54 protein-coding genes and 1 tRNA gene (1 of these 55 only partly in view) are annotated in these 57,671 nt (G+C 50.5%); 30 read left to right on the top strand and 25 right to left on the bottom strand.

What is annotated here, in order from left to right; genetic code table 11:
• The 7 genes from flgG to OGV71_RS08680 all read left to right on the top strand — a co-directional run.
• Positions 1–588, top strand: partial view of a flagellar basal-body rod protein FlgG gene (gene flgG / locus OGV71_RS08650; RefSeq protein ID WP_003838810.1) — the 3' portion only. 198 nt of this gene lie to the left of the window's left edge; 588 of the gene's 786 nt are visible here — the last part of the coding sequence; its start codon lies beyond the left edge, outside the window; its stop codon occupies positions 586–588.
• Between the two features lie 56 nt (positions 589–644).
• Positions 645–1,310, top strand: a complete 666-nt coding sequence (gene flgH / locus OGV71_RS08655) for a flagellar basal body L-ring protein FlgH (RefSeq protein ID WP_003838808.1) — start codon at positions 645–647, stop codon at positions 1,308–1,310.
• Between the two features lie 14 nt (positions 1,311–1,324).
• A complete protein-coding gene (locus OGV71_RS08660) occupies positions 1,325–2,446 on the top strand; it encodes a flagellar basal body P-ring protein FlgI (RefSeq protein ID WP_044714336.1) in 1,122 nt (373 codons plus the stop codon).
• Between the two features lie 8 nt (positions 2,447–2,454).
• Complete coding sequence (locus OGV71_RS08665; RefSeq protein WP_029139422.1) at positions 2,455–2,757, top strand: rod-binding protein; 303 nt, start codon at positions 2,455–2,457, stop codon at positions 2,755–2,757.
• A 98-nt stretch (positions 2,758–2,855) separates the two neighbouring features.
• On the top strand, positions 2,856–4,232 hold the full coding sequence (gene flgK, locus OGV71_RS08670; RefSeq protein WP_046669755.1) for a flagellar hook-associated protein FlgK: 1,377 nt from the start codon (positions 2,856–2,858) through the stop codon (positions 4,230–4,232).
• Between the two features lie 17 nt (positions 4,233–4,249).
• Positions 4,250–5,179 carry a flagellar hook-associated protein FlgL gene (gene flgL, locus OGV71_RS08675; protein WP_054528669.1) on the top strand — a complete coding sequence of 310 codons (930 nt, stop codon included), beginning with the start codon at positions 4,250–4,252 and terminating at the stop codon, positions 5,177–5,179.
• A gap of 25 nt (positions 5,180–5,204) precedes the next feature.
• Entirely contained in the window at positions 5,205–6,206 is a 1,002-nt protein-coding gene (locus tag OGV71_RS08680; RefSeq protein WP_286533068.1) for a flagellar hook-associated protein, read from the top strand.
• On the opposite strand, the gene OGV71_RS08685 is transcribed toward OGV71_RS08680, so the two are convergent.
• Positions 6,203–6,682, bottom strand: coding sequence for a hypothetical protein (locus tag OGV71_RS08685; protein WP_071696402.1), 480 nt, complete (start codon positions 6,680–6,682; stop codon positions 6,203–6,205). The genes OGV71_RS08680 and OGV71_RS08685 overlap by 4 nt on opposite strands.
• Positions 6,660–7,610: a transcriptional regulator gene (locus tag OGV71_RS08690; RefSeq protein ID WP_071696403.1), complete on the bottom strand. Its 951-nt coding sequence runs from the start codon at positions 7,608–7,610 to the stop codon at positions 6,660–6,662. The genes OGV71_RS08685 and OGV71_RS08690 overlap by 23 nt, the downstream gene beginning before the upstream one ends.
• A 553-nt stretch (positions 7,611–8,163) precedes the next feature.
• Here OGV71_RS08690 and lafA point away from each other — a divergent pair.
• The 11 genes from lafA (at position 8,164) to dinB (ending at position 17,426) form a co-directional block, all read left to right on the top strand.
• Positions 8,164–9,078, top strand: coding sequence for a lateral flagellin LafA (lafA, locus tag OGV71_RS08695; RefSeq protein WP_071696404.1), 915 nt, complete (start codon positions 8,164–8,166; stop codon positions 9,076–9,078).
• Positions 9,079–9,278: 200 nt separating this feature from the next.
• Positions 9,279–10,580 carry a flagellar filament capping protein FliD gene (fliD, locus tag OGV71_RS08700; protein ID WP_257651951.1) on the top strand — a complete coding sequence of 434 codons (1,302 nt, stop codon included), beginning with the start codon at positions 9,279–9,281 and terminating at the stop codon, positions 10,578–10,580.
• A 33-nt stretch (positions 10,581–10,613) separates the two neighbouring features.
• Entirely contained in the window at positions 10,614–11,006 is a 393-nt protein-coding gene (gene fliS / locus OGV71_RS08705; protein ID WP_003843794.1) for a flagellar export chaperone FliS, read from the top strand.
• A 4-nt stretch (positions 11,007–11,010) separates the two neighbouring features.
• Positions 11,011–11,328: a flagellar protein FliT gene (locus OGV71_RS08710; RefSeq protein ID WP_257651950.1), complete on the top strand. Its 318-nt coding sequence runs from the start codon at positions 11,011–11,013 to the stop codon at positions 11,326–11,328.
• A complete protein-coding gene (locus OGV71_RS08715) occupies positions 11,325–12,497 on the top strand; it encodes a flagellar hook-length control protein FliK (RefSeq protein WP_286533070.1) in 1,173 nt (390 codons plus the stop codon). Before OGV71_RS08710 ends, OGV71_RS08715 begins: the two co-directional genes overlap by 4 nt.
• A gap of 7 nt (positions 12,498–12,504) precedes the next feature.
• Positions 12,505–12,975 carry a flagellar basal body-associated FliL family protein gene (locus OGV71_RS08720; protein ID WP_071696408.1) on the top strand — a complete coding sequence of 157 codons (471 nt, stop codon included), beginning with the start codon at positions 12,505–12,507 and terminating at the stop codon, positions 12,973–12,975.
• Positions 12,976–12,995: 20 nt separating this feature from the next.
• On the top strand, positions 12,996–13,712 hold the full coding sequence (locus tag OGV71_RS08725) for a FliA/WhiG family RNA polymerase sigma factor (protein WP_016149617.1): 717 nt from the start codon (positions 12,996–12,998) through the stop codon (positions 13,710–13,712).
• Between the two features lie 29 nt (positions 13,713–13,741).
• The gene (gene motA / locus OGV71_RS08730) at positions 13,742–14,605 is read left to right on the top strand and encodes a flagellar motor stator protein MotA (RefSeq protein ID WP_003843786.1); all 864 of its coding nucleotides are present in this window, start codon (positions 13,742–13,744) and stop codon (positions 14,603–14,605) included.
• A gap of 2 nt (positions 14,606–14,607) precedes the next feature.
• Positions 14,608–15,606, top strand: a complete 999-nt coding sequence (gene lafU, locus OGV71_RS08735; RefSeq protein WP_286533072.1) for a putative lateral flagellar export/assembly protein LafU — start codon at positions 14,608–14,610, stop codon at positions 15,604–15,606.
• A 56-nt stretch (positions 15,607–15,662) separates the two neighbouring features.
• Entirely contained in the window at positions 15,663–16,304 is a 642-nt protein-coding gene (locus OGV71_RS08740) for a hypothetical protein (RefSeq protein WP_003838789.1), read from the top strand.
• A gap of 66 nt (positions 16,305–16,370) precedes the next feature.
• Complete coding sequence (gene dinB, locus OGV71_RS08745; protein ID WP_057101175.1) at positions 16,371–17,426, top strand: DNA polymerase IV; 1,056 nt, start codon at positions 16,371–16,373, stop codon at positions 17,424–17,426.
• 100 nt (positions 17,427–17,526) lie between these two features.
• Here the strand turns inward: dinB and pepD are convergent, their stop codons facing one another.
• The gene (gene pepD, locus OGV71_RS08750) at positions 17,527–18,984 is read right to left on the bottom strand and encodes a cytosol nonspecific dipeptidase (protein WP_003031381.1); all 1,458 of its coding nucleotides are present in this window, start codon (positions 18,982–18,984) and stop codon (positions 17,527–17,529) included.
• Positions 18,985–19,245: 261 nt separating this feature from the next.
• On the opposite strand from pepD, the gene gpt reads away from it, so the two are divergent.
• From gpt to crl, 3 genes are all read left to right on the top strand, one after another.
• Positions 19,246–19,704 (top strand): xanthine phosphoribosyltransferase, encoded by a 459-nt coding sequence (gpt, locus tag OGV71_RS08755; protein WP_003031380.1) that lies wholly within the window; start codon positions 19,246–19,248, stop codon positions 19,702–19,704.
• Between the two features lie 100 nt (positions 19,705–19,804).
• A complete protein-coding gene (frsA, locus tag OGV71_RS08760) occupies positions 19,805–21,049 on the top strand; it encodes an esterase FrsA (protein ID WP_204584057.1) in 1,245 nt (414 codons plus the stop codon).
• Positions 21,050–21,106: 57 nt separating this feature from the next.
• On the top strand, positions 21,107–21,508 hold the full coding sequence (gene crl / locus OGV71_RS08765) for a sigma factor-binding protein Crl (RefSeq protein ID WP_204584055.1): 402 nt from the start codon (positions 21,107–21,109) through the stop codon (positions 21,506–21,508).
• Between the two features lie 55 nt (positions 21,509–21,563).
• Here crl and phoE read toward each other — a convergent pair whose 3' ends face one another.
• Complete coding sequence (gene phoE, locus OGV71_RS08770; protein ID WP_003031375.1) at positions 21,564–22,619, bottom strand: phosphoporin PhoE; 1,056 nt, start codon at positions 22,617–22,619, stop codon at positions 21,564–21,566.
• Positions 22,620–22,909: 290 nt separating this feature from the next.
• Between phoE and proB the strand changes: the two genes are divergently transcribed.
• From proB to OGV71_RS08790, 4 genes are all read left to right on the top strand, one after another.
• Positions 22,910–24,013 (top strand): glutamate 5-kinase, encoded by a 1,104-nt coding sequence (gene proB / locus OGV71_RS08775; RefSeq protein WP_003031373.1) that lies wholly within the window; start codon positions 22,910–22,912, stop codon positions 24,011–24,013.
• 11 nt (positions 24,014–24,024) lie between these two features.
• Positions 24,025–25,278: a glutamate-5-semialdehyde dehydrogenase gene (gene proA / locus OGV71_RS08780; protein ID WP_071696411.1), complete on the top strand. Its 1,254-nt coding sequence runs from the start codon at positions 24,025–24,027 to the stop codon at positions 25,276–25,278.
• Positions 25,279–25,392: 114 nt separating this feature from the next.
• A tRNA-Thr gene (locus tag OGV71_RS08785) sits at positions 25,393–25,468 on the top strand.
• Between the two features lie 378 nt (positions 25,469–25,846).
• On the top strand, positions 25,847–27,325 hold the full coding sequence (locus OGV71_RS08790; RefSeq protein ID WP_204584051.1) for a hypothetical protein: 1,479 nt from the start codon (positions 25,847–25,849) through the stop codon (positions 27,323–27,325).
• A gap of 165 nt (positions 27,326–27,490) precedes the next feature.
• Here the strand turns inward: OGV71_RS08790 and OGV71_RS08795 are convergent, their stop codons facing one another.
• From OGV71_RS08795 to OGV71_RS08810, 4 genes are all read right to left on the bottom strand, one after another.
• Positions 27,491–28,672 carry a MalY/PatB family protein gene (locus OGV71_RS08795; protein ID WP_204584049.1) on the bottom strand — a complete coding sequence of 394 codons (1,182 nt, stop codon included), beginning with the start codon at positions 28,670–28,672 and terminating at the stop codon, positions 27,491–27,493.
• Positions 28,673–28,684: 12 nt separating this feature from the next.
• Complete coding sequence (nhaC, locus tag OGV71_RS08800; RefSeq protein WP_204584047.1) at positions 28,685–30,136, bottom strand: Na+/H+ antiporter NhaC; 1,452 nt, start codon at positions 30,134–30,136, stop codon at positions 28,685–28,687.
• 153 nt (positions 30,137–30,289) lie between these two features.
• Entirely contained in the window at positions 30,290–31,294 is a 1,005-nt protein-coding gene (locus OGV71_RS08805; protein WP_003838740.1) for a LacI family DNA-binding transcriptional regulator, read from the bottom strand.
• Between the two features lie 167 nt (positions 31,295–31,461).
• Positions 31,462–31,911: a GNAT family N-acetyltransferase gene (locus OGV71_RS08810; protein WP_204584045.1), complete on the bottom strand. Its 450-nt coding sequence runs from the start codon at positions 31,909–31,911 to the stop codon at positions 31,462–31,464.
• 123 nt (positions 31,912–32,034) lie between these two features.
• Between OGV71_RS08810 and pdxR the strand changes: the two genes are divergently transcribed.
• A complete protein-coding gene (gene pdxR / locus OGV71_RS08815) occupies positions 32,035–33,504 on the top strand; it encodes a MocR-like pyridoxine biosynthesis transcription factor PdxR (protein WP_204584043.1) in 1,470 nt (489 codons plus the stop codon).
• 192 nt (positions 33,505–33,696) lie between these two features.
• Entirely contained in the window at positions 33,697–34,410 is a 714-nt protein-coding gene (locus tag OGV71_RS08820) for a GNAT family N-acetyltransferase (protein WP_204584041.1), read from the top strand.
• A 52-nt stretch (positions 34,411–34,462) separates the two neighbouring features.
• Here OGV71_RS08820 and cbdX read toward each other — a convergent pair whose 3' ends face one another.
• The 13 genes from cbdX to puuD form a co-directional block, all read right to left on the bottom strand.
• Positions 34,463–34,552 carry a cytochrome bd-II oxidase subunit CbdX gene (gene cbdX / locus OGV71_RS08825; protein ID WP_003838732.1) on the bottom strand — a complete coding sequence of 30 codons (90 nt, stop codon included), beginning with the start codon at positions 34,550–34,552 and terminating at the stop codon, positions 34,463–34,465.
• Positions 34,553–34,565: 13 nt separating this feature from the next.
• A complete protein-coding gene (gene appB, locus OGV71_RS08830; RefSeq protein WP_204584039.1) occupies positions 34,566–35,702 on the bottom strand; it encodes a cytochrome d ubiquinol oxidase subunit II in 1,137 nt (378 codons plus the stop codon).
• A gap of 11 nt (positions 35,703–35,713) precedes the next feature.
• On the bottom strand, positions 35,714–37,258 hold the full coding sequence (appC, locus tag OGV71_RS08835; protein ID WP_008321019.1) for a cytochrome bd-II oxidase subunit 1: 1,545 nt from the start codon (positions 37,256–37,258) through the stop codon (positions 35,714–35,716).
• Positions 37,259–37,346: 88 nt separating this feature from the next.
• Complete coding sequence (locus OGV71_RS08840) at positions 37,347–38,204, bottom strand: hydrogenase expression/formation protein (RefSeq protein ID WP_204584037.1); 858 nt, start codon at positions 38,202–38,204, stop codon at positions 37,347–37,349.
• Entirely contained in the window at positions 38,201–38,605 is a 405-nt protein-coding gene (gene hyaE, locus OGV71_RS08845) for a hydrogenase-1 operon protein HyaE (protein WP_008321015.1), read from the bottom strand. The genes OGV71_RS08840 and hyaE overlap by 4 nt, the downstream gene beginning before the upstream one ends.
• Positions 38,606–38,610: 5 nt before the next feature.
• On the bottom strand, positions 38,611–39,192 hold the full coding sequence (gene hyaD, locus OGV71_RS08850) for a hydrogenase 1 maturation protease (protein ID WP_204584035.1): 582 nt from the start codon (positions 39,190–39,192) through the stop codon (positions 38,611–38,613).
• Positions 39,189–39,923: a Ni/Fe-hydrogenase b-type cytochrome subunit gene (hyaC, locus tag OGV71_RS08855; RefSeq protein ID WP_204584033.1), complete on the bottom strand. Its 735-nt coding sequence runs from the start codon at positions 39,921–39,923 to the stop codon at positions 39,189–39,191. Before hyaC ends, hyaD begins: the two co-directional genes overlap by 4 nt.
• An 18-nt stretch (positions 39,924–39,941) precedes the next feature.
• A complete protein-coding gene (hyaB, locus tag OGV71_RS08860; RefSeq protein WP_008321012.1) occupies positions 39,942–41,735 on the bottom strand; it encodes a Ni/Fe-hydrogenase large subunit in 1,794 nt (597 codons plus the stop codon).
• Positions 41,732–42,859, bottom strand: coding sequence for a hydrogenase 1 small subunit (gene hyaA / locus OGV71_RS08865; protein ID WP_071524462.1), 1,128 nt, complete (start codon positions 42,857–42,859; stop codon positions 41,732–41,734). Before hyaA ends, hyaB begins: the two co-directional genes overlap by 4 nt.
• Positions 42,860–43,069: 210 nt before the next feature.
• A complete protein-coding gene (locus tag OGV71_RS08870; RefSeq protein ID WP_046669776.1) occupies positions 43,070–44,350 on the bottom strand; it encodes an NAD(P)/FAD-dependent oxidoreductase in 1,281 nt (426 codons plus the stop codon).
• A gap of 2 nt (positions 44,351–44,352) precedes the next feature.
• Positions 44,353–45,840 (bottom strand): aldehyde dehydrogenase PuuC, encoded by a 1,488-nt coding sequence (gene puuC / locus OGV71_RS08875; RefSeq protein ID WP_204584031.1) that lies wholly within the window; start codon positions 45,838–45,840, stop codon positions 44,353–44,355.
• Between the two features lie 138 nt (positions 45,841–45,978).
• On the bottom strand, positions 45,979–46,536 hold the full coding sequence (gene puuR, locus OGV71_RS08880) for an HTH-type transcriptional regulator PuuR (RefSeq protein WP_003830877.1): 558 nt from the start codon (positions 46,534–46,536) through the stop codon (positions 45,979–45,981).
• Positions 46,537–46,561: 25 nt separating this feature from the next.
• Positions 46,562–47,326: a gamma-glutamyl-gamma-aminobutyrate hydrolase gene (gene puuD, locus OGV71_RS08885; RefSeq protein ID WP_003838709.1), complete on the bottom strand. Its 765-nt coding sequence runs from the start codon at positions 47,324–47,326 to the stop codon at positions 46,562–46,564.
• Between the two features lie 212 nt (positions 47,327–47,538).
• On the opposite strand from puuD, the gene OGV71_RS08890 reads away from it, so the two are divergent.
• The gene (locus OGV71_RS08890) at positions 47,539–48,957 is read left to right on the top strand and encodes a glutamine synthetase family protein (RefSeq protein ID WP_008321000.1); all 1,419 of its coding nucleotides are present in this window, start codon (positions 47,539–47,541) and stop codon (positions 48,955–48,957) included.
• A gap of 343 nt (positions 48,958–49,300) precedes the next feature.
• Positions 49,301–50,689: an APC family permease gene (locus tag OGV71_RS08895; RefSeq protein ID WP_003838705.1), complete on the top strand. Its 1,389-nt coding sequence runs from the start codon at positions 49,301–49,303 to the stop codon at positions 50,687–50,689.
• A 172-nt stretch (positions 50,690–50,861) separates the two neighbouring features.
• Here OGV71_RS08895 and OGV71_RS08900 read toward each other — a convergent pair whose 3' ends face one another.
• Both OGV71_RS08900 and OGV71_RS08905 read right to left on the bottom strand, forming a co-directional pair.
• The gene (locus OGV71_RS08900) at positions 50,862–53,084 is read right to left on the bottom strand and encodes an EAL domain-containing protein (RefSeq protein WP_286533084.1); all 2,223 of its coding nucleotides are present in this window, start codon (positions 53,082–53,084) and stop codon (positions 50,862–50,864) included.
• A gap of 504 nt (positions 53,085–53,588) precedes the next feature.
• Positions 53,589–54,701: an agmatine deiminase family protein gene (locus OGV71_RS08905; RefSeq protein WP_286533086.1), complete on the bottom strand. Its 1,113-nt coding sequence runs from the start codon at positions 54,699–54,701 to the stop codon at positions 53,589–53,591.
• A 403-nt stretch (positions 54,702–55,104) separates the two neighbouring features.
• Between OGV71_RS08905 and OGV71_RS08910 the strand changes: the two genes are divergently transcribed.
• The gene (locus OGV71_RS08910; protein ID WP_003838695.1) at positions 55,105–55,668 is read left to right on the top strand and encodes a DJ-1/PfpI family protein; all 564 of its coding nucleotides are present in this window, start codon (positions 55,105–55,107) and stop codon (positions 55,666–55,668) included.
• A gap of 56 nt (positions 55,669–55,724) precedes the next feature.
• On the opposite strand, the gene OGV71_RS08915 is transcribed toward OGV71_RS08910, so the two are convergent.
• Together OGV71_RS08915 and OGV71_RS08920 are read right to left on the bottom strand one after the other, a co-directional pair.
• Complete coding sequence (locus tag OGV71_RS08915) at positions 55,725–56,471, bottom strand: SAM-dependent methyltransferase (RefSeq protein ID WP_204584027.1); 747 nt, start codon at positions 56,469–56,471, stop codon at positions 55,725–55,727.
• A 10-nt stretch (positions 56,472–56,481) separates the two neighbouring features.
• Positions 56,482–56,739 carry a YjhX family toxin gene (locus tag OGV71_RS08920; protein WP_003021255.1) on the bottom strand — a complete coding sequence of 86 codons (258 nt, stop codon included), beginning with the start codon at positions 56,737–56,739 and terminating at the stop codon, positions 56,482–56,484.
• Positions 56,740–57,671: the final 932 nt, after the last annotated feature.

Below are 57,671 nucleotides of genomic sequence, written 5' to 3' on the forward strand. Positions count from 1 at the left end.
CAGTTCGGTAGCGGTGTTCGTATTGTGGGAACGCAAAAAACCTTTACCGAAGGGAATGTAGAAACCACCGACAATACAATGAACGTGGCCATCATGGGGCAGGGATTTTGGCAGGTGCAAAAGGCGAACGGGGATATTGCGTATACCCGTGACGGCAATATGCAGGTTAACGCCGACGGCGTGCTGACTAACTCCGAAGGTTTACCTCTGCAACCGGAAATCGACGTTCCGTCCGGCGCTACCAACGTGGCATTTGGTGAAGATGGCACCGTGACGGCGATCCTGCCCGGCGACAGTGACCCTACCGAACTGGGGCAACTGACGCTGGTGAACTTCGCCAACCCGGCAGGGCTGTCAGCCGAAGGCGACAACCTCTATCTGGAGACCGCAGCCAGCGGTCAACCGACGGAAGGTATTCCCGGGGAAGATGGTCTGGGGACTTTGCAGGACAGCGCGCTGGAAGGCTCAAACGTGGATATCGTCAACGAAATGGTGGCGATGATCAACGTGCAGCGCGCCTATGAGATGAACGCCAAAATGGTCTCTGCGGCAGACGATATGCTGCAGTTTATTAGTCAGACACTGTAACTCAAGAATGTGAAATGCCGGATGGTACAGTTCCATCCGGCAGAAATAGGCAGAATGTGAAAAATTATCTCTGGCTGATGGTACTGCTTCCCCTGTTAAGCGGGTGCGAATCGCAGGCTCTCCTGGTCAAAAAAAATGACGAATTCTTTGCTCCGCCCAAAACCGAGGCACCGCCAACGGCGGATGGCCGCGCGGGAGGGGTGTTCGAAACGGGTTACAAGTGGTCGCTGACAGCGGATCGCCGCGCCTATCGGGTGGGGGATATCCTGACCGTGATGCTGGAGGAATCTACCCAGTCGAGCAAACAGGCGAAAACCAATTTCGGTAAGAACAATACCGTGGATATTGGCGCGCCGACCCTCTTTGGGCATACCAAAGATAACCTTTCCGCGTCCGTGGACGCCAATCGCGATTTCAACGGAACGGCGACCTCGCAGCAGCAAAACAGTCTGCGCGGCGAAATTACGGTGTCGGTACACTCGGTACAGTCGAACGGTATCCTGGAAATTCGCGGTGAAAAATGGCTCACCCTCAACCAGGGCGATGAGTACATCCGCCTGAGCGGCCTGGTGCGCGCCGATGACATTCAGAACGACAACTCCGTCTCATCGCAGCGTATTGCCGATGCGCGTATCTCCTATGCGGGTCGCGGCGCATTGAGCGATGCCAATGCGGCGGGCTGGCTGACGCGTCTGTTTAACCATCCTCTCTTCCCGATCTAATGCAGGATTTTACTATGCAACACTTAAGCGGGCGCTGGATGAAAGCGTTAAACGGCATCGTTATTGCCCTGAGTCTGGCGCTGCCTGGCGCGGCGCAGGCGCGATCTCTGGAGTCGCTGGTCAACGTCCAGGGCGTCAGGGAAAACCAACTTGTCGGCTACAGTTTGGTGGTCGGTCTGGATGGAACCGGGGATAAAAACCAGGTCAAATTCACCAACCAGACAATTACTAACATGCTGCGCCAGTTCGGCGTACAGCTGCCGAGTAAAATCGATCCGAAGGTGAAGAACGTTGCGGCGGTGGCGGTCAGCGCGACGTTGCCGCCCATGTACTCGCGTGGGCAAACCATTGACGTCACAGTCTCGTCAATCGGCGATGCCAAAAGCCTGCGCGGCGGTACATTATTGCTCACCCAATTACACGGTGCTGACGGAGAAGTTTACGCCCTTGCGCAAGGGAGCGTGGTGGTTGGCGGGATGAACGCCACCGGGGCCAGCGGTTCCAGCGTCACTGTGAATACCCCCACCGCCGGGCTGATACCGAATGGGGCATCCGTGGAGCGGGAAATTCCCAGTGATTTCCAGATGGGCGATACCATCACGCTTAATCTGAAACGTCCTTCTTTCAAAGATGCCAACAATATTGCGGCGGCGATCAACGCGTCGTTTGGCGGCATTGCGACGGCGCAAAGCTCGACCAACGTCAGCGTCCGCGCGCCAACCAGCCCCGGTGCGCGCGTCGCCTTTATGTCTCAGTTGGATGACGTTCAGGTTCAGGCGGAAAAAGTGCGTGCCCGCGTGGTGTTTAACTCGCGTACCGGCACAGTGGTGATGGGGGATGGCATTGCCCTGCACGCGGCGGCAGTGTCGCATGGCAGCCTGACGGTGTCCATCAATGAAAGCAGCAACGTCAGCCAGCCGAATGCCTTTGCCGGTGGCCGTACGGCGGTGACGCCGCAGAGCAATATTTCGGTGAATCATGCCCGCCCGGGAATGATCAGTCTGCCAGAGTCCAGCAGTCTGAAAACGTTGGTTAACGCCCTTAACAGCCTGGGCGCCACGCCGGACGACATTATGTCGATTTTGCAGGCTCTGCATGAAGCCGGAGCGCTGGACGCCGATCTGGAGGTGATTTAATGGCCGACATCAAAGTGAATCATAGCGGGGGCATTGACGGCAGCGATGCGTTAATGGGCCCGAAAATTAAAGATAACGATTTACAGAAAGCCGCTCAGCAGTTTGAAGCCATTTTCTTACGCAACATGCTGAAAGAGATGCGTAAAACCAATGAGATCTTCGACTCAAAAGACAACCCGTTTAACAGCGACTCGGTACGAATGATGCAGGGATTTTATGACGATCAGCTGTGCAACAGTCTTGCCCAACAGCACGGCATTGGCATTGCCGCGATGATCGTCAAACAACTCTCCCCTCATCACAAAGGATAAAGGTTGCGCGGCGGCTTAAGAACTGTGGTTTTTTCGCCGCTCTTAATCGGCAAGGTTGTTAACGACAGACCGGGTGACTGACCGGCGAGGACTCTTTGATGGACATGATTAATATTGGCTACAGCGGCGCATCGACGGCGCAGGTGGAGCTTAATGTAACCGCGCAAAACACGGCTAACGCCATGACCGACGGTTATACCCGGCAAGTTGCCATCACCAGTACCATTGGCGCCAGCTCCGGTTCAGCCAACAGTGCGGGTAACGGTGTGCAGGTGGACAGTATTCGCCGCGTTTCTAACCAGTATCAGGTGAACCAGGTGTGGTATGCCGCCAGTGATTACGGCTATTACAACACCCAGCAGGAGTATTTAACGCAACTGGAAACCGTGCTCAGCGACGATAACAGTAGCCTGAGCGGCGGTTTTGACAACTTTTTTGCCGCGCTAAACGAAGCCACCACCAGCCCGGATGATTCCGCCCTGCGTGAACAGGTGATCAGCGAGTCCGGCGCGCTGGCGCTGCGCGTGGATAACACGCTGGACTATATCGACTCGCAAAGCAGTGAGATCGTCAGCCAGGAGCAGGCGATGGTGGCGCAGGTGAACACCCTGACTACCGGTATTGCCAGTTATAACCAGCAAATTGCGGAAGCTGAAGCCAACGGCGATAACGCCTCGGCGCTGTACGATGCTCGTGATCAGATGGTGGAGCAACTGAGCGGCATCATGGACGTGCAGGTCAATATTGATGATGAAGGTAACTACAACGTTACGCTGCAAAACGGTCAGCCGTTGGTCAGCGGGCAGGAGAGTTCCACCATCGAACTGGATACCAACGCCGACGGCACGCAGAGCATGTCGCTGACATTTGCCGGAACTACGTCATCGATGAACACCGATACCGGCGGCTCGCTGGGGGCGCTGTTTGATTATCAGAATCAGGTGCTGACGCCGCTGACAGGGACGATTAACAGCATGGCGGAGCAATTTGCCGATGCGGTTAACACCCAGCTTGCACAGGGCTACGACCTGAACGGAAATCCCGGCGAACCGCTGTTTATTTATGATGAAAATTCATCTGACGGCCCGCTGGAAGTGAATCCCGATATCACCGCCGACGAGCTGGCGTTTTCCAGTTCGCCGGATGAAAGCGGTAACAGCGATAACCTGCAGGCGCTGATTAACATCTCCACCGAGCCGCTGGATATTGAGGGGCTGGGCAGCGTGACCGTGGGCGAAGCCTGCTCGTCGATCATCAGCAACATTGGTATCTACAGCCAGCAGAACCAGACCGAAGCCGAAGCGGCGGCCAACGTCTACTCCGAAGCGCAGAACCAGCAGAGCAGCGTCAGCGGCGTCAGCATGGATGAAGAAGCGGTGAACCTCATTACCTACCAGCAAATTTACGAGGCCAACCTCAAAGTTATCTCAACGGGCGCAGATATTTTCGATTCTGTGCTGGAAATGTGTAGCTAACCTGGAGAGGAATGAATATGCGTGTATCTACTCAGCAATCTTATGTGTCCATGACGCAGAGTTTTAACGATCTCTCCAGCGATCTGTCCCATGTCGTTGAGCAAATGGCGACCGGGAAAAGTATTCTGCTGCCGTCTGACGATCCGATCGCGGCGACCCGTATTACGCAACTTAACCGCCAGCAATCGGCCCTCGACCAGTATCAGAGCAATATTGACTCCGCAACGGCGGGCATGAGTCAGCAGGAGTCGATCCTTGATGGTGTGAATAACGATCTGTTGGCGATTCGCGACGATCTGCTGGAAGCGGCGAACGGCACCAATACCGCCGATTCGTTAGCCAGCCTGGGGCAAGATATTCAGTCGATGACCGAAGCGATGGTCTCGGCATTAAATTACCAGGATGAAGACGGGCACTATGTGTTTGGCGGCACGGTCAACGATCGGCCGCCGATTGTCGCCGTGGACAACGACGGTGATGGCGTGACTGATAGCTATACCTACCAGGGTAACGGCGATCATCGCCAGACCACGGTTTCCAATGGCGTGGAAGTCGATACCAACGTGGCGGTCAGTGATTTCTTCGGCGATAGCCTGGACGTGCTGAACACCCTGACGTCGCTGTCGAAAGAGCTACAGGATCCGTCGGTTGACCCTGCCGATCCGCAGGTGCAAAGCGATATTGAAAATGCCATCAATACGGTGGATGACGCTTCCGACTCGCTCAATGCTTCTATTGCCACCATCGGTGAAACGCAAAATACGATGAGTATGCTGAGCGGTGCGCAAACGGATATCGCCACCTCTAACGATCAGTTGATTGGTCAACTGAGCGATCTGGATTACGGCCCGGCCTCTATTACCTTTACCGGTCTGGAAATGGCGATGGAAGCCACTTTAAAAACCTACTCCAAAGTGAGTGAGTTGAACCTTTTCAGTGTGATTTAACAGCGAGCAGTAGCCCAGGAATAGTATGCAGGTCGGTTTAAATACAACATCACTCTCCGGAAGCGGAGCGCTCAATCCTTCTGTGCAACAACATAGCGTTGCGCAGAATGCCCCTGTCCGTCAAAAGTTACCCGCAACGGCGAGTGATTACCCGGCCTCACCGCTTATTACCACCCGGCCTCAGCGCTACAGTGTGCAGCTCAACGATCAGCTCACCACGCTGCAGCAGGCCGACCACTATCTGGGGCAACTGGAACAGCATTTGCTGGATTATCGCCATGCCTCGCGCCGTGGTGGGCAGACGCAGCAGCAAAAGGGTGCTGAGCTTACCCAGTGGCTGGATAAACGCACGGCATTATCCGGCGGCGCGGTTGACCGGCAGTTGCGTCCGGTTCTGCAAGGTGAAGCGCGAGTGACCTTTCACTCACCCGAGCTGGCGCAGATGTTGCAAAAAAATGCCATTAGCTCGCGCATGTTTAGTGTCTCTGACGGACGGCAAACCCAGCACTCTGCGGTAGTGGTTGGTGAGGATCTGGATCCTGGTCAGTACAAAATGATGATGAGCAACGCGCTGCGTCGTGTCGGCGTACAGGTGCACGATCAACAGGGCACGCTGAGTTTTTCCACCTTGGAAAAGCAGTGGCCGCAGATCCAACAAACCCTGAGCGTACGCGATGTCGACGCTAAGTCATCAACGTTTACCCCGCTCAAGATATTCGTCGATCCCTCTCGTTCAGAAGAGCTGCTGCAACAGCTATCTCAGGGGAGTAACCGCCCTCAGGATAGTTTACAGCAGGCGCTGGATGCGATTGGCGATCAGCGTGCGCAAATGGCTGCCCAGCAGGAGAAGGCCCGACAGCTGATTGACGGGATGGCGCGTTTTCCGCAGGCCGAAAGTGCGGTTAAAGCTTCTGAGTCACTCGGTGGGGTACTGAATCATGCTAATCACAATTATCAGGTATTAGCGCAGGCGGTAAATGGACAAGCCCGGCTTTCCAGCCAGACTGTCCGGAGCTTATTAAGCTAATTTATATGGCATGCTTTTGTTGAAAAAGTAAATGTAGCGGGGTCTGTAACTAACAGACCTCCAATATCCTGAGTAAAGAGCAAATTTTGCTGTGGGTTTAAATGAATCCACCACGTATGCAGGTTATGCTCGTTAACAAAGGTGCTGAAATTTGATAAGCGGGGGTCATTTTTATCCGCTTTAGCATCGCTAAAATGAAATTCGCCTTGTTTAGTTGTTCCTGCAAAACGATTAATGCATGCTGAGATTTCGAATGTCGACGGCGCTTCGTTATTTTTTGCCAACGGGATGAACGTTAGAGCAGTGCTTTTGTTCTGCGAACTCATAATGAGTTCGTAATGAGCGTTCTTCCCGCTGTTCAGATCGTAACTGGCAACAACCGTATTCTCAATATGGGCATGAGCCGTGCAGGTAAAGAATAAAGAAAAAATGGCCGTAGAGCAAAAAAAGTAATTATTTGCATTTTGGTATTTCATTTAACATTTCCTCCACTTCTTTAATTAAAATACCATTCATTTCATTATCTTTATTTAACCAGTTATCAAAGTTCAGCGCTAACTGCCAGCTATCATTGCATTGATTACTGAGTACAATATCAAGCGTAAGTTTGTTTAATGCGACTCGGTAATACATGGTCATTGAGGCATTATGCCTAACCAAAAGTTGATCGATTTGTTGCACTCCAGGAAGAATATGTTGCGAAACAACGGGTAATTCTTTCGTTTTTTCCCCGGGATCGTAAAGCTGATAAACAGCAATACGGCTGGAATTTTCAACGTTTTCTTTAACCAGCAGCGGTGTTTCAGTTGGTTTCTCGACTGATGGCGCTTTAAAGTAAGAGATCAGCGCGAAAAGCGACAGGGCAATAACGATAACGGGCAAGGTGATCAGCATGGCCCGGTAAGGGGGATGTCTGGTTGTCGATTTTTTCTTGTCTTCTGGTGATAACGTAATGTTAAATAAAGGTGTTTTTTCATTCGGTGTCGGTGATGACGTTTCATTAGAAACAAGAAATTCAACATCCCCGGTACTCTCTTCGGCTTTCTCACTGGTGCTGCTATCAACCACAAATTCATTATGGTTAATGGTTTCCGTCAGGTAGTTTTTATTAAACAAATACCCTTTTTTAGGGATGGTTTTTATAATTTCTTGCTGTTTACCGTCATCATCGATAGCAACGCGCAGGGCATGAACGGCTGTAGGTAAGCTATTTCCGCCAACGATGCGATTCTTCCAGACGGCTGTCATTAAAAACGAACGAGATAAGACGACATCGGCATTTTTAGCTAATGTCTCTAATAGAATAAAATGATATTCGCCCAGGCGACGAATTTCACCTGTTTCACAATGGATTAACGCATTAAGCGAAGAGTCCATCCGCCAGTTGTTGACTACAATACTCATGGTTTTGTCTACCCGTGCAAGATTTTATATCCGTGGTATTACACCGTTAAAAATCAGTGCATTAAATTTCTGGAGAAATTGAGATGTCTTTCTGGCTGAGAAACAGCAGCCTGATTGGTATTGGGTGTTTTTTGCTCTATCCTAAAAAGGACTGGAAATGTAGCGAAAGTGCCCGAGACTCACAATATAAAAATACAGGGTATTTGCAACGAAATGTAAAATAAGGCATCAACAGAGCGTTTTAAAGTTACTTTGCTTAAGTATAATCTTATTGCTATCATGATGTTATCCCCGCAGGTGCGTAAGTAATCAACCCATTATTAGATATTTCTAATAATCTTTTAATTAAATCTTGATTGAGTCCTTCCTTGTATAGTGACTGTTTTGGTACTAAGGCACGGAAAGCTAAAATAGATGGGCGGGATGTTTGTCTCTTTAGCTAATGAAGTTGTGGGCTCATAAAAATTTTTTTGCAGCGCTTTAAGTTTTCCGAACGGGTGGTCGTTTTTACTGAGTATCGAAACGAAAACGATTATTCACAAGGAGCAGTACCATGTTATCGATTAATACTAATACCGCCTCAATGGCAGCAGTAAACGCCATTAACAAAAGCAGCGCATCTCTGTCTACTTCTATGGAACGTCTGGCGACAGGTAACCGTATTAACTCTTCTGCAGACGATGCTGCGGGCAAACAGATTGCCAGCCGTTTGACTGCGCAGTCCAGCGGTATGGGCGTTGCGCTGAGCAACATTCAGGACGCAACGGCGATGCTGCAGACTGCAGACAGCATGTTTGACGAAATGACTGACGTACTGGGCCGTATGAAAGACCTGTCCACGCAGGCAGCGAACGGAACCTACAGCGACGAAGATATGCAGGCAATGCAGGACGAATACGACGAACTGGGTCAGCAGATGTCCGACATGCTGCAGAACACCACTTACGGCGGCACCAACCTGTTCGGTGTTTCCGGTACCAGCAACACCGGTAAAGATGGCCTGTTCCAGAGCTCAGTCACCTTCCAGGTTGGCGCTGAATCTTCCGACACCATGACCGTGAATATCTCCAGCCAACTGGGCGACCTGACCACTGCTTTGAGCAGTGTTAGCGCCTCTTTCAAAGCTGACCAGGCGGATACTACCGGTACTGCGGGTGTCTCTGGTGGTTCTGAGCTGACCACCTCCGGCTCTGCAAACCAGATGATCACCACCATCCAGACCGCAATGGACGATGTGTCCAAGATCCAGTCCAAACTGGGCGCGTCTATCAACCGTCTGAACGACACCGCTGCTAACCTGACCAGCATGCAGGACAACACCAACGTAGCGATCGGTAACATTATGGATACCGACTACGCGACGGAAGCCTCCAACATGACGCAACAGCAGGTGCTGATGCAAACTGGCATCACCATGCTGAAGCAGTCCAACAGCATGTCCAGCATGGTGTCCAGCCTGCTGCAGTAATTCTGTTCTGTGGTGAAATTGCGCCATTCACAACACCGCCGACTGGCGGTGTTGTGCTTTCAGCGGCAGAAGGGGAGTCAGGAAGTTTCCTGTCCAACGGAAATTCGATTTCCATGCGCTTGGTAACTAATTGATTTTAAATAAATTAAAAACTGGCATACATTTTGCTTTAGCAACGATAACGTCGCACGGAGTTATTCATGATCAACCCAAGAACTATGGCGAAAGCCGCAGCTTATGCCGATATCGCCACGCAGAGCGCCAACCTGCAACAACAGCAGGCAGAGTTAGATGCTGAAAGCAGCGGGCTGGATTCGTTGAGCACGGCATTAACCGATTTCCAGTCGGCTATTGATGCCTTGAACAGTGATACAGACGGTCCACTGACCTTTTCGGCGACATCGAATAACGACTCTACGACGGTTTCTGCCAACTCGGAAGCGCAGGCGGGAACGTACTCATTTTATGTCAGCAAGTTGGCACAGGGTCAGCAGTCTACGTTCCAGATGACAGACAATATTTATGAGGCGACCGGTACGTTTGATCTGACCATGGAAGATGGCAGCAGCATGGAGATCGATCTTTCTACGGCCGATAGCGATGGTGATGGCTATATCGATGCCACCGGGCTGGTAGATGCTATCAATAGTAGTGACGACAACCCGGGGGTTTCGGCTGCGCTGGTGAAAACAGATGGCCAGACAACCATTATGCTGACGTCTGACACTACCGGCGCACAAAGTGGTTTCACGGCGACAGTTAATGGCACGGTCATTGCCAGTCCGGAAACTGCGATGACGACTCCACAAGATGCTGTAATTAATCTGGGAGGTAAGGATGGGCCGACCATCACCAGCAGCAGCAATACCTTCGATGATGTGATTCCCGGTGTGACCATGACCTTTACGGAGGTCAGCGATCCAGACAATGCCAGCGATGTCACGACGATTACCGTGGCAGAAGATTCCAGCGCCTCACAGGCAAAAGTACAGACCTTTGTTGATGCCTATAACACCCTTGTCGACACCGTAGATTCATTAACCAGTAATGGCGGTGATGGTTCTAATCCAGGTGTTTTCGCAGGTGACGCCGGGCTCAATTCATTAACCAACCAACTTGATGATATCGCCCACTCTTACTACGACGGCGTATCGATTGTGGATTATGGCATCTCGCTCGATTCCGACGGTCATTTAGAAATTGACTCCGATAAGTTTAACGAAGCGATGGAAGCGAACCCGGATGGTCTAACGTCGATTTTTGTCGGTGATGACAGCATGGTCGCGCAGATGGATGACCTGATGGACAGCTATCTGGACTCCAGTACCGGCATCATCACTATGCGTGAAGACAACATTGAGGATCAGCAGAGCAAAATCCAGGACGAAAGCGATCAGCTTACTGAAACCTATAACACCAATTACGAACGCTACCTGGAAGAGTACACCAATACGCTGATTGAAACGTACACCATGAAAGTGAGTATGGCCGCGTTTATGTAAGCAACCGGTTTAGTAAAAGAATAGAGAGTCAATATGTACGACACGCAGGATGGTTATTCGCAATACAAAGAGATGGATCTTGCTGCTCGTACGGCAGCAGCATCACCTCTTGAGCTGGTACTGGTGCTGTTTTCCGGTTTGATGGATGAACTGGAACGCGCCAAAAGCCACATTGAGAACAAACGCTATGAGCGTAAAGCGCAGAGCATTAATAAATGCATCGATATTCTCAACGCCTTAACCAGCTCGCTGGAATTTGAAACCGGCGGTGAGCTGGTGGTGAATCTCTCCCGACTTTATGACCACTGCGTTTATCGCCTGTATGAAGCCAGTGGTGAATTGTCGTTAGAAAAAATTGATGAAGTGATCCTGATCCTGACGAATCTGCGCACAGGTTGGGAAGGTCTGTCGGCAAAACTGGGGTAAGGCGATGGAAAGAGAGCGCCAGCAACAACAGCTTTATGCCCTGGTAAAAGAGATGAACGACGCCCTTGATCAAAAGCGTTGGCGGCGGCTACCCAGCCTGCATCAGCAGGTAATGCGCGTTTTTCATGAATATGAAGCCTGGGAAACGGATGCCAGCGCGTTGCGTAAGGTTAAAGACAACATGCTTTCGGCATTTGAGGCGCTGATTGCGAGGCGAACTCAGCGTGCGGAAGAACTTAAAGCGCGAATGGATAAACATCAGCAAAACCAGGAAGGAATGTTGGCGTATTCAATGGTTAATTTAATTTCGGAGAAGGCATGAATCCTGTATTACTGGCCTCGGTCAGTGCGTCGGCAGAAGCCACACCGGAAAAGGCGACTATTTCGGCGTCGGTAGCCCCTGCAAGCAGCGGCACATTTTCTTTACCCCAGCCGGGGCTTAACGCCGCGGCTGAGCGGCTGATTGGCGCAAAACTGAGCCATCAGCAGACATCGGCGGCTGCACATAAACCAGACGACGCGAATCCGGCAGCCATGCAGGCATTGCTGGCGATGCTATTGGCGCAACCGACTCAGGCAGCCCCGGCCGATGTACAAAAGCAGCCTGATGGCGACATGTTGAGAATGCTGGCGCAGGTGCAAACCACCCATTCTGGGTCATCACTGTTGCGCCAACTGGCGAGCGCCATGGCCCAGCCGGAAAAAACGTCCACGCCATCTGCTGAGCAGCATACAACTGACTTATCGTCACTGCCGCCTAAGCTGCAAACGTTATTGGCGTCACTCAGCGAGGATTTGCCGCCAGCAACTCCGGATCAACAGGCTAAGCTGGCGACGTTTTCCGCCCAGGATCTGCGTGCGATTGCGCCGGAGCCTGCGTCACTCTCGACCACCCAACAAATTTCTGCTCGCGTGAAGTCAGCGGATCATAGCGTTCCTCGCCCGATGGTGGAGAGAAAAAACGCTGGCGTGACGGTTAACCCGGCGCTCTCTACGCAAAGTTTGCTCAATACCGCGGCGCAGGGAAATCAGCCGGTGAATCCGCTGATTGACCATAACATCCTGTCGACGCAAGCGTCCTCGCCAGTGACGATGTCAACGGAGGAGCTCGGGGAGAAACTCACCGCGCTGCTTAAAGACAGAATTCAGTTCCAGATTGGTCAGCAGCAGCAGGTGTCGACCATTCGTCTTGATCCCCCTTCGCTGGGCAAACTTGAAATTGCCGTGCAACTGGATGCAGGCAAGCTGATGGTTCATATCGGCGCTAATCAGAGCGATGTCTGCCGCTCATTGCAACAATTTAGCGAGAACCTACGCCAGCACCTGACGGCGCAGAACTTCATGGAAGTCAATGTTCAGGTCTCTTCCGAGGGGCAATCGCAGCAGCAAAAACAGCAGTCAGGTCATCAACAGGATGAGGTGACATCGGCATTAGTGCTCAATGATGAACCTCAATTTCAACGGAATGAATCCGTTCTGATCAAAGTGTAAAAGTAAAATGAAGAAAATTGTTATCGCGTGTGTGATCAGCTCCGTTGTGGCTCTGGGTATTGCGGGGGGCGCAGGATGGGGCATTTATCATTCTATGAATAAGCGAACTACGGCTGCAGCAGGGGTCCCTACCCATGAAGCGGAAGACAGCCAGGATGAATCCAGCAGTATTTTTGTCTCCCTGCCGGAAACGGTAGTTACGCTGCATGATGATGAAGGGAGCGATCGCTATATGGTCGCTGAGCTGGTAATGGTCGTTGATTCAGAGAAAGATGCTGAAAAAATTAAGAAGGACGAACCGCTCTATCAAAGTATTACCGTAGATGAGCTTTCGAATATGAAATATGAAGATATTCGGGCGCTGAAGATCTCCGATATCAGAAAGAAAGTATTTGAGAATCTGAAAGTCGAATTAGCGAAACGTAAAATGGCGACACCTTATAAGGACATATTGGTGAAAAAAGTCGTGTTCCAATAAGCGACAAGCCAGGAAATAACATGATACAGGATGCTTACGAGTCAGAAGACTTTAATGCGACGCCCGTGCTCACGCCAAAGCAAGAGAGCCATTATTTACAGGCTTATCTACCTTTGGTGCGCAAAGTGGTGCGTCAACTTGCGCCGCAATGTACCTGCGTTATGGACAGGCAGGATATGGAACAAACGGCGCTGATGGGATTGCTGAACGCGATTCGCCGCTACGGTCAGCCAGACGAAGGTTTTGCCGGTTATGCTGTTCACCGCATACGTGGCGCAATTCTGGATGAGCTGCGCAGTCTCGACTGGCGGCCTCGCCAGTTACGGCAAAAATACCATCAGATTAAAGATTTGATTCGTGATGCGCGCACACAGCTTGGGCATGAACCCTCATGGGAGGAGCTGTCCCGGCTGGGATTATCGTCTGAGGATTATCAGGAATATCAACAGTTGGAAGGCGCCGAAACGCTGGCCAGTCTGGATGAGTTGCTGAATGGCGATATGCCGATTGCACCGCTCGAAGGGCGGGGGCTTGAGGAGCAATTCGTCACCCAGGAAATGTTGAGTTACGCCCTGAGCCAGCTCAGCGAAAAAGAGAGCCTCGTGCTCTCAATGTATTACCAACACGATATGAATTTAAAAGAGATCGCGCTGGTATTAGGGCTGACCGAAGCCCGAATTTGTCAAATGAATAAAAAAATCACGCACAAGATTCGTGATTGTTTATATCCAGATTAACAATTCCGAATCAACATGCGGAGGACGTAATGCAAAAGATTTTTGGTTTATTAGTGGTTTTGGGCTGCGTATTTGGCGGCTACTTTGAGGCTGGTGGGCAGTTAATTGCTATTTGGCAGCCAGCAGAAATTATTATTATCGTCGGTGCTGGTCTGGGGGCGATGATTATTGGTAACCCGGTACATGTACTGAAAGAGATCGTCCACCAGATCAAAGGGGTAATCAGTAAAAAGAAAATGGGGCCGGAGTTTCAGCGTCAGCTACTGATGTGCCTGTATGAGTTGCTGGAAATGGTGCAAAACGGCGGTCTGCGTATGCTGGATCAGCATATCGAGCAGCCGGAAGAAAGCACCATTTTCCAGAAATACCCGCTGGTGCTGACTCAGAAGCGACTGGTGACATTTATCGCCGATAACTTCCGTCTAATGGCGATGGGTAAAATCGATGCCCATGAACTGGAAGGGATCCTCGATCAGGAACTGGATACCGCGGAAGAATCTTTGTTAACCCCTTCGCGCTCCTTGCAGCGTACCGCAGAGGCGATGCCTGGATTTGGCATTTGTGCTGCGGTATTGGGCATTATCATCACCATGCAGTCCATCGATGGCTCCATTGCGCTTATCGGTTTGAAAGTGGCGGCGGCGTTGGTGGGGACATTCTTAGGGGTATTCATCTGTTATTGTCTGATGGACCCGCTGGCAAACGCCATGGAACAGCAGGCGCGGGCAGAGCATTCGCTGCTCGAATGCGTACGTACCGTGCTGGTGGCGCAAGCGGGCGGTAAACCGACGCTACTGGCGGTCGATGCTGGCCGTAAGCTTCTCCATCTGGCCTCTAAACCCACTTTCGCCAATCTGGATGCATGGGTTAATGCGATGCTGGAGCAGGAATAAGCATGAGGAAGGGGCCAAATCGTCGCGATCGCGGCGCGAAAACCACCATTATCCGCCGACAAATTAAAAAGCATCATGCAGGCCATCATGGCGGGGCGTGGAAGGTCGCCTTTGCTGACTTTACGCTGGCGATGATGGCGCTGTTTATGACGCTGTGGATTGTGAACAGCGTCAGCAAGGCTGACCGAGAAAATATTGTGGCGGCGCTGCACGGCCAGTCAATCTTTAATGGTGGCGGTATGGCACCTTTAAACAAGCTGGGCAAGCAGCCGATAGCGCCGGGTGCGCAGAAGAAAAACGTCACGCGCAACAAGCTGGATAAAACGGTTACCCCGCAAGAGACGGCGAAGATAACAGAAGATAACGCCAAAAAAGCGCTGGATGTAAATGAAAAAGCGGTGTTGCTGAAGCAAAAATCAGCGCGTGAATTGGGCGAGCTGGCGACCGATATTAACGTCATTGCCCGCAACGCACATATGGAAACAAACCTCGAGATGGAGATTGTTCCTCAGGGGTTGCGCGTACTGATTAAAGATGACCAGAACCGGAATATGTTTGAACGCGGCAGCGCCAAAATTATGCCGTTCTTTAAATCGCTGCTGGTTGAGCTGACCCCCGTGTTTGACTCGCTGGACAACAAGCTCATCATTACCGGACATACGGATGCGATGAGCTATAAGAACAACATTTACAACAACTGGAACCTCTCCGGCGACCGTGCTTTGTCAGCACGACGCGTGCTGGAAGATGCCGGCATGCCGCAGGATAAAGTCATGCAGGTTAGCGCCATGGCGGACCAAATGCTGCTGGATGCGAAAAACCCGGAAAGCGCAGGCAACCGCCGTATTGAGATCATGGTGTTAACGCAAAGTGCTTCCGATACGCTGTATCAATATTTTGGTCAGCACGGCGAGAAAGTGGTTCAGCCACTGGTTGATAAGCTGGACAAACAAAAGCAGGTGACTTCTTTACGTCAGCCCTCTGTTCCCGTCACTCATTAATTCTGTTTTCCGCCCCCCACGCAACGTGGGGGCAAATTATCCCTCAGGAAGGTAATGTGATAGATGTAACCCATATTATTCCATTGGATATTCATACTGATAACGTCACTGATGGGGCTTGTCAGGGCGCGCATTTCGACCCGGTTTCAGGTATCTGGTACACCGAGCCTCATGTGTTAAATGAGGGGCTTCGCGACTATGTCTACAACACCGACAGTTTTAACATCGTTGCGCCGTACTATCTGGTGATTACCTCGAAGATGCACTGCTGGAGCTGCCACCAGCTCACCCATATTCACGGGGTGATGTTTACCCGCTTTATCAGAAAAGATCAGGATGGCAAAGGCTGGCAATCTATTCGGCGGAATACCTTTCTGTTCCACATTAATTCTCTGCCTGAAGAGATACAAAAGAACATCAAAGCCAGCAATTACTATCTGGATAAAAGTAAAACTACCGGGCTACGTTACTGGATGAATCATTGTGAAATTTGTGGAGAACGTCTGGGCGACTATGAGCTTTTCTGCGTGGAAAATGATGCATTTCGCCTGATGACGATCGAAAAATTGCTGCGGGCAAAGATTCGCAAAGTGAATAAACTTTTTGTCAGTACGGCGGGTAATCCCGCAGAACATAAGATCACGGACATCGTGCGTTACCTGTGCGATGCACGCTTCGTCATGAATGGTCCGGCCTAAGGCATAAACAGACTTCTCACAACATAAAAATACTGTATACTTAAACAGTGTTGTGGGAGGCGAGCGATGCGCAAAATCATACATGTCGATATGGACTGCTTTTTCGCGGCGGTGGAAATGCGCGACAACCCCGCCTTGCGTGATATTCCCATTGCTATTGGCGGCAGTCGTGAACGTCGGGGAGTCATCAGCACGGCCAATTACCCGGCGCGCAAATTTGGTGTGCGTAGCGCAATGCCGACCGGAATGGCGTTAAAACTGTGCCCGCATCTCACGTTATTACCTGGTCGTTACGAGGCCTATAAAGAAGCCTCCCGCCAGATTCAGGCTATTTTCTCCCGCTATACCTCGCTGATAGAACCGCTTTCGCTGGATGAAGCCTATCTGGATGTGACTGACAGCACTCACTGCCATGGCTCAGCTACGCTGATGGCTCAGGAGATCCGCCAGACAATTTTTGCCGAGCTACAGTTAACCGCCTCTGCCGGAATTGCGCCGGTCAAATTTCTGGCAAAAATAGCCTCCGATCTCAACAAACCCAATGGGCAATATGTGATTACCCCTGCCGATGTTCCTGAATTTCTCAGAACATTACCGTTAGGCAAAATTCCCGGCGTTGGCAAAGTCTCTGCTGCTAAGTTGGAAGCGATGGGGTTGCGAACCTGCGAGGATGTTCAGAAATACGACCTGGCCATGTTGCTAAAACGTTTTGGTAAGTTTGGTCGCGTGTTGTGGGAACGTAGCCAGGGCATTGATGAGCGCGACGTCAACAATGACAGACTGCGCAAATCAGTCGGCGTCGAGCGTACTTTGGCAGAAGATATTCATGAGTGGGCTGAATGTGAGGAGATTATTGAGCGGCTATATCCCGAACTGGAACGACGTCTGGCCAAGGTAAAACCGGATCTGTTGATCGCCCGTCAGGGAGTAAAACTCAAGTTTAATGATTTTCAGCAAACCACGCAGGAGCACGTCTGGCCGCGCTTAAGTAAAGATGACTTAATTGCGACGGCGCGCAAAACCTGGAATGAACGTCGGGGAGGGCGGGGCGTAAGGCTGGTGGGATTACACGTCACGCTGCTGGATCCACAGCTGGAAAGACAACTACTGTTGGGGCTGTGATGTTGATGTATTGCCGGATGGCTGCGTAAAAACTATGTCCGGCCTACAAATCAGCATGTAGGCCGGATAAGCACCGCGCCATCCGGCGTTTAGCGCAGACTTACTTCGCCGGAATAGACTTCAGCAGTTCAGTCAGCAGCGTCCAGTAATGGCCGACGCTTTCGATATGAACCTGTTCATCCGGGGAGTGCGGACCGGTGATGGTTGGCCCGATGGAAACCATGTCCATATCTGGATACGGTTTCTTGAACAGACCACATTCCAGACCGGCGTGGATGATTTGGATGTTAGGCGTTTTGTTGAACAGACGCTGATAGGTTTCACGAACCAGGTGCATAACCGGAGAGTTGGCATCCGGCTGCCAGCCAGGGTATCCGCCTTTTGCCTGGGTTTTCGCGCCAGCCAGTTTACCCAGTGAATCCAGCATGCTCACCACGTAGTCTTTACCGCTGTCGATCAGAGAACGGATGAGGCAGTGAATTTCAACGTTGTCGTCAGTCATGGTTACAACGCCGACGTTCAGGGAAGTTTCTACCACGCCTTTGGCGACGTCGGAGTTGCGGATAACACCGTTCGGGGTGGCGTTCAGCAGACGCACAAAGCTGTCGCGAGACTCAGCGGTCAGCGCGGCTTTGTCTTGAGTAACGGCATCCAGCAGCAGAGCCAGGTTCTTCTCTTTGGCTTCCAGTTCGTTTTTCAGGATTTCCTGATAGGTGTTGACCAGCGCTTTTAACGCATCAACTTTATCTGCAGCCACGGCCAGGGTGGCAAAGGCTTCACGCGGAATTGCGTTACGCAGCGTACCGCCGTTGAAATCAACCAGACGCAGATCCAGCTCTTCAGCGTGGCCCGCCAGGAAGCGTACCAGCAGCTTGTTCGCGTTACCGAGACCAACGTGGATTTCGCCGCCGGAGTGGCCGCCTTTCAGGCCTTTTAACGTCAGCTTAAAGCTCTGGAAGCCAGCAGGGATTGCTTCACGGGACAGCGGCAGGTTAGAGGTAAAGTCGATACCGCCTGCGCAACCCATGTAGATCTCACCTTCTTCTTCTGAGTCGGTGTTGATTAGGATATCTGCCTGCAACCAGTTAGCCTGCAGACCAAACGCGCCATCCATACCTGCTTCTTCGGTCATGGTCAGCAGCACTTCCAGAGGACCATGTACCACGCTGTCATCAGCCAGAACGGCCAGCGCGGACGCCATACCGATACCGTTATCCGCACCCAGCGTGGTGCCACGGGCTTTTACCCATTCGCCATCAATATAAGGTTGGATAGGATCTTTGGTGAAGTCGTGCACGGTGTCGTTGTTTTTCTGCGGGACCATATCCAGGTGCGCCTGCAGAACGACCGGTTTACGGTTTTCCATGCCTGCGGTAGCGGGTTTGCGAATCAGGATATTACCGACTTGATCGCGCTCGACGTGGAAACCTTTTTCCTGGGCCCAGCTCAGAATGTGTTCAGCGAGCTGCTCTTCATGATAGGACGGATGAGGAATAGAACAGATTTTGGCAAAAATATCCCATAGCGGTTGCGGGGATAATTGAGACAGTTCAGACACGTTGAGTCTCCTTGGCGATGTCCTACAAAACTTGCTTGCAGGCCACGGGGTTAGCAGAATTAAAAACATCACAAGTCAGGCTTGCGCGATGCGATTGAGAATACCACTTTCTCCGCTGACGGCTAGCATAAAGCATGCAAAAAGAGGCGCGGATTCCGCGAAACACTGGTTTTTAGTGCGTCAGATCTCTATAATCTCGCGCAACCTATTTCCCCCTCGAACACTTTTTAAGCCGTAGATAAACAGGCTGGGACACTTCACATGAGCGAAAAATACGTCGTCACCTGGGACATGTTGCAGATCCATGCACGTAAACTGGCAAGCCGCCTGATGCCTTCTGAACAATGGAAAGGCATTATTGCCGTTAGCCGTGGTGGTCTGGTACCGGGCGCATTGCTGGCGCGTGAATTGGGTATTCGTCATGTCGATACCGTATGCATCTCCAGCTACGATCACGACAACCAGCGCGAACTGAAAGTGCTGAAACGTGCCGAAGGCGACGGTGAAGGTTTCATCGTAATCGATGACCTGGTTGACACCGGTGGTACCGCCGTTGCGATCCGCGAAATGTATCCTAAAGCGCATTTCGTTACTATCTTCGCTAAGCCGGCAGGTCGCCCGCTGGTGAATGATTATGTTGTTGATATCCCTCAGGATACCTGGATTGAGCAGCCGTGGGATATGGGCGTGGTGTTCGTCCCGCCGATCTCTGGTCGCTAATCTAAAAAGTTTTCAACGCCTGGCAACTGCCGGGCGTTGTTCTTTTTGTGCAGTGTCAGGTTACACTATGCCTTAGTGAGTACTCATGGAGGCTGCAATCATGTCACAGGCTAACCTCAGCGAAGTCCTGTTTAAACCCCGCTTCAAACACCCTGAAACGTCAACGCTGGTTCGTCGTTTTAATCACGGCGCGCAGCCGTCCGTACAATCTGCCCTGGATGGTAAAACCATTCCCCACTGGTATCGCATGGTGAATCGTCTGATGTGGATCTGGCGTGGCGTCGACCCGCGTGAAATCCTTGAGGTGCAGGCACGTATCGTGATGAGCGAAGCCGAGCGTACGGATAAAGAACTCTACGATACGGTTATCGGCTATCGCGGTGGAAACTGGATCTATGAGTGGGCGAAGCAGGCGATGGACTGGCAACAGAAAGCGTCTATGGAAGAGGATCCGCAGGTGAGCGGACGCCACTGGCTGCATGCGTCTACGTTGTACAATATTGCCGCTTACCCGCACCTGAAAGGCGATGAGCTGGCAGAACAGGCACAGGCTTTGTCCAATCGCGCCTATGAAGAGGCCGCGCAGCGACTGCCGGGGACATTGCGCGAGATGGAATTTGCCGTTACCGGCGGCGCGCCAATCACTGGATTCCTGCATATGCCAAAAGGCGACGGTCCGTTCCCGACGGTGCTGATGTGCGGTGGCCTCGATTCCATGCAAACGGATTATTACAGTCTGTATGAGCGCTACTTTGCTCCGCGTGGCATTGCCATGCTGACGCTGGATATGCCGTCAGTTGGGTTCTCATCAAAATGGAAACTGACTCAGGATTCCAGCCTGCTGCATCAGCACGTATTAAAAGCGCTGCCTAATGTTCCCTGGGTGGATCACACTCGCGTGGCGGCCTTCGGTTTCCGCTTTGGCGCTAACGTAGCGGTACGTCTGGCATATCTGGAATCATCACGTCTGAAGGCGGTGGCCTGTCTGGGACCAGTGGTTCATGCGCTGCTCAGTGACCCGCAGCGTCAGGCGAGCGTCCCGGAAATGTATCTTGATGTACTGGCTAGCCGCCTGGGGATGCATGACGCCTCCGATGAAGCGCTGCGCGTTGAGCTTAATCGCTATTCATTAAAAGTGCAGGGCCTGCTGGGGCGACGCTGCCCGACGCCAATGCTTTCGGGGTTCTGGAAGAACGACCCGTTTAGCCCGGAAGAAGAGTCACGTTTAATCACATCTTCATCTTCAGACGGTAAGCTACTGGAGATCCCCTTCAATCCGGTGTATCGCAATTTTGACAAAGGGTTGCAGGAAATAACCGGTTGGATCAATCAGAGATTGTGTTAAAAGTTTGCTAAATTTTATCGATTTGGTAAAACAGGTGCTTCACCTAAGGAGATCGTAATGACGTTACCGAGTGGGCATCCGAAAAGTAGATTGATCAAGAAATTCACCGCGCTTGGCCCGTACATCCGGGAAGGGCAGTGCGAAGATAATCGATTTTTTTTCGATTGTCTGGCTGTTTGCGTCAACGTGAAACCCGCCCCTGAGAAACGCGAGTTCTGGGGCTGGTGGATGGAACTGGAGGCGCAGGAAAAACGTTTCACGTATAGTTATCATTTTGGTTTGTTTGATAAAGACGGTAACTGGACTGCGGTGCCGGTGAAAGAGACTGAAGTGGTAGAGCGACTGGAATACACCTTACGTGAATTCCATGAAAAATTACTTGGCTTGTTAACGACGCTGAATCTGGCGCTGGAACCTGCTGACGACTTTAAGGATGAACCGGTTAAGTTAACGGCATAATGAACAGTGAAAAGCCGGATGGCGGCGCAACCCCATCCGGCTTTTTTATGCTATATCAAAACTGGTAGACCATACCGACGGCAACGATATTATCATCGTTGATGCCCAGCTTATTATCGCTATCGAGCTGGTTGATTTTATAATCGACAAACGCGGACATATTTTTGTTGAAATAGTACGTTGCGCCGAGATCAATATAATTCACCAGATCTTCATTGCCGACGCCTTCAATATCTTTCCCTTTAGACAGCACATAACCCAGTGACGGACGCAGACCAAAGTCAAACTGGTACTGAACGACCGCTTCGAAGTTCTGTGTTTTATTAGCAAAGCCACCGGAAATTGGCGTCATATTGCGCGTTTCAGAATAGAACGTTGCAATATAAATATCGTTAGCATCATATTTTAAGCCAGTTGCCCAGGCTTCTGCTTTATCGCCTGTACCGCGAGTTTGCAGATTCTGCTGGTTAGTACGATCGGAGTTGGTATAAGCGCCGCTCACCGCAAAATCGCTGCCGCCAAAGTCATAGGTAACGGAAGTACCAAAACCGTCGCCGTTCTGTTTTTTCACATCGCGGTCCTGGTTTTTACCCTGATATTGCAGGGTCAGATCCAGGCCATCCACGACGCCGAAGAAGTCGGTGTTACGGTAAGTTGCCAGGCCGCTGGCACGTTTGGTCATAAAGTTATCGGTCTGTGCGGAGGAGTCGCCGCCGAATTCCGGGAACATATCGGTCCATGCTTCCACGTCATACAGCGCACCCAGGTTACGACCATAATCAAATGAGCCAAAATCTTTTAATTTCACACCAGCGAAGGCCAGACGTGTTTTTTGTTGGTTAGAATCGCTTTCAGCTTTATTGCCGGCGAATTCAGCCTCCCAACGACCATAACCGGTCAGTTGATCGTTAATTTGCGTTTCGCCTTTAAAACCTAAACGGATATAGCTTTGGTCACCATCTTTGCTGTCATAATCCGTCATGTAATGCATGGCTTTTACTTTGCCGTATAAGTCCAGCTTATTACCGTTCTTGTTATACACTTCCGCTGCCTGTACGGATGCCGACGCAACAATTCCCATCACCACTAATGCCAGAGTGCTCTTTTTCATTTTCATTCCTGATTAAAAGTACGCGCTAATATTCACTGGGTGTGATCCCCCGTTAAAAGACAGGAGGGTTTTTAACGTCTGGCAATGAACGTTTTATGACAAAGTAAGAATATTTTTAAAAAAGGATGTTTTTTTGTTTCTGTAATAAATGCGTCAAAATCTGCCGCTACGCTTGCTGATCCTGCGCAATAAAATTTCATGCTTTGTGCGCTGGTTGTTGGCAACCGGGGCCAGTCCTGCTAAAACGTTCGTTTGATATCATTTTCCCCAATTTTGAATGGCAGAGAATCATGAGTGACAGCCAGACGCTGGTGGTAAAACTTGGCACCAGTGTGTTAACGGGCGGATCCCGCCGCCTGAACCGCGCCCACATCGTAGAACTGGTTCGCCAGTGCGCGCAGCTCCATGCCGCAGGGCATCGTATTGTTATTGTTACCTCAGGCGCGATTGCCGCTGGACGTGAGCATCTTGGTTACCCTGAACTCCCGGCAACGATAGCCTCGAAACAGCTGTTGGCAGCGGTAGGGCAGAGCCGACTGATTCAACTATGGGAACAGCTTTTCTCGATTTACGGTATTCATATCGGGCAGATGCTGCTGACGCGTGCGGATATGGAAGACAGAGAGCGCTTCCTCAATGCCCGCGATACGCTGCGTGCGCTGCTGGATAACAACATCGTTCCGGTCATTAATGAGAACGATGCGGTGGCGACCGCTGAAATTAAAGTGGGTGATAACGACAACCTCTCAGCGCTGGCGGCAATTCTGGCTGGAGCCGATAAGCTGCTGCTGTTGACCGATCAGCAGGGGCTGTTCACCGCCGATCCGCGCACTAATCCGCAGGCGGAGCTGATCAAAGACGTGCACGGTATTGATGATGCACTGCGCGCCATTGCCGGAGACAGCGTCTCGGGTCTGGGAACCGGCGGCATGGGGACTAAACTGCAGGCCGCCGATGTCGCGTGCCGCGCCGGGATCGACACCATAATTGCCGCAGGCAGCAAACCGGGCGTGATTGGCGACGTGATGGAAGGCGTTTCCGTTGGGACGCGTTTTCATGCACAGGCATCTCCACTGGAGAACCGTAAACGCTGGATCTTCGGCGCGCCGCCTGCCGGAGAAATTACTGTTGATGAGGGCGCTACCGCAGCGATTCTGGAACGCGGCAGCTCATTACTGCCAAAAGGCATTAAAAGCGTGACAGGCAACTTCTCTCGTGGTGAAGTGATCCGCATCTGCAATCTCGAAGGGCGCGATATTGCCCACGGCGTCACCCGCTATAACAGCGATGCGCTGCGCCGTATTGCCGGACATCACTCACAACAGATCGACACCATCCTGGGCTACGAATACGGCCCGGTTGCAGTCCATCGTGACGACATGATCACCCGTTAAGGAACAGGCATATGCTGGAAAAAATGGGCATTGCTGCCAAAGCCGCGTCATATAAGCTGGCGCTGCTCTCCAGTCGCGAAAAAAATCGCGTACTGGAAACCATTGCTGATGAGCTGGAAGCGCAAACCGAAAGCATCCTCAGCGCGAACGTACAAGATGTTGAGCAGGCGCGAGCCAACGGCCTGAGCGATGCGATGCTCGACCGCCTCGCTCTGACGCCAGCGCGTCTGAAAGCGATTGCTGACGATGTACGCCAGGTGTGTAATCTCGCCGACCCGGTCGGGCAGGTGATTGACGGTGGGCTGCTGGACAGCGGTCTGCGTCTGGAGCGTCGTCGCGTCCCGCTGGGCGTGATTGGCGTAATTTATGAAGCGCGCCCAAACGTCACCGTTGACGTTGCCTCCCTGTGCCTGAAAACCGGCAATGCCGCGATCCTGCGTGGTGGGAAAGAGACCTACCGGACGAACGCCGCCACCGTAGCGGTTATCCAAAAGGCGCTGGAAGCCTGCGGTTTACCCGCGGCTGCCGTACAGTCGATTGATAACCCGGACCGCGCACTGGTCGCTGAGATGCTACGGATGGATAAGTACATCGATATGCTGATCCCTCGCGGTGGCGCGGGCCTGCACAAGCTGTGTCGTGAGCAGTCGACTATCCCGGTCATCACCGGCGGCATTGGCGTATGTCATATCTATGTTGATGATAGCGCGGAGATCGCCCCGGCCCTGAAGATTATCGTCAACGCCAAAACCCAGCGTCCGAGCACCTGCAACACCGTAGAAACTCTGCTGGTGCATCAGGATATCGCCGCGCGTTTTCTGCCAGCATTGAGCCAGCAGATGGCACAAAGCGGCGTCACTCTGCACGGAGACGAAATGGCGCTGGCTACATTGAAGGCAGGACCTGCTAATGTGGTTGCGGTGAAAGCTGAAGAGTATGACGACGAGTTTCTGTCGCTGGATTTGAACGTGAAAATCGTCACCAGTCTGGATGATGCCATCGCCCACATCCGCGAGCATGGTACCCAGCATTCCGATGCGATCCTGACGCGTACGCTACGCAACGCCGATCGTTTTGTGAATGAAGTCGATTCTTCCGCTGTGTACGTTAACGCTTCTACGCGTTTTACCGATGGCGGCCAGTTTGGACTGGGTGCGGAAGTGGCGGTAAGTACGCAAAAACTGCACGCGCGTGGTCCAATGGGGCTGGAAGCACTGACTACATACAAATGGGTTGGCTTCGGCGACGACACGATTCGTGCGTAATTGAAACCGGGTGATGCAAAAATAGGCGTTTGATTCACAAGGCCATTGACGCGTCGCCCGGTTAGTTTTAACCTTCTACCCCGTGTTCACATTCGTGGACATATCCTTTTCAGGGCCGATATAGCTCAGTTGGTAGAGCAGCGCATTCGTAATGCGAAGGTCGTAGGTTCGACTCCTATTATCGGCACCATCTTTTTTCGTAAAATCATTAAGTTACTATTGCAGTGTTTTGCTTTGTTCAACACTAATGTGCAATTTTGCGCGTTGTGGATGTGACGAAATTGTAGCAACTGATGATCAATATATTTGTTTCAATGAGTTGAACAATGCAGAGTGAGAGTTTTGTAAGACGTGTAATCGCTGGTCCTCGCCATTCTGCGAACGGAGGTTTTATCTCCGAATTACATGAAAACCACAATTTTACTTAGGGATGGGGTGATTTTACATGAATAAGAACATTTACCTAGAAAAAACAATCGACTAACATAAACTTATTGGCAGAAATCCTTGTCATCTTGCGCTGTATTTTTTAATCTATCTTCAATATCTACCAGAAGATAGGCCCCTCATGAAATTCCAGGACGTTGCTACTTTTTCCGGAAATATTCTCACCTTTTTGGGATTGCCAGCACTGATTTTTTTTAAATTTTCCTCTTTTTTGTTTTTTCTGAATGAATGGAAGATTCCTTTCATATGTGGTTCTGTTGTCATTCTAATAACTACATTAATTTATCATCGAAAAAAAAGACGTTATCCCAACAAGTCGAGTTGTTTCTCATTGCTTGTGTTGTTTTTTGCAATGGGTTGTGCGATTTTCTACCAACCATATCCTGAATTTGCACAGATAAGCATTTCTGGCTTCTATAATGAAAAAGATGGGGGGGGGAACAGTAGTAATACAGATGAAAATGCTTATGACATCACTCACCAGATGGAGGAGACATGGAAAAGGGCCACATCTAAAGAGAATCCTTCATTTCAATTTGTGCCCCCGTTTGCGGTTGAGAACTGGCAATTTCCGACATTGTTTTTGACTCATCGTTCTAAACAGCAAATAATTAATTTGGCTGAAGCTAATTCTCGCTCAGTCGTAACGTTGGTAGGGTTTACACGTGATAATAAAATAGAGAAAATCCACTATAGTTTGAACGGGAAGTTGTTATCACCCAATGCGCATAGCATTAATTTAGAGAGTAGATGGTTTAATCAGATTTTTGATAAAATTATTTCGCAATCACAGTTAACTGATGCTCAAAAGCGAGAGATAATAGCTAAGATCCTCTTCATTGATATAAATGCCCGTACACTAAGTGCCCGAAAAGATGAAATGGACGCTATTGGTATGGCTAACCTGGTCGTTAAGATAAGAAGTGAGGTCATTGATTTAAAAGGGAGATATCCTTTTAAAGACGATGAGCTCAACTTTTTGATGGCTGGTCTGACAGCTTCTTTCGTAGATGTTTATAGTGCAGAACTATCTGATGACGTCGCTGCTGGGTTTTTAGTGCAGGCACTCAGCTTTCATCCGTATTATCCTTATCCAGATAAGGAGAGTTTTCAACGCGCTTATGTCAAAAATAGTTATGATAAATGGAAACTAACTAATGATGCTGAAAATGATGTGACTTTATTGAGCCACCTTGCGCAGTTGACATATTTTATCGAAGATACTAAGGAAAAAGAAAAGATCATTGATGAATTTAAAAATCAGGTTTTTCTTCAAAACCAATCGCCTACGATTTTTTATTCAATGTTAGAAATGATCAAAACCAGTAATTCACTGCTTGATATACCAGTTAAACAAATTCATGAAATTAAAGAAATAGAAGATTATACGGATAGTTTTCTTTACCAACATCCAGGCATGGATGATGAATTCATTGAGTTAAAAAGCGCATTGTTATACGGTGTATGCCATACCTGGTATGTTAATCATAATCGAAAAAAAGATGCTTCAAGGTTATTTGGGAAATTCACAAATATCGTGGATAATAATCCTAATGTGTTGCATTTTTTAATGAAAATGAAACAAGAGGATAGTGAATGAAAATAATAGTGCCTGAATCCTCGTTTTAGCTTGTAATAGCAAAAACGCGCTTAGACTCCCCCGTATGTTGGTGGCTAACAGGTACTATATCACTTGGTTTTTCATTAAAATGGCTGATAATATCGAGCGGCCCTGCGCCAGGGCCGATTCGTTTACTGAGCAGATTTAGCAAGATGTAAATGCAATACGCTTCAACCCCTCTACCGCTTTTTCGAGGTAGGCGCGTGGACATCCCATGTTCAGGCGGATAAAACCTTTTCCAGCAGGACCAAAGCTATTTCCCATTGAAGGCGCAATACCGGCAACATCAAGCATTACCCATTTGAGCTGCTCATCATCCAGTCCAAGCGCTTCGCAATCTATCCACAGTAGATAAGTTGCCTGGGAAGGAACAACCCGAGCCCACGGGAGATGTTCATCAATTTGTTGAATAAACCAGCGTCGATTTTCAGCCAGATAGCCAAGTAACTCGTCTAACCATGGTGCACCATGTTGCCATGCTGCCGTACTCGCTTCGACGGATAGCGCATTGAATACATCCAGCCCATGTGCATCCAGACGGCGTAAAAAGTGTTCACGCAATGCCGGTGCCGGTATCAGAAAATTAGCAATACGTAATGTCGACAAACCAAACGTTTTACTGGCTGAAGTGGCTGAAATTACACGCGAATGCCAGCGTTCTCCCAGATGCAGAACTGAAGTAAATTGTTCTCCAGGAAGCAATAAATCTGCCCATATTTCATCAGACAGCAACGTCACATCATAGGTTTCGCACAGCGTAAGTAGCTGTTCCAGCTCCTGTGCAGACCAACAACGGCCGGTTGGGTTATGCGGATTACATAAAATCATCAACGGTGGACGTTCAGTCCGGAATAACATTTCCAGGTGAGCAAAATCCATTTGATAACCGGTAGCCGGGTCCTCATACAACGGATTTTCCAGCAACTGTCTGCCGTTCAAAGAGATAATTTTAGCGAATGAGCCATAATAAGGCCCCTGAACGACTACGCCTTCACCGGGTTGGCTCAGCATTTGTACGAGTAGCGATAATCCCGGAACAACACCTTCAATACTGCAGATCCATTCTTGCTTGATTTCCAGCTGATGCCGGGTTGAGAGCCATGAGATTAATGAATCAAAGTAGCTTTGTGGCCGTTCGCTGTAACCAAAAATACCGTGCCCGACGCGGTGAGTTAAAGCCTCCTGAACAGCGGGCGGGCAAGTAAAGTCAAAATCAGACACCCACATTGGCAACAGTTGATGTGTATCCTCGCCGAAATATCGCGCCATAAAGTCCCATTTCAGCGATGCGGTATCGTGGCGATCGATAATCTTATTAAAATCCATTACATGCTCTCCCTATTCTGTTGCCGTAATATTTTTTTCTGTTTCTGTCACTGATGGCGCCTTCGCAATACCGATTCCCGTGAAGCCGTAAATCAAGGCGAAGAAGATTGCGGCATAGCACTGAATCGCCCATGGCAATAAATCCAGTGTGCTCACTCCTAATGTTGTGGCCATATAAACTCCGGCGGCGGTCCATGGCAACAACGGCTCAATGACGGTGCCAGCGTCTTCAATTGTGCGGGACAGATTTTTGGTATCCAGTCCCATGCGGCGGTATGCGTCTTTAAATAATTCAGCTGGAACCAGAAGAGCCAGCTTGCCGTCGCTTGTCGCTCCGGTAACAAGAAGGGTGGTACCAATGGTTGCCGCAATTAACTGACCGACGCTGTGAATGACCGTCAGTAAGCGGTTAATGATAATGTTGAGTGCGCCCGTTAACGTTAAGGCACCGGCAAAAGAAAATGCGCAAAATACCAGAAGAATAGTGCTCATCATTGAGAACATTCCGCCACGGTTCAGCAGGCGCGGAACATCAGCAATAATGCCCTCACTCCCTTGCGGGAACATAGTAATGTTGAACCCATCTATAAAGGCATCCAGCCCCTGCTTGATGCTGAGTTCTTGCATGACAACGCCCAGAATCAGGGCTAATACGCATGCGCTCAGCATTAAAGGAATGACCGGCTTTTTACGAATCGCGCCCCACAACACAATAACCGGTGGCAAAATCAGAATGATATTGAAGTGGTATAGCGACTCCAGAGCGTTGACAATATCGGTAACCCGTTGCGGCGTGGCGACCTCGCCGAGCATATTGCTGTGGCCCGCAATAAGATAAACCACGGCGGCAAGCAGAAAGCTGGGAATAGTGGTCCACAATAAGTGCTGGATATGCTCGAAAAGGGTGGTATCTGCGACAATGGCCGCAAAGTTGGTGGAGTCTGACAGCGGCGATATCTTGTCACCGAAGTAAGCGCCAGAAACAACGGCACCTGCCGCTGCTGCCAATGAGACATCCAGTCCGGCGGCAACCCCCATCAGCGCTACGCCAACCGTTCCGGCGGAACCCCAGGAGGTTCCGGTACACACCGATACGACGCTGGTCAAAAAGAACGCGGCGATGAGAATGTATTCGGGGCTGATGAGTTTAAGTCCCCAGTACACCATGTAAGGGATGGTGCCGCTGAACATCCATGTACCAATCAGGCCGCCAACACAGATAAGAATCATGATAACCGGCATTGCTTTGGCGAGTTTATCCACCACCGAATTAATGATGTCTTCCCAGCAATACCCTTGCCACCAGGCCATGCCCGCGGCGACTGCAGCAGAACAAAGCAATAAAGGCTCAATACGTAGCCCCATGATGCCGTAGCCAATAATTAACAGCAGTAGCATGGCTAAAATAGGGATCACTGCCAGTCCAAATGAGAGTGCTTTTTTCTGATTTTGAGAGGCATTCATTCATGAATCTCCAGTCTGTAAGGTCGCTCAAGAGTAGAGAACACTCTTTTGTCTGACTGTGATCGTTCATTAGCCCTCATGTAAGCGATTACATGAGGGCGCTAAATTTGAAGTCGATCACAACTCAGGGGCTTGACGATTTACGCATTGATTTCAGAGAGAGGGGGGAAGAACAGAATCGCGGATCACCAGCTCTGCAGTGAAACTATTCACGCTGGGACGCTGAGTTGCGCCCTTAAAAAGCTGTATCGCCAGCTGCGAAGCGCAGCGAGCCATGCGCTCAACGGGATAATGCATTGTTGTGAGTGCAGGGTAGAGATAGCGGGCCATCACCACATCATCAAATCCAACGATCGAAAGCTGTTGCGGAAGTGTAATTCCCTGCTGATGGAGGATGCGCATAATCCCGGCGGCCATCACATCATTAAACGTCACCGCTGCGGTGAAAGGAATGCCGCAATTAAGCAGCTGATGTGCAGCGCGTTCGCCACCTTCTTCATTAAAGGGCACGCTAATCACCCAATTTTTATCTGGCGTAATACCATATTCAGCCAGCGCCTGGCGATAACCTTCCAGCCGCTCACGGCGATCGATAATCGGTAAGTCACTTGTCACGCAGGCAATACAACGGTGTCCTTGCTCCAGGAGGTGTAGCGTGGCTGTTTTAGCTGCTTGACTATTTTCCAGCCACACGCAGCGATTGGCCATCCCTGCAATATAGCGATTTACGACCACCATGGCAGGAAAATGAGCGGCATATCGCAACAGTTCCTTTTCAGACAGTCTACTGGCATGGACTACAATAGCTTCACAGCCCTGGTTTATCAGGAAATCGAGTCCTGATTTTTCCATTCCTTCATCGTGGCCACCGCTGCATACCATCAGCCGAAATTGCTGCTGGCGTGATACTTCTTCCACGCCTCGTGCAAGCCTGGCAAAAAAGGGATCGGCAAGATTGCCGGTCAATAACCCGAGCATGTCACCGCTGCGTTTCGCTAATGCAATAGCGGCGGCATTGCGATGATAGTTCAGTTCGCGCATGGCTTTTTCAACACGTTCACGCGTCACGGGTTCAACCCATGCGGTTTGATTAATAACACGTGAAACTGTTGCGGTGGACACTCCCGCTAACTCTGCAACATCCTTTATCGTTGCCATGCTGGCTCTTTACCTTTTTAATTCTTAAGAATTTGCTTATCGCTGGTTTTTTTCCTTATCTTATTCAGGTTGGGGGGATTTGTCACCGATACATCCTCTGAGTAGATATACTCAGAGGCTTATTTTTAGTGTTTAATTATTCAATACTATCCTGAGTATTATTACACTTACATGCGATATTCGATCATCCCGCTCTTTTTGGCCACCCAGTCATACAGACGTTGCCCACGGAGATTGGTTTCATGCGTATGCCAGTATAATCTTGACGCGTGATGTTTTTTGGCTTGTTGTTGGACATATTCGATAAGTTGTTTACCGATGTGTTGGCCGCGTACAACTTCGCTAACAAATAAATCTTCGAGATAGCAATAGTTTGATTCTGCCCAGGTTGAGCGGTGAAAGAGATAATGAACCAGTCCCACTATTTTCCCATCATATTTTGCAACAGCACAATAAACAGGTTCGCTCGGGATAAAGAAACGCTCCCACGTTAATTTTGTTACTTCATCTGAAATTATAGTGCGGTAAAATGTTTGATAGTTTATCCATAAAGGAAGCCAGCTGGCGTAGTCTTTTTGTTCTGCACTTTCAATAGTAACGGCATTCATGTTAATCATATATATCCTGATATTTTATACGAGTAATGTGTTAGTATGATGATACTAAGAATTTTATAAACTCTCGTAAAGAGACACTTTCGATATATTGATAGGATCCACTTTAGTATAAAGGTTAATACAATGAAGAAAAACAATGCGCCTTTATTTCAAGGATTTGTTTTAGGAAAAGGTGCGGTTAAGGAGCAGGTTTACCACATCCTCCGCGATCACATCCTCGAAGGGCGATTGCCGCCAGGAACAAAAATGCCGTCAACCAGGGCGTTGTCCGAAATGATGTCAATTTCACGAAACTCAGCGATCGCCGGTTATGACCGGCTATTAGATGAAGGGTATATCCTGACTCGTAAAGGGTCTGGAACATATGTCTCACATAATATTCCGGATCGGAGTATCAGCAATAGCTATCCAGAGATGGCGTTGGGGGACGTCGTATCACCTGATGATCAGGTTCACAGCCGAAATAATCCTGCTCGCGATTTATGGTCAAATGAGTATGAAGGGCGCTGCATGAACCGTCTATTTGCGGTTGGTGTCGGGTGTACGGATCTCTTCCCGCATGCGTTATGGGGAAAGCTACTGCAACGAGTCTGGAGACAATCCCGGCATCAACTGGGAGCTCACACTCATCCTTGCGGGTACCTTCCTTTGAGAAAAGCGGTTTGCCGCTACATTAAAACAACGCGTGGAGTGAACTGTAACGAAGATCAAATAATCATCGTAAATGGTATTCAGCAGGCATTGAACATTACTGCACGAGCATTGCTGTCGGCAGGAAATGACGTTTGGCTGGACGACCCGGGTTACAAAGGCGCCCGCGGAACCTTCATGTCTGTTGGTGCTATGGTGAGGCCGGTACCGGTAGATAGCGAAGGAATGAACGTCCGCTATGGTATTGATCATTTTCCTGACGCTAAGCTGGCCTATGTCGTTCCGTCGGATCAATATCCATTAAGTGGAACGTTGAGTTTATCCCGGCGTTTTGAGTTGCTGGAATGGGCGAAGTCGAATCAGGCATGGATATTTGAAGATGATTATAATAGTGAGTTCCGTTATGCCGACCGTTCTTTACAAGCTCTGCAAGGATTAGATCAGAATCAACGCGTAATCTATGCCGGAACATTTTCTAAAATGATGTACCCGGAATTCCGTTTAGGTTTTTTAGTTGTTCCGCCGGGTTTACAAGAACAGATTATGGTGACCAAATATTATTCCGATCTCGGTACCAGCTATCTTGAACAAGCAGTAATGGCAAATTTTATTGAGGAGGGGCACTATGCCAGTCATGTGCGTCGAATTCGCAAAGCATGCTATGAAAGAAGAACTGCGTTGGTCAATGCTATTCAATACTATCTTGCAGATAAAATGATTATTCAACCTTCAGACTCTGGCGTTCATATCGTATGTTGGTTGCAAAATGGGATGGCTGGGAGTGAAGTTGAAGAGAAAGCCAGATTACTAGGGATGGGAATACTATCACTAAGTCGTTATTACCAGAGCGATGTCTCACGACAGGGGATTTTGATTGGTTTTGCAAATCATCCGGTAGAGGCAATTGTTGATGGGATTCGCCGTCTGGCTCAGGTTATTTAACTTATAATTTATTCAGCTCTTAGCATTAATGCAGTAAATACGTTTCTTTTGCTACGTGTAAAAATATTGTGCCTGTTTTTTGTACAATTAAATAGTGTGGATCTGTTAAAAACACGCATTGTGGTTCTTTTGGACTGCCCAGTTTGATCATACTCTGCGCTGGTTTAGCCCTGTTTTGTAAGAGGTATGGATATGTCGGGCATCTTTAATCAATTTCATCAACCCGTTGGTATGACTTTGTCTGACTGGAAAGGCGCACCCTTTCCACAGGCTCAGCAAATTACAGGTCGCTATTGTAAGCTTGAACGTATTAACGCCGAACGCCATGCAAAAGAGTTGTATGAAGCGTACAGCGAAGCAAGCGATTGTCGTGACTGGACATATCTGGCGGTCGGGCCTTTTGAGACCTTCGATACCTTCCTGGATTATGTAAAAAAGATGGAAGAACAGACCGATCCGATGCATTTTGCGGTGATCGATTTAACCAGTATGAAACCTGTTGGTACGTTTGCACTGATGCGGATTGATCCCTCAAATGGCGTGATCGAAGTTGGCCATGTTTCCTACTCCGTACGCATAAAACGTTCGCGAATCTCAACAGAAGTCATCTCATTGCTTTTAAAGTACGTTTTTGAGGATCTGGGCTATCGCCGTTTTGAATGGAAATGCGATGCTCTCAATGCTCCTTCCCGTGGGGCGGCGGAGCGTTTTGGCTTCAGTTTTGAAGGCATATTTCGTCAGGCTGTCGTCACGCGGGGGCGTAATCGAGATACCGCATGGTACTCAATCATTGACGGTGAGTACCCGTCACTTCGACCGGCCTACGATATGTGGCTCGATGAGCGTAATTTCGATAATCAGGGACGGCAGATTAGGCGTCTTGGCGAGCTGATGGAAAGGGGATAAAAAAGCTCCCCGAATAAACCGGGGAGTCAGAAAGCGTAGCGCCCGTGTAGAATTATCTCTGCCGCGACTCAAGCCAGACCAGCGCCAGCGTGGAGAGTCCGCACATCAGCAGAATGCCGACAAACCAAAACAGATACCACATCGTACAGTCCTCCTTAATAAAGTTCGTGGTTGTGGCGGCGGATCGTTTCTACATTGATGCGCCCGAGCATTTTGTAATAACTCCACACGGTATAAAGCAGAACGATCGGTAGAAAAATCAGCACAATAACCAGCATGATACTGAGTGTCATCTGGCTGGAGGTGCTGTCCCACACCGTCAGGCTGGAGAGCGGATACGCGCTTGAAGGCATCACAAACGGAAACAGGGTGATTCCAGCGGTGAAGATCACGCAGGCCTGGCCCAGTGAAGCAAACAAAAATCCCCATACGGCCCGACGTTGTCCGCAGGCATAGATCGCGAGCATCGGGAAAATCATGCCAAGCAGCGGAATAATTAACAGCAGTGGTGACTGATAAAAGTGCGCCATCCACGCGCCCTGCGAGGTAGTTACTGCTTTTAATAGCGGGTTGGAAGGACCATTAGGATCCTGGCTTAGCAACACATAGCCATCGATCCCCGTCCATAGCCAGTAACCGGCTAACAGAAAGCAGAGCACGACCAGCATCGCGCTGCGGCGGGTAGCAGACAGTGCACGTTGGTGAAGAATGCCGTCGGTCTTCAACTGGAGCCACACGCCCCCTTGCAGAATAACCAGCATCAGGCTTAATGCGCCGCACAGCAGGGCAAAGGGTGAGAGTAACTGCCAGAAGGTGCCCAGGTATTGCACATGAAGCTGTGGAGTGAAGATAAAAGGCACGCCCAAAAAAAGGTTGCCGAACGCGACGCCGAAAATAACTGGAGGGACCAGACTGCCAATCACCAACCCGGTGTCCCACATGGCGCGCCAGCGTGCATTGGCTATTTTTCCACGATAATCAAAGGCCAACGGGCGAAAGAAAAGGGCGCACAGCACCAGAATCATCGCCACATAAAACCCTGAAAATGCCGCGGCATAGACCCGCGGCCAGGCCGCGAATAATGCACCGCCCGCCAGAATGAGCCACACCTGGTTACCTTCCCAGTGCGCTCCGACGCTATTGATTAGTACCCGACGCTCATCATCGTTACGCGCGATCAGCGGCAACAGGCAGCCAACCCCCATATCAAACCCGTCGGTGACCATAAATGCCACCAGGATGATGCCAATCAGCAGCCACCAGATGAGCCGCAACGTTTCATAATCCAACATGATTATCTCCTTTATCCCTGTTGTTGCGCTGGTTGTTGGTTATGCATTGCATCCGGGCCAAGGCGCGCGTATTTCTGCATCAGGTAGACTTCGGCAATTAAAAACAAGGTGTAAAGCGTGAGAATTAGCCCCATGGAGAAGGCCAGTTGGCCTGCGCTTAACGCGGAGTGGGCGTACCAGGTCGGCAAAATATCCTGAATCGCCCACGGCTGGCGGCCAAACTCCGTCATAAACCAGCCGGCTTCAATGGCAATCCACGGTAGCGGCAAGCTCCACAGCGTCATGTGCAGTACCCAGCGATGCTGGTCGATACGCCAGCGTAAGGTCTGTATCAGCGCAATCGCCATCACCAGCAGCAGAAGTGAACCGCATGCAATCATGATGCGAAAACTCCAGAATACCGGTGCTACTTGCGGGATCGCACCGCGTTGCGCGGCCTGATATTGCTCCGGAGTGACATGGTTCATATCAGGCGCGTAGTTCGCCAGCAGGATGCCGTAACCCAGATCTTTCTCCACAGCGTGAAAAGCGTTCAGTACCTGAGGCGTGCGGTTACCTTTGGCGATTTCCTGCATCAGCAGCCACGCTTCCCGACCTCGTTGCAGGCGGGGAAGAGCATCCTCCATCAGATTTTTCAGCCCCGGAACCGGCGTGTCTAAAGAGTGCGTGGCCAGGATGCCCAGCAGAGCCGGTATCTTCACAGCAAAGGCGTTACGTTCTTGCTCCTGCTGCGGCCAGGCGATGACATGAAAGGGCGCGGGTGCCGGTTCGGTTTGCCATTCGCCTTCCATTGCCGCCAGTTTTACCGGCTGGCGTTGGGCAACCTCATAGGCTGAGCTATCACCCAGTTGTAGAGTGCCGAGGATAGCCAGCGTGCCAAAAACGGAACCCACCGCGAAGGAACGCCGGGCGAACTCGCGATTGCGACCGCGCAGTAAATACCAGGCGCTGATGGACATCACAAACATGGCGCCGGTGACATAACCGGACATCACGGTATGCACAAATTTCACCTGGCTGATGGGGTTAAAGACCAGCTCGCTAAAGCTGCTCATCTCCATACGTAGGGTATCAATATTAAAGTGAGCGCCGGTTGGATATTGCATCCAGCCGTTGGCGTTGAGGATCCACAGGGCCGAGATATTGGAACCAAACGCGACCAGCCAGGTGACCATCAGGTGTTGGTATTTGGTTAAGCGTTGCCAGCCGAAGAAGAACAGACCAACGAACGTGGATTCGAGGAAGAAGGCCAGCAGGGCTTCCATTGCCAGAGGCGCGCCAAAAATATCGCCCACATAGTTAGAATAGAGCGACCAGTTAGTACCGAACTGAAACTCCATGGTCAGGCCGGTTGCCACGCCGAGCGCAAAGTTAATCCCGAATAACTTGCCCCAGAAACGCGTCATGTCGCGGTAGACTGTTTTGCCGGTCACCACATAAATGGTTTCCATGATGGCCAGCATAAAAATTAGCCCCAGCGTCAGGGGAACAAACAGAAAATGGTACAGCGCGGTCAGCGCAAACTGCCAACGCGATAAGTCAATGACGTCCCACATGCGAACTCCATCAGGCATTAGAGAGTGAATAGATAAGGAAGAAAACGCCAGACCCGCAGCATAAAAGCATGCGGGCCGGGAGAGAGGGTCAGGCCGGTGGACCGGATGCCAGCCAGCCGCAGACTTCATCCAGGCGCTGGAGCGAGTCGCGAAGATCTTCCGGCGCAGCCTGCACCAGTTCCGGTAATGGACAGATCTCATAACTTTCGAGCAGAAGCCCTTTCAGGGTATCCAGACAGCGCACATGCCAGACATGGCGCAGCGCCGTGGCGTCGATTTGGCTCTCGCCGTAGCCGATAGTGCGGATCTGGATGTGTCCTTCGCCACATAACCGAGCAAGAAACAGGCGATCCGCATCGCTAATTGGCAGTTGTGTGAGGTTAATGCTATGGGGTTGCAAGGCCGGATCGCGCACGTGCGCCAGCAGTTCCTGAGCCAGTGTCAGGCCATTCATTAGCCCGTCCACCGGCGGGGGCAACAGGCTGTCGTCCGGCAGTGTATTGAACGTTGCCGCCAGCCACAGTGCCCGCGGCGCGCTGCCTGCTTCCAGATGCTCCTCCCACTGCCCGTTGTCATTCTGACAACGCACCCGCCAGATACCGCAGAAAATCGACTCCTGGATCTCGCATGTTCTGCCGTCAGCATGCTGGATGCGCACTGAAACTTCGCCTTCGCCGAGCAGTGTATTCAAAAACGTGAGATCGTCTGCGTTGAGCGAGGATAAATCCCATCCCTGCACGTCCTGTTTGGCGGGAATGCGCCTCCTGAGCTGCTGGCGCACATCGGCTAACAATGCCATCACCGCCGGGCTGTGCGGACAGTTTTCCAGTGATGCCATGCTGGGGTCGCTGTTGACCTGGCAGGTGAGGGGTAAGGGATTCATGCTGAAGCTGTCATCGTCCGGCTGCGTTCCCGGCCCCAGCAGATGAAAAAAAGTGTCGCTCATCGTTCAGACTCCGGCGGCGTGCGTGGTTCAACTAAGGGGCGCATCAGGTTGAGCAGATCGGCCCACGGGTGGATGCCGCTGAGAATGCCGCTCAGTTCGCCGTGGATAAACACCAGTGTGGCCGGGAAGCGGAATACGCCATAACGATCGCCAATCGCCTCGCTATGCTCGAGATCCGCCATGGCGATGTGCCAGTCAAACTGGGGAAACTCGCGGAGCAACTCGGCAATCATCACCGGATTATCGCTGACTTCCGGTGTACGGCGGGGATCGCTACTGAGTAACACCACACCGTCGCGAACGTGGGTTATCCAGTCATCCAGTTCGGGCGCGGTTAGCGGCTGCCAGCCTCGTGCCAGCATACGTTGCCATAGAGCAGGAAAAGGGTTGTCATTCAACATGTTGCTTATCTCTCCAGCGTTACGCGATACTGGCGAATATGCACGCCTTCATAGTTTTCCATCGACAGGCATTCATAGTTCAGGCAACGCGTTTCATCGTTGGTCTGTGGCACAATCCCCCACGCAGCCAGTTGCGTAAGTGCAGCCTGCTCCGCCGCCGGAAGCTGAGCACGCGCGATGTCGGTCAGGCTGCCGCCATAGTCGTCCAGCTGTAGCGGTTGAAGTCCTACAAGGGCGATGTGCGGGGGCAGATGGCCGCGAATGTCCGCCAGCGCCAGCACTTCGGAGAAACTGTTCTGATGCAGACTCATTTTTTTGGCGCTGAGGTAACTGGGGACTTTTTCACCGGCGTAGGTTTGCAGGGTGCCCGGCGCGAGACCGTAGTCGATGGCGTCCAGCAGCAGCAGATGACTGGCCTGCTCAACGTAGCCCAGCAGATTCAGCCCCTGCGTGCCGCCGTCGACGATCTCAACGTATTCCGGCCAGTGATAATGGGCGTACAGGCGTTCGGCGACGCGAATGCCAAAGCCTTCGTCTGCCCACAGCAGGTTGCCTAGACCCATCACGATGACGTGTGGTTCGCTCATGACGCCTCCTTGTCGTGCTGACCTTTGGGAAATTTGTGGCTACGGTAGCCATTGACCATGGTGGAGATGACGGTATCGTCAGACATGATGTCCTCACGAATCGCCATATACACATGGCCTACGATGAAGGCGGCGATGAACCACATCCCCAACCGATGCCAGCTGTGGATATCGAGAGAGTTCCCACCGGTCCAGTAGAAAAACTCCGTCACATAGCGGAAAGGGGTAAAAATGGCGTACTGGCTATGTTCGCTGTATAAGGCAAAACCGGTGAGGATCATAAAAACGGAGAGCAGGAAATAACCGCACATTGCCGCCTGCGCGATGGGGTTATGACCGATATCATCTCCCGGTTTTTTTTCCAGAAACAGATACCAGCGCACGACCGAAAACGCGCCTCGCCACCAGCTGCGCCGCCAGACCGGCACGATAAAAAGTTCACGTGAATAGCGGTTACCGACGAAGGCCCAGTAAATGCGCATCAGCAGGATCACCGTGAACACCATGGCGGCGGAGAAATGTATCAGCCGGATGTCGCCCATATAGAACAGATAAGTGGCCTCACCGCTGACCGACGGCAGCGGTCGGCCAATGAAGTATCCGGTCACCATCAACACCATCATGCAGCCCACCGTCAGCCAGTGCCACAAGCGCACAGGTGCTTCAAACACATAGTGGCTGATAGCGGTATCACGCGCCTCCCCGACGCGTGGGGATGTTTTTCCAGTCATCGTTCCGTTCCTTAACGCTTAGCGAACCTGGACGGCGATAAGTTCGCTGCCGTCGTCGCCGAGTACGTGGGTTGAACATGCCAGGCAGGGATCGAAGCTGTGCAAGGTGCGCAGGATCTCCAGCGGTTGATCCGGTATCGCCATTTGGGTGCCCATCAGCGCCGCCTCGTAAGCGCCAATTTGTCCCTTCGGATCGCGTGGGCTAGCATTCCAGGTGGTCGGCACCACACACTGATAGAGATCGATTTTCCCGTCGCGAATCGATGCCCAGTGACCTAACGCGCCGCGCGGTGCTTCGGTAAAACCGATCCCGCGGCACTGCTGCGGCCAGCTTTCAGGCTCCCATTTTTCGGTGTTTGCGGTCGCCAGATTGCCGTTTTTCAGGTTGGTCATTAGCTTGTCGAAGAAATATTGCAGTTTGCTCACGGCCCACTGGGCTTCGTGCGCGCGGCACAGAATACGCCCCAGCGTCGACTGCATACCCGAAAGCGGCAGCTTGAGGGCAGACATCATGCGATCGACGGATTCAATCGTGGCGGCATCCCCTTTGTGATAGGCAATCAGCGTGCGCGCCAGTGGTCCAACTTCCATGGCGTGTCCGCGCCAGCGCGGGGCTTTAATCCACGAATAGCGTTCCTGTTCGTTGAGCTGTTTGATATCAATATCGCTGCCTTTGACATCGCCCGGGTTATACCAGGGTTCAGTAATCCCTTCGAACGGGTGACGACCTAATTGATCGTCCGGATAACGGTACCAGGCATGATCGACAAACTCCTGAATTTGTTGCTGATCGGCCAGATCCACTGGCAGCACGTTTTTAAAATCACCGTTAATCACCGCGCCGCCTGGCATCAACAGGCTCTTCGCGCTGAAGTCATTGGCGATATCCGGGAACGCGCCGTAGCTCAAGACGCACTTATCAGAAAGCCCGGTGCCAATCTGGCTCCAGGACTTATTGAACTGACCGATAGCCAGCGCGTCAGGCACCATGACGTTGTTGATGAAATCAGCGGTGCGGGTGATGATCGACTGCACCAGGTTCAGGCGTTCCATATCGACTGCCCCAACCGCGCCGCGCTGATCGATATTAATCGCGCACGGCATACCGCCGACAATCCAGTTAGGATGCGGGTTCTTACCGCCAAACACCGTATGGATTTTGATGATCTCGCGCTGAAAATCGAGAGCTTCCAGATAATGGGCAAAGCCCATCAGGTTAGCCTCAGGCGACAGTTTGTACTGCGGGTGACCCCAATAACCGTTGCGGAAAATCCCCAGTTGACCGCCGTCGACAAATTTCTTCAGGCGATTTTGGACGTCAAAAAAGTAACCAGGGGAGGACTTCGGCCAGGCAGAAAGGCTTTGCGCCAGCTGTGATGTGGCGCGCGGATCTGCTTTCAGGGCATTCAGCACGTCAATCCAATCCATTCCGGCTAACTGGTAAAAGTGCACCAGATGGTCGTGGCACCACAGCGTCGCCAGCATAATATTGCGAATGATGTTGGCGTTGTCGGGCACCTTGATGCCAATGGCATCTTCAATGGCATACACCGATGCCAGGGCATGTACGCCGGTGCATACTCCGCAAATACGTTCGACAAAGGCCCAGGCATCGCGAGGGTCGCGCCCCTGCAGAATGATCTCCAGTCCGCGGAACATGGTGCCGCAGGAAACCGCGTTGGTGATGATATTCTGCTCATCAATGTTCACTTCACAACGCATATGGCCTTCAATGCGGGTTATGGGGTCCACAACCAGGCGGCGACCCGCATTGTTTAACGTATATCCCTGGGTTTGATACGAGTTGCTCATGCCTGGTTATCCTCTTTGTCCGGCTGCGGTTGTTCGGCTTTAGTTAACTGCTGTTTGTGGCGGTTATGTTGATTGACGGCGCTGGCGACTGCGTGGACGCCGACACCAGCCGCCACTACGCCAAGCGCGGTGAGGCCCACGGTGTCAGCGGTAGAATGCGTTCCCATCTGTGGAATATCGACCACGCGGCTGTAGAACGAACCGCGATCCCAGAAGCCGTTCTCCGAACATCCCAGACAACCGTGGCCGGACTGGATGGGGAAGGAAACGCCACCATTCCAGCGGGTGGTGGAACAGGCGTTATAGGTGGTTGGCCCCTTGCAGCCCATTTTGTACAGGCAATAGCCTTTGCGGGCAGCGTCATCGTCCCAACTTTCAACGAACTCCCCGGCGTCAAAGTGGGCGCGGCGGTAGCATTTGTCATGAATACGCTGACCATAAAACATCAGCGGACGCCCCAGACGATCGAGTTCCGGCAGCCTTCCAAAGGTCACCATGTAGGTAATGATGGCGCTCATGACGTCTGGAATCGGCGGGCAACCGGGCACTTTCACGATCGGCTTATCGGTAATCACTTTATCGATCGGTGTTGCCTGAGTTGGGTTAGGCCGGGCAGCCTGCACGCAGCCCCAGGAGGCGCAGGTGCCCCAGGCGATAATCGCGCTGGCACCGGCGGCGGCTCTTTTAAGCTTTTCAATAAACGGTCGCCCGCCACTAATGCAGAACATCCCTTGCTCTCCCAGCGGAGGATTACCTTCGACGGCCAGAATGTATCGGCCGTGGTAGCGGCTTAGAATGTCTTCAAAGACCTCTTCGGCCTGTGTTCCGGCGGCGGCCATCAGTGTGTCGTCGTAATCAAGGGAAATCAGAGAGAGGATGACGTCTTTGGCGAGTGGGTGAGAGGAGCGGATAAATGATTCGGTACAGCAGGTGCATTCCAGACCATGGATCCAGACGACCGGGATCCGGGGTTTGTTTTCCAGCGCCCAGGCGATTCTGGGCGTCATTCCGGCTCCCAACCCTAGCGATGTTGCCGCGAGGCTACAATATTTAAGAAAACTGCGCCTGCTCACGCCCTTGCGGCGCATCGCCTGATAAAAGGTCTCCTCGTTATTCGTATTCATAACACGCGTTTCTTCCCCCGTTGAGTTCTGGCGCACGCCGCCAGCGATAATCTAAAAAAGCCTATCCGATTAGCGGGGAGAAACAATGCAAAGTGTGTGGTTATGTCCTATTGCGATATTTTCGTGCCTGTTATCTGTTTTTCGCTTATTCGGCAATAAAAAAACGCACAGGGGGGACCGCCCTGTGCGTCGGGTTTATCGCGGAAGAACTTAAACCCCAAGGCGATCGCGTAAGCTGTAATAGGCCGCGCCCATGGCGGTAAACGGAATGCGCAGGCTGCGGCCTCCCGGGAACGGGTAATGCGGCAGTTTGGCGAAAGCGTCAAAACGCTCGGCATCCCCGCGCAGCAGTTCCGAAATCAGCCGTCCTGCCAGGTGGGTACAAGTCACGCCGTGGCCGCTGTAGCCCTGCATATAGTAAATGTTGGTATCAAGACGGCCGAACTGCGGCATGCGCGACAGCGTTAACAGGAAATTACCGGTCCAGCGGTAATCAATTTTTACCCCCTGCAATTGCGGGAAGGTCTTCAGCAGTTTCGGCATCACCAGACGCTCAATATCGTCCGGATCGCGAGCGCCGTAGACTACACCGCCGCCGTACAGCAGGCGGTTATCGCCGGTCAGACGGTAGTAATCCAGCAGGTAGTTACAATCTTCAACGCAGTAGTTTTTCGGGATCAGCGAGCGCGCCATCTCCGCCGACAGCGGTTCGGTGGTTAACACCTGCGTGCCGCACGGCATGCTGCTTTTTGCCAGCGCAGGTTCCAGTTTGTCGCCGAGGTAGGCGTTGCCCGCGACAATCACAAAACGTGCCGTAACCTGACCTTTTTCGGTGCTGACCACTGCCGGGCTGGTGTGCTGAATACGGGTGACTGGCGACTGTTCGAACACGCGCCCGCCGTTCAGACGAATGGCGTTAGCCTCGCCAATCGCCAGGTTTAGCGGATGAATATGACCACCGCTGTGGTCGAGTAGCGCGCCGACATAACGATCGCTGCTGACTTCGCGGCGAATTTCGCTGCTATCCAACAGTTCAAGCTGCGTATTGCCGTAGCGTTCCCAGTTCGATTTCTGCTCCTCCAGCGTTTCCATCTGTTTGTGGTTCAGGGCCACAAACAGCCCGCCAGGACGATAGTCGCAGTCGATCTGATAACGTTTGATACGTTCGCGAATGATATTGCCGCCTTCAAACATCATACTGCCAAGCATTTTAGCGGCGTCCGGGCCGTAGGTGCGTTCAATGACGTCGATATCGCGACTGTAGGAGTTCACCAACTGACCACCGTTGCGCCCGCTGGCTCCGAAGCCAATTCGTGCGGATTCCAGTAGCACCACGTCGTAACCCATCTCTGATAAATGCAGGGCGGAGGAGAGTCCGGTATAACCACCGCCCACGACGCAAACATCACAGCTTACCGATTCGCTAAGGGTCGGGAACGGTTCGTATTGATTGGCACTTGCGGCGTAATAACTGCTGGTATGTTCAGTCATGATTAAGACTCCAGGGAGATCCAGATGGTTTTTAATTCGCTAAATTTTTCCAGCGCATGCAGGGATTTATCGCGTCCGTTACCGCTTTGCTTATAGCCGCCGAATGGCACGGTCATATCACCGTCGTTGTAGTTATTCACGAAGACCGAACCGGCCTTCAGGCGGCGACTCATGCGGTGTGCGCGCGACAAATCACGGGTCCAGACCGCGGCGCCCAGACCGTAGTCGCTGTCGTTGGCCAGCGCCAGAGCTTCGGCTTCACTGCTAAAACGGGTGATGACCAGTACCGGCCCGAAGATTTCATCGCGGCTGACGTGGGCTTGCGGCGCGGTGTCGACAAAAATAGTCGGGCCGATGGCCGCCGGGTGTACGTGGCTGCGGCCATCCAGCGCCAGCGTGCCTTGCGCTTCACCGTCGCGAATAAAACTGTGAACGGTGTCGGCATGCGTGTTGTCGATAAGCGTGCCCATCGTGGTTTCCGGATCCAGCGGGTTGCCCGGCTGCCAGTTTTTCGCCTGCTCTTTTAAAAGCGCGATAAACTCGTCGGCAATACTTTCTTCCAGCAGCAGACGTGTACCGGCGATACAAACCTGGCCCTGGTTATAGAAAATACCTGCCGCTGCATTAGCGGCGGCTTTCGGTAGATCCGGGCAGTCGGCAAATACGATGTTGGCACTTTTACCGCCGGCCTCCAGCCAGACGCGTTTCATGTTGCTGTCGCCAGCATCTTTGAGCAGTTGCTTGCCGGTGCGGGTCGAGCCGGTAAAGGTGATCACATCAACATCCGGATGCAGCGACAGTGCCTGGCCCGCCTCGTGACCGTACCCGCTCACAACGCTGAGCACGCCATCGGGCAAACCTGCTTTTTTAGCCAGTGCGGCCAGGCGAATCGCGGTCAGCGGTGATTTTTCGGAAGGCTTGAGGATCACGCTGTTACCCGCAGCCAGAGCCGGGCCGAGCTTCCAGCAGGCCAGCAGCAGGGGAAAATTCCACGGCACGATGGCCGCAATCACGCCCACCGGTTCGCGGACAATCAGCGCTAAATCGTTCACCGAGGTAGTGGCAACTTCACCATAGACTTTATCTATCGCCTCGGCGTACCAACGGATGGCGCGTGCCGCGCCGGGAATATCATCACGCAGGCTATGGCGAATCGGTTTACCGGTGTCGAGCGTTTCCAGTAGCGCCAGCTCCTCGTGATGCTGCTCCATTAAATCGGCGAGTTTGTGCAGTACTGCTTTGCGCTCTGCGGGTGATGCCTGCGACCAGTCCCCGCGTTCAAACACGGTGCGGGCTGCGTTGACCGCGCGGTCAACATCCGCTTTTTTGCCGCGGGCGACTTTGGCGAGCGGGCGTTGTCCTGCCGGATCCTGGGTAATAAAGGTTTCGTTATCGGCGGCGGCACAATATTCGCCGTTAATAAATAAACGGGTTTCCGGTGAATAATGGCTGGCTTTCTCACGCCAATATTTAAGATTCTGAAAGTTCATAGCTACTCCTTTTATATCAATAAGATAAAGTTCGTTGCTGATCTTTTTCAGGCAAAATCAGGCTGCACGATACCCCAGGGATGTACCCTGTTAATGCGCGTTATTTAAGAAGGCCTGAGAAACTCAGGCCGCTACTTATTAGAACGTGGTGGGAGTGTGGGCACTGATGATGCGGCAGATCCCCGCCGAAGTGTTGCTGAAGCTGTGTGGTATGCCGGTGTTAATGGCATAGCTTTGCCCTGCAACAAGAGGATACGTTTGACCGTTGATGGTCAGTATCACTTCACCTTCCAGTATTGTGCCAATCTCTTCACCCTGATGTTTAATTCTCTCCCCGGTTGTCGTGCCTGGCTGATAGGTTTCAAACATCATTGCCAGCGTGCGATTCGGATTTCCGTTGTGTACCAGCTTCATGGATACTCCCTGACTCCCGATCTCAATCAAATCATCCTGATTGATAACCACCTGCGGTTCGTCAGGCTTTTCCGGTTCCGCGAAGAACTCGGAGAGCGACAGCCCATATACTTTCAATAGCTTTTGCAGCGTACTGATGGCAGGACTGACTTTATCCTGCTCTATGGTGCTGATGGCGCTATGCGTTAACCCAGACAGTTCGGCGGCACGACGCTGCGAAAGACCCAATTGCTGGCGGATCTCTGACAAACGTTTACCCGGCGCCAGGCCGTCATCGCTCATAATTGCATTTCCTTAACTGTAGTGGTCAGAGTCGCTGTTTTTCAGCGAGGTGGTTCTGACAAGCGGTGATAAAACCTTCAAGTAACAAACGCGACAGGGCGTATTCGCTACTGTTCCATTCCGGGTGCCACTGCACGCCGAGCGCGAAAGGATGGTCATGGACGCTGGCCGCTTCCACTAATCCATCCTGCGAGCGTGCTTCCACGCGCAGCTGCGGGCCAAGGGTTTTTGCGCCCTGACCATGCAAGGAGTTAACCCAAAACGTGCTGCAACCTGGTATTAACTGAGATAGCAATCCTCCCTGTTGAACCTGGACTTCATGAGATGGCGCATATTGCTGCTCCACCGGGAGTTCCGCATCTTCACGATGTTCCAGGAACTGTGAGTGATCGCACAGGCGACGATACAGAGTCCCGCCAGTGGCGACAACTAATTCCTGTAAGCCCCGGCAGATGGCGAAAATGGGAATGCGCCTTTCGAGCCCGGCGGTAATTAGCGCCATGCTCAGAAGATCACGCCCGGGATCGGCGTCAGACTCATCGCCATTTTCACCATAGAGGTGCGGCTGCACATTGCTTGGGCTTCCTGGCAGGAAGATACCATCCAGTTTCGGTAACAGCGCGTTCAGCAATTCGGGTTCCGCGAGCGCATGGGGCAGCGCTATCGGTAATCCACCGGCATTTAATACCGCATTCAGGTACTTTTCTTGCAGAGTCTGGGTCTCATGACCCTTAAGCCTGTTCCTACACATCACTACACCAATAACTGGCTTGTCAAATATATTGCCCATGATCGACCTCACGTTTTGGAATAAATTATTGCCAAACGGTTCCTTGTTGTGCAATTCCGTTCATTATTTTCTCAATCTAGCAGCGGAATAACCTTCTAGCAAACTTAATTTAACATTTGACAAACAATTTGTTTGCATCCAGAGTCGAATGGTGGACATTATATTTAACAGTCAAATCACAGAGCAGCTTACCAGGCCAACGGCGGTGAATCATGGAAACCAATATCGTAGAAGTTGAGAATTTTGTTCAGCATTCTGAAGAGAGACGAAGTAGCGCGTTTGCGCGCGAAGTTAAGCAGTATCTGGAACGCTATCCTAATACGCAGTATGTGGATGTGCTGTTAACCGACCTTAATGGCTGTTTTCGCGGTAAGCGCCTTCCGGTTGCTGGATTGCATAAGTTAGAGAAAGGCTGCTATTTCCCGGCATCTGTTTTCGCGATGGATATTCTTGGCAATGTGGTCGAAGAGGCGGGATTAGGCCAGGAGCTTGGCGAACCGGATCGGACTTGTGTACCGGTGGCAGGCACGTTAACCCCTTCGGCCGCCGATCCTGAATTTATTGCACAGATGATGCTGACGATGCTGGATGAAGATGGCGCTCCCTTTGACGTTGAGCCGCGGAACGTACTGAACCGACTCTGGCAGAAACTTCGCCAGCGCGGTCTGTTCCCCGTCGTAGCGGTAGAGCTGGAGTTCTATTTACTCGATCGTAAGCGCGATCCCGAAGGTTATCTGCAGCCGCCGTGCGCGCCGGGTACGGACGATCGCAATACCCAAAGTCAGGTTTACTCGGTTGATAACCTGAACCATTTTGCTGATGTGTTAAACGATATCGATGAACTGGCCCGTTTACAGCTGATCCCGGCTGACGGCGCAGTGGCTGAAGCCTCCCCTGGGCAGTTTGAAATCAACCTCTACCATACCGATAACGTGCTCGACGCCTGCGATGACGCGCTGGCGTTGAAACGTCTGGTACGGCTGGTGGCGGAGAAACATAAGATGCATGCCACGTTTATGGCAAAGCCTTATGAGGAGCATGCCGGTAGCGGGATGCATATCCACATCAGCATTATGAATAATAAAGGCGAGAACGTGCTGGCCGATGCGAATGGCGATGATTCCATGTTACTTAAGCGTGCGCTTGCCGGGATGATTGATCTGATGCCCGCATCAATGGCGCTGCTGGCGCCGAATGTGAACTCCTATCGCCGCTTCCAGCCGGGTATGTATGTGCCGACTCAGGCTTCCTGGGGGCATAACAACCGTACGGTGGCGCTGCGTATTCCCTGCGGCGATCGTGATAACCATCGGGTTGAATATCGCGTGGCAGGGGCGGATGCCAACCCGTATCTGGTGATGTCGACCATCCTGGCGGGGATCCTTCACGGTCTGGATAACGATCTGCCGCTGCAGGAAGAGGTGGAAGGCAACGGACTGGAGCAGGAAGGGCTACCGTTTCCTATCCGCCAGAGCGATGCGCTGTGGGAGTTTATGCAAAACGACAGTCTGCGTGAATTATTGGGTGAGCGTTTTAGCCACGTGTATCACGCCTGTAAAAACGATGAATTAATCCAGTTTGAACGTCTTATCACCGACACTGAAATTGAGTGGATGTTGAAAAACGCCTGACAGTCGTACAGGTCATTTAAAAAGAAGTCGCATCATGCGGGCTGAGCGGAGCCAGCCCGTCAAAATTGCAGGAATACCTGCCATTTCCCGGATGTCGCGTAATGGAGCGCGGGCGACAACGGGTCTTCAGATAACCGACAGAGTTTGTGACGAGGAAATGTGATGATGCCAATGTTTAAAAACCAGCCCCGCGTGAGCATCCATGGCTCCCGCAGTAAGTACGGACCGCATCTGTGCCGTGCAACATTGACGCCTTTCTTATGGCTTTCTACCCCGATACGACCCAGGTCTGCTGTTCCCACATTTCGAACGCAGATCTGGGCTCGTCGCGGGGAGGAAAGCTATGTCGACTAATTCTTCTGTGGATCTTGCAGCCCAGCCGGGCAAAGCACAGTTGCGTAAATCTCTCAAGCTGTGGCAGGTAGTGGTGATGGGGCTGGCCTATCTCACGCCGATGACGGTGTTTGACACCTTTGGCATTGTTTCGGGTATCAGCAATGGCCATGTTCCGGCCTCCTATCTGCTGGCCCTGGCGGGCGTACTGTTTACCGCCATCAGTTACGGAAAGCTGGTGCGCCAGTTTCCGCAGGCCGGTTCGGCCTATACCTATGCGCAAAAAGCGATTAATCCGCATGTGGGGTTTATGGTCGGCTGGTCGTCACTGCTTGACTACCTTTTCCTGCCGATGATTAACGTACTATTGGCGAAAATTTACCTTTCCGCGCTATTCCCGGGAGTTGCGCCATGGATTTGGGTGGTGCTGTTTGTGGCGATCCTTACCGCGGCCAATTTGAAAAGCGTTAACCTGGTGGCGAACTTCAATGCCCTGTTTGTCCTGGTGCAGGTGGCGATCATCGTGGTGTTTATTTTCCTCGTGGTGCAGGGGCTGCACAAAGGCGAAGGGGTCGGGACCGTCTGGTCGTTGCAACCGTTTATTAGTCAGAATGCGCATTTGATTCCGATTATCACCGGGGCGACCATTGTCTGCTTCTCGTTTCTCGGCTTTGATGCGGTAACGACTCTCTCTGAAGAGACGCCAGATGCTGCGCGCACCATTCCAAAAGCCATTTTTCTTACCGCGCTGTACGGTGGACTGATCTTCATTGCCGCCTCGTTCTTTATGCAACTGTTCTTCCCGGACATTAGCCGATTCAAAGACCCGGATGCGGCGCTGCCGGAGATTGCGCTGTACGTCGGCGGCAAGTTGTTCCAGTCTATTTTTCTGTGCACCACCTTTGTGAATACGCTGGCGTCAGGTCTGGCGTCGCATGCCAGCGTTTCTCGCCTGCTGTATGTGATGGGCCGCGATAACGTCTTCCCGGAGAAGTACTTTGGTTATGTCCATCCCAAATGGCGTACTCCCGCGTTGAACGTCATCATGGTCGGGATTGTGGCGCTGTCGGCCCTGTTTTTTGATCTGGTGACCGCTACGGCGCTGATTAACTTTGGCGCGCTGGTGGCCTTTACCTTCGTTAATCTGTCCGTGTTTAACCACTTCTGGCGTCGCGAAGGACGTAAGCATACCTGGCAGGAAAAGTTGCACTATCTGGTATTGCCAATGGTCGGTGCCGCCACGGTAGCCGTACTGTGGGTGAATCTGGAAGTGACATCGCTGACGCTGGGACTGGTATGGGCCGGCGTCGGGCTGGTGTATCTCGCGTACCTGACCGGACGCTTTCGTAAACCGCCGCCGCAGTTTGACGCCGCGAAATCTGAGCGCGCCTGGGAGTGATGGAAACGGAATCGATCGACGTGTTTGGTTGAGTTGGGTTAAAAATGAAATACGGTATGTCGCGGCAAACGGTCGCGGCATACCTGATTTAAATGATGTACCACTTGCTTTAGGGAATAAAAAAACCGGCACGGGAGCCGGTAAGTGGAACAATGTAGGAATATAATTATTATTATAATTCAGCCAACTCAATAGGAACGGGTTTCCCTATATGGTATCCCTGTAACCAACCAATACCCATCGTAATTAGCATCTTTTCAATTTCCTCATTTTCAACAAACTCAGCTACTACTTCCATGTTTTTGAGTTTTGCTACTTCGCAGAAGGATCTGACGGCGCATCGACTAAATTCATCGGTCAGTATATTACGGATGAAGGAGCCATCAATTTTCAGAATATCTGCGTCTAATGTTCTGAGTCGTGAATAGCTTGACGCCCCTGTGCCAAAATCATCAATAGCAATTTTAGAACCGGCTTTACGTAATGCTCTCAGAACATCAGTGACATTAGCGTTGTCAATGATATCTGATTCAATGACTTCAAAAATTATACGTTTAGGTGCGATGGAATATTTTCTAAATAATGTGAAAACATTATCAAGAAAATCAATTTTATTAAGCGAGTCAGGTGTCAGATTAATGGAGAAATGACTGTTCGGGTCAGATTTCTGCCGTGACTGTATAAAACGAAATGTTTGCTCAATAACAGTGATATCCAGTGCAGGAAGTAATCCTGCCTCGCGAGCAACCGGTAGGATGGTGTCTGGAAAGATTAACTTACCATCAACCATTTTTATCCGAATAAGTATCTCGTGATAACGTGTCAGTCCCGTAGTTGAAACGATAGGCTGAACAACCAGCATCGTTGATACGATGGGTTGAGCCATAAGCTCAAACGATTTTCTGTCAATTTCTTTTTGCAACATATGACGAATGACAGCCTGACTGACAATTTTATCACCTGGCACCTGCGGGCTGAGTAACAACGGTTGTCCCTGCATTAACGAGATGTAGCTTTGGGTATTAAGATGTTTAATTGCTTGTGATAAATTTTTAATCAGGTTTTTCTCGGTGGTATATGCCACACCACAAGATAGTCCCAATTGGTAATCCTTCCAGATAAAACGAAAAGAGTTTAGGTCTTTGTAAAGAGCAGGAATGTCAGGGACAGTATTAAGGCGAAGAATTATTCCATGACCTGGTGCGTAATAAATGTTACCTGTATCCTTAATCAATTTACGTACATATGCACTTAGCGCTTTTACAAATTCAAAACGGAATTCTATTCCATGAGTTTGCTCCAGCGTATTCAACTCTGTACAACGGATGTAACACAAGCACTCTGTTGCGTGTTTACGGATGTCCATTTGCAGGGCCTGAAAGTTAGGCAGTCCGGTATTAGGCTCTGATCTAAAAAGTTGTTTGAGGCGGCGGAGATATTTTCGGTTACGGACCACAAGTACACCGGTAACAACAATCGTAAGAGAAAAGACAAACACTATCGTGGAGGAAATCACGAGACTATGTAAATAATTATTATAGTTATCCGGCGAAATATAACTGTTTATATAATATCCCAACAGGATGAGCATTGTTACCCATACAGGGGATATAAAAGCATGGCCAATGCAGATCACTCCCCACAGCATTACTGGAAGTAACCACAGTAATGAATAGTCTGTAAATATAAGAATATCTTCTCTGATGACGATCAAAGCGGACATAATGCACAGTAACAGCACCAGCCATAATACTTGATACAGAATAGGAGGGCCGGATTTTATCAGCGTCTTCACTTGTCTGATGTATAAAATGCACCATGCAGGGTTTTGAACGCTTCTAAGCAACAGATAACAAAAAGGGATGCCAGTCAGGCAAGAGTTCATCAACCACTGTAAGTTAATTAGTGTTTGTAGTGTAAAAAGGTTTGTGATCGGTGCTGAGGCAGTGTTTGACTGGAGCCAGTGATCAATCGAGATGAATAGTAAGGCGTTGCAACACACGAGCCAGACAATACGCAGGGTTGTAAGCTGGCTACGACCAAAGCTAACCGCGCCTCGTTTACCTGTCGAGAAAAAGTAGAGTGTCTGACTAATGAGAGCAGCCAGTAGCTGAGCCGTTAGCGTGAATACCGAAGATAAAGAGTAAGAGTAAAGGGCATACAAGAAAAAGGCACCCAAAATTGGCAGCGCCTTTTGCCGGTATAAAACCAGCAGTGCAGAAATAAGAGGTAAAGTGAGATCGTAAAAATGCAGTGTTATACCCGCAACATCCTCTTGCTTACTGAGATGACCAGCGATCAGCTGTAATGCAAAAAACGCGATGCCTACACAAAAATAGTCTCTAAATGTATTAATAAAATTTATATTTTCAGTTTTTCTTAGCAATATCATCATTCGCAATTCTCAGTGAGTTATCACCGTTCTCGATTTAAGTCATCTACTTAAAACAGGTTAGACTGGAGGTTTGAAATGTGTATTTTTGGATGTTTTCGCTAATTGAAAACCATTCTAAAATATGTTATGTAAATTTTTTAAAGGTAACCCTCGATAATTTCCGTGTGTTTCACAACGCAGGGAAGAACAATCTTTATGGCTGTGCTGATAATAAAAATTCCGTCAGTAGCCATTATTTAAGACAGAATAGACGATCGATAAAAACGATCAATATAAATCTTTTGATAGATTTTATCGATAGGTTTGGCAGATCATAAATACCACGAAAGATCGATAAAAGCTATTAAAATGTTATTTTTTAATGGTGTTTATTTCATAAATGTTAATTGAGCACTTTGTTTATTAAAAATTAACCTATGCAGGCATCCTTCTAAAGGAATTATTATGATATTGGCAGGAAAGTGAGTTTCCCCACCTTCCCACAATACACTCAATTGTTAATCATTAACGAGGTTGCTGCTGTGTCGCGCAGTGAATGCCGCCGCCGCCAGCCGCAATGCCATCAATATTCAGTTGTATAATTTCACGATCGATAAACAGCTCCTGCAAAATAGCATGGGTATTACGATCGGTGCGCTTATCGCCAAATTGTGGTGCAATGACGGCATCATTACACAGATAAAAATTGATATACCCTGCGGCAAAATCATCACTCGCATAAGTCTGGCGGATGGTAGAAGGTCCTTCCAGCGTGACTACCTTCAACCGTCGGCCTTTGGCATCCGTGGCGGCTCGTAATATGTCCAGATGACGTCGGGTGATCGCGTAATCAAAGGACGACGGATCCTGCTCAAGACCTGTCACCACCGTACCCGGATGCGTGAACCTGGCATAAAAATCTGTATGGCCGTCGGTAATATCCTTGCCGGCAATACCCGGCAACCATATGATTTTCTCCAGACCTAGCAGTCGCTTAAGTTCTTCTTCGCATTCGGCTTTGCTGACGCCGGGATTACGGTTGGAGTTAAGCACGCTGCTCTCGGTAATAATCGCCGTGCCTTCGCCGTCTACCTCAATACCGCCACCTTCCAGAGTCAGCGCCGAGCGGATGAACTCGGTATGAACATAATCAGTAACGAATTCAGCCACATCGGCATCACGTTCGTGCTCTTGCTTATTGCCCCAGCCGTTAAAATTAAATCCCACACCGCCGAGCGCACCGCTGGCGCTTTTCACAAACACCGGCCCGGTGTCGCGGATCCACAGATCGTCTATCGGGTGAACCAGAAGATTGACCGACGGTCCGCACAGACGCGCGGCGAGTTCGCTGTCTTCTTCGCGTACCAACATATTTACGGATTCAAATGCGGCGATGGTTTTAGCAACTAGCGCCAGGTTTTCCTGCACCACCGGTAGCAGATGAGGCTCCCAGATCTCCGCACTGGCACCAAACGCCATCCAGGTTGCCGCATGCGGTGCGCCTTCATCCGGCATTTGCCAGCGGCGGTCCTCTGTTGCGCGGGCAAATTGGCTAAAACTGATGCCTGTCATACCGGCGAGTAGCATACTCGTTGAAGTCACCAAACCTTGCCAGACGAACGAACGTCTTGTCATCATAGGATTAACCTTTGCGTATATTTATCTGATATTGGATGAATAAAATAATAATAGATAATTAATGTTCTGCGTATTTTAAATATTGAATAACAAATGAATTGATTGCGGATAAGTTTCATGCGGAATATATCACAGGAGATATTCGTTGCAATCTCTTCGTTTTATATTATGAGTGAAATTGACTACTATTAAAATTTCTCAACTATATATTTATATATAATTTATATTTATCAGCATGAACATGTGTCACACCGTTGGCTCTGAAGCCCCGTCTGACGGGCCTTGCCGCGGATTGTGATCTGGCCGATTGTTCTGTTGTATTTATTAATGCCATGAACCGCGTGGACTATAGTAAAGATGGCCGTTATTTCTCATCATTAATAACCGTGAGTGGGGGGTGTGAATGAAGAAGATACTGATGCTGGTCGGAGATTATGTCGAAGATTATGAAACAATGGTGCCTTTTCAGGCTTTGCAAATGCTTGGGCATCGTGTGGATGCCGTCTGTCCGGATAAAAGTCAGGGTGACTACGTTCAAACCGCCATTCACGATTTTGATGGGGCGCAGACATACAGTGAAAAGCCGGGACATCGTTTTACGTTGAATGCGAATTTTGCCGAGGCGCGGGCCGCCGATTACGATGCTCTGTTGATCCCCGGCGGGCGTGCTCCGGAATATCTTCGACTGAATCCAGATGTCATTAAGCTGGTGCAAGATTTCAACACTGCCGATAAGCCTATCGCTGCGGTTTGTCATGGGCCCCAACTATTAGCGGCGGCGGGAGTGTTAGAAAACCGGACCTGTAGCGCTTATCCGGCCTGTGCGCCTGAGGTCCGTCTGAGCGGTGGACATTATGCCGATATTGGCATTGATCAGGCCCACGTTGATGGCAATCTGGTGACGGCACCAGCATGGCCCGCGCATCCGCAATGGTTAGCTAAATTTGTTGAAGTATTAATGAAGTAAGCGACGATGAGATGAAAAAGTCGGTATAACCAGCCTGGCTATACCGACAGGAGATATTACCTCTGCATGAGTGCGAACACGCCCCACCCGATATATTCCCGGGTGAAGGTAACGTGGCGTGCTGGTGAACTTCTCAGTTGCTCTCTGACTTCGACGGCAAACTCATCGTCCGGATTTGCCTCAAGCCACCGGTGCATCGTCAACCATTTTGCCGCCTCGTATCTGTCCCAACCCTCCTGGTCCGCCAGTACCATTTCAACCACGTCATAACCGAGCTGGTCGAAAGACGAAACGCGTTCTGGCAGAGAGAGAAAATCAGTCACTGAAGTCGCGCCGCAAGACTTAGCGATCTCCTCCGTTGCGGGTATCTGGCACCAGTATGGTTCGCCGATGAGCAGGATCCCGCCTGATTTGAGACTTTGTTCCAGCTGTTTGACCGTTCCGGCAACGCCGCCGGCAATCCAGGTTGCACCAATGCAGGCGGCAATATCGAATTTTTCTTCGGCGATATAACCTGTTGCATCGGCATGAATAAAACGCACGTGCTCAGCGACGCCCAATTCACTTGCCCGCAGGGTGGCTTGCTCGCTGAATAACTGGCTCATATCGATACCAACGCCGGAAATTCCATGATCGCGTGCCCAGGTGCACAACATCTCGCCAGAGCCGCTGCCGAGATCCAGGATGCGGGTTCCTGGGGCCATCCGTAAAACCTGACCTAACGTTGCATATTTCTGCGCGGTGAATGGATTATGAATGCGATGTGCGCTTTCGCTGATTGTAAAAATCTTCGGGATATCCATCTCTCTCTCCTTAGCGATTATCCAGTTGGGCGCGAACGTTGTTCAGCCCAGTGGTATTGATGCGGTAGGGCTGACCATTGACGGATTTGATCAGTTTTTTCGTTCTGAGCTTTTTGAATACATCGAGCGTGCAGTCGCAGAGCAGTAACCCTTCGCGGCTATAGCATTCGACGGAAGTGACACGACCTGATGCATCACGGACGTGAGCAATACGGCCACCTTTGGCGAGTACGTGTAAGGTACGTTGTTCCTGACGGGATAAATTCATACTGGAAAACCTGTTTAATCATCATGTGCAAAACGTGCAAACACACAGTGGTGTCCGCATTCGATTTCGGCGCATTGATAACCAGTCCGGCCTGAAAAGGTCGGTAAGCTGATTATCTGATGATTACATTCTCCAGCATCAAAGCCTCGGGTTGAGTTGATAGATATTTACCTGCTGAATCATACCAGCCTGGACAAGTAGGGGAATCGTCCTGTCGGGAAAATGTGATCTATGACTAAAAATTGCGTTTAGCTTATTTTATAATTTTTTAACTCTCAGCTAGCTGAGCGGTGTATGAATGTATTAAATTTATTGAATTTTCAGACATCGTCAGTAGCGGTATTGGTCGTAATGATGTGTAGTTGGTCTCACTTGCGTCACACTATAGATTAGTGATATTTAATCTTTTCTTATCTTAATTTTGTTTTATTTGATAAACAGGTCTTTATTATAAAAAGAATTTTTAATTGTGTTTGTTTTTAATTCTATTTAGGAATTTTCTTAACGTCATGAAGTGTGTATACTCAATCCTGCAAGAAGCTCTTCTGTTATCATCAAAACTATAAAAATGTCCTTAACACCCGTATTACCTCTGCCCTGTATCTCTTCTCAGGGGAGAGGTTTTTTTTCTGTATATTATTTTGATAGCCATCATAAATAGATAATTTAATATTATTGTTCTTGTTGCTTTACATTAGTGATGACGACAGATTTTTTTCTCTGAATCATACGTTACTATTGAAATAGTATCGCTATGAATCTATTTTATAGTGAATAGTGTAATTTTATATTTATTTATAGCGGTATTATATAATTTTTCTTATAACTGCCTGTTTTTCAGCGTTATGTTAATTCTCGCTTTTGAAATAATTGTGATTTTGTTCACGGATTTTAGTGCGTTAAGTGGCTATTTGTAGAGAGGTGCAAACGGT

Source organism: Citrobacter sp. Cf088 (assembly GCF_030334295.1).
Lineage (GTDB): Bacteria > Pseudomonadota > Gammaproteobacteria > Enterobacterales > Enterobacteriaceae > Citrobacter > Citrobacter freundii.

Bases quoted from the DNA above. Each gene is read 5' to 3' on its own strand.
- OGV71_RS08660 (WP_044714336.1), top strand. From the start codon at position 1,325: ATGCAACACTTAAGCGGGCGCTGGATGAAAGCGTTAAACGGCATCGTT.
- flgK (WP_046669755.1), top strand. From the start codon at position 2,856: ATGGACATGATTAATATTGGCTACAGCGGCGCATCGACGGCGCAGGTG.
- flgL (WP_054528669.1), top strand. From the start codon at position 4,250: ATGCGTGTATCTACTCAGCAATCTTATGTGTCCATGACGCAGAGTTTT.
- OGV71_RS08680 (WP_286533068.1), top strand. From the start codon at position 5,205: ATGCAGGTCGGTTTAAATACAACATCACTCTCCGGAAGCGGAGCGCTC.
- OGV71_RS08685 (WP_071696402.1), bottom strand. From the start codon at position 6,682: ATGAAATACCAAAATGCAAATAATTACTTTTTTTGCTCTACGGCCATT.
- OGV71_RS08690 (WP_071696403.1), bottom strand. From the start codon at position 7,610: ATGAGTATTGTAGTCAACAACTGGCGGATGGACTCTTCGCTTAATGCG.
- lafA (WP_071696404.1), top strand. From the start codon at position 8,164: ATGTTATCGATTAATACTAATACCGCCTCAATGGCAGCAGTAAACGCC.
- fliD (WP_257651951.1), top strand. From the start codon at position 9,279: ATGATCAACCCAAGAACTATGGCGAAAGCCGCAGCTTATGCCGATATC.
- fliS (WP_003843794.1), top strand. From the start codon at position 10,614: ATGTACGACACGCAGGATGGTTATTCGCAATACAAAGAGATGGATCTT.
- OGV71_RS08710 (WP_257651950.1), top strand. From the start codon at position 11,011: ATGGAAAGAGAGCGCCAGCAACAACAGCTTTATGCCCTGGTAAAAGAG.
- OGV71_RS08715 (WP_286533070.1), top strand. From the start codon at position 11,325: ATGAATCCTGTATTACTGGCCTCGGTCAGTGCGTCGGCAGAAGCCACA.
- OGV71_RS08720 (WP_071696408.1), top strand. From the start codon at position 12,505: ATGAAGAAAATTGTTATCGCGTGTGTGATCAGCTCCGTTGTGGCTCTG.
- OGV71_RS08725 (WP_016149617.1), top strand. From the start codon at position 12,996: ATGATACAGGATGCTTACGAGTCAGAAGACTTTAATGCGACGCCCGTG.
- motA (WP_003843786.1), top strand. From the start codon at position 13,742: ATGCAAAAGATTTTTGGTTTATTAGTGGTTTTGGGCTGCGTATTTGGC.
- lafU (WP_286533072.1), top strand. From the start codon at position 14,608: ATGAGGAAGGGGCCAAATCGTCGCGATCGCGGCGCGAAAACCACCATT.
- dinB (WP_057101175.1), top strand. From the start codon at position 16,371: ATGCGCAAAATCATACATGTCGATATGGACTGCTTTTTCGCGGCGGTG.
- gpt (WP_003031380.1), top strand. From the start codon at position 19,246: ATGAGCGAAAAATACGTCGTCACCTGGGACATGTTGCAGATCCATGCA.
- frsA (WP_204584057.1), top strand. From the start codon at position 19,805: ATGTCACAGGCTAACCTCAGCGAAGTCCTGTTTAAACCCCGCTTCAAA.
- crl (WP_204584055.1), top strand. From the start codon at position 21,107: ATGACGTTACCGAGTGGGCATCCGAAAAGTAGATTGATCAAGAAATTC.
- phoE (WP_003031375.1), bottom strand. From the start codon at position 22,619: ATGAAAAAGAGCACTCTGGCATTAGTGGTGATGGGAATTGTTGCGTCG.
- proB (WP_003031373.1), top strand. From the start codon at position 22,910: ATGAGTGACAGCCAGACGCTGGTGGTAAAACTTGGCACCAGTGTGTTA.
- proA (WP_071696411.1), top strand. From the start codon at position 24,025: ATGCTGGAAAAAATGGGCATTGCTGCCAAAGCCGCGTCATATAAGCTG.
- OGV71_RS08790 (WP_204584051.1), top strand. From the start codon at position 25,847: ATGAAATTCCAGGACGTTGCTACTTTTTCCGGAAATATTCTCACCTTT.
- OGV71_RS08795 (WP_204584049.1), bottom strand. From the start codon at position 28,672: ATGGATTTTAATAAGATTATCGATCGCCACGATACCGCATCGCTGAAA.
- nhaC (WP_204584047.1), bottom strand. From the start codon at position 30,136: ATGAATGCCTCTCAAAATCAGAAAAAAGCACTCTCATTTGGACTGGCA.
- OGV71_RS08805 (WP_003838740.1), bottom strand. From the start codon at position 31,294: ATGGCAACGATAAAGGATGTTGCAGAGTTAGCGGGAGTGTCCACCGCA.
- OGV71_RS08810 (WP_204584045.1), bottom strand. From the start codon at position 31,911: ATGATTAACATGAATGCCGTTACTATTGAAAGTGCAGAACAAAAAGAC.
- pdxR (WP_204584043.1), top strand. From the start codon at position 32,035: ATGAAGAAAAACAATGCGCCTTTATTTCAAGGATTTGTTTTAGGAAAA.
- OGV71_RS08820 (WP_204584041.1), top strand. From the start codon at position 33,697: ATGTCGGGCATCTTTAATCAATTTCATCAACCCGTTGGTATGACTTTG.
- cbdX (WP_003838732.1), bottom strand. From the start codon at position 34,552: ATGTGGTATCTGTTTTGGTTTGTCGGCATTCTGCTGATGTGCGGACTC.
- appB (WP_204584039.1), bottom strand. From the start codon at position 35,702: ATGTTGGATTATGAAACGTTGCGGCTCATCTGGTGGCTGCTGATTGGC.
- appC (WP_008321019.1), bottom strand. From the start codon at position 37,258: ATGTGGGACGTCATTGACTTATCGCGTTGGCAGTTTGCGCTGACCGCG.
- OGV71_RS08840 (WP_204584037.1), bottom strand. From the start codon at position 38,204: ATGAGCGACACTTTTTTTCATCTGCTGGGGCCGGGAACGCAGCCGGAC.
- hyaE (WP_008321015.1), bottom strand. From the start codon at position 38,605: ATGTTGAATGACAACCCTTTTCCTGCTCTATGGCAACGTATGCTGGCA.
- hyaD (WP_204584035.1), bottom strand. From the start codon at position 39,192: ATGAGCGAACCACACGTCATCGTGATGGGTCTAGGCAACCTGCTGTGG.
- hyaC (WP_204584033.1), bottom strand. From the start codon at position 39,923: ATGACTGGAAAAACATCCCCACGCGTCGGGGAGGCGCGTGATACCGCT.
- hyaB (WP_008321012.1), bottom strand. From the start codon at position 41,735: ATGAGCAACTCGTATCAAACCCAGGGATATACGTTAAACAATGCGGGT.
- hyaA (WP_071524462.1), bottom strand. From the start codon at position 42,859: ATGAATACGAATAACGAGGAGACCTTTTATCAGGCGATGCGCCGCAAG.
- OGV71_RS08870 (WP_046669776.1), bottom strand. From the start codon at position 44,350: ATGACTGAACATACCAGCAGTTATTACGCCGCAAGTGCCAATCAATAC.
- puuC (WP_204584031.1), bottom strand. From the start codon at position 45,840: ATGAACTTTCAGAATCTTAAATATTGGCGTGAGAAAGCCAGCCATTAT.
- puuR (WP_003830877.1), bottom strand. From the start codon at position 46,536: ATGAGCGATGACGGCCTGGCGCCGGGTAAACGTTTGTCAGAGATCCGC.
- puuD (WP_003838709.1), bottom strand. From the start codon at position 47,326: ATGGGCAATATATTTGACAAGCCAGTTATTGGTGTAGTGATGTGTAGG.
- OGV71_RS08890 (WP_008321000.1), top strand. From the start codon at position 47,539: ATGGAAACCAATATCGTAGAAGTTGAGAATTTTGTTCAGCATTCTGAA.
- OGV71_RS08895 (WP_003838705.1), top strand. From the start codon at position 49,301: ATGTCGACTAATTCTTCTGTGGATCTTGCAGCCCAGCCGGGCAAAGCA.
- OGV71_RS08900 (WP_286533084.1), bottom strand. From the start codon at position 53,084: ATGATGATATTGCTAAGAAAAACTGAAAATATAAATTTTATTAATACA.
- OGV71_RS08905 (WP_286533086.1), bottom strand. From the start codon at position 54,701: ATGATGACAAGACGTTCGTTCGTCTGGCAAGGTTTGGTGACTTCAACG.
- OGV71_RS08910 (WP_003838695.1), top strand. From the start codon at position 55,105: ATGAAGAAGATACTGATGCTGGTCGGAGATTATGTCGAAGATTATGAA.
- OGV71_RS08915 (WP_204584027.1), bottom strand. From the start codon at position 56,471: ATGGATATCCCGAAGATTTTTACAATCAGCGAAAGCGCACATCGCATT.
- OGV71_RS08920 (WP_003021255.1), bottom strand. From the start codon at position 56,739: ATGAATTTATCCCGTCAGGAACAACGTACCTTACACGTACTCGCCAAA.